The organism is Streptomyces griseus subsp. griseus (genome assembly GCF_003610995.1).
GTDB lineage: Bacteria > Actinomycetota > Actinomycetes > Streptomycetales > Streptomycetaceae > Streptomyces.
In genome coordinates this window covers 1-57671 of sequence record NZ_CP032543.1, presented here as the reverse complement: position 1 = coordinate 57671, position 57671 = coordinate 1, and the positions used below count along the sequence as shown (strand labels likewise).

At 69.0% G+C, this 57671-nt stretch carries 45 protein-coding genes and 9 pseudogenes (1 of these 54 running past the window's edge); 21 read left to right on the top strand and 33 right to left on the bottom strand.

The features are described from left to right. From D6270_RS00280 to D6270_RS00265, 4 genes are all read left to right on the top strand, one after another. Nucleotides 1-923 carry the 3' portion of an ArsR/SmtB family transcription factor gene (locus D6270_RS00280; RefSeq protein ID WP_158650461.1) on the top strand. Its footprint begins 13 nt before the window's first position, so only the last 923 of its 936 coding nucleotides appear in the window; its start codon lies beyond the left edge, outside the window; it ends in the stop codon at nt 921-923. Nucleotides 924-1041: 118 nt separating this feature from the next. Then, complete coding sequence (locus D6270_RS00275) at nt 1042-1530, top strand: hypothetical protein (protein ID WP_109167793.1); 489 nt, start codon at nt 1042-1044, stop codon at nt 1528-1530. A 42-nt stretch (nt 1531-1572) separates the two neighbouring features. Next, nucleotides 1573-1950 (top strand): hypothetical protein, encoded by a 378-nt coding sequence (locus tag D6270_RS00270; RefSeq protein WP_109167794.1) that lies wholly within the window; start codon nt 1573-1575, stop codon nt 1948-1950. Continuing rightward, a complete protein-coding gene (locus D6270_RS00265) occupies nt 1947-3092 on the top strand; it encodes a hypothetical protein (protein WP_385107863.1) in 1146 nt (381 codons plus the stop codon). The genes D6270_RS00270 and D6270_RS00265 overlap by 4 nt, the downstream gene beginning before the upstream one ends. Before the next feature lie 27 nt (nt 3093-3119). Here the strand turns inward: D6270_RS00265 and D6270_RS00260 are convergent, their stop codons facing one another. The 3 genes and pseudogenes from D6270_RS00260 to D6270_RS00250 form a co-directional block, all read right to left on the bottom strand. Further along, nucleotides 3120-4655, bottom strand: a complete 1536-nt coding sequence (locus tag D6270_RS00260; protein WP_109167796.1) for a protein kinase domain-containing protein — start codon at nt 4653-4655, stop codon at nt 3120-3122. Further along, nucleotides 4652-5434: a serine/threonine protein kinase gene (locus D6270_RS00255; protein ID WP_109167797.1), complete on the bottom strand. Its 783-nt coding sequence runs from the start codon at nt 5432-5434 to the stop codon at nt 4652-4654. Before D6270_RS00255 ends, D6270_RS00260 begins: the two co-directional genes overlap by 4 nt. A gap of 483 nt (nt 5435-5917) precedes the next feature. Continuing rightward, a pseudogene (locus D6270_RS00250) lies at nt 5918-6350 on the bottom strand (helicase-related protein); the annotation flags it as partial. Here D6270_RS00250 and D6270_RS00245 point away from each other — a divergent pair. From D6270_RS00245 to D6270_RS00235, 3 genes and pseudogenes are all read left to right on the top strand, one after another. After that, nucleotides 6322-6681: pseudogene (locus tag D6270_RS00245) on the top strand (barnase inhibitor). The pseudogenes D6270_RS00250 and D6270_RS00245 overlap by 29 nt on opposite strands. Nucleotides 6682-7026: 345 nt before the next feature. Further along, entirely contained in the window at nt 7027-7677 is a 651-nt protein-coding gene (locus D6270_RS00240) for a class I SAM-dependent methyltransferase (protein ID WP_225976732.1), read from the top strand. Nucleotides 7678-7754: 77 nt separating this feature from the next. After that, complete coding sequence (locus D6270_RS00235; protein ID WP_109167798.1) at nt 7755-8171, top strand: DUF5958 family protein; 417 nt, start codon at nt 7755-7757, stop codon at nt 8169-8171. Nucleotides 8172-8701: 530 nt separating this feature from the next. Here the strand turns inward: D6270_RS00235 and D6270_RS00225 are convergent. After that, on the bottom strand, nt 8702-8956 hold the full coding sequence (locus D6270_RS00225; protein ID WP_109167799.1) for a hypothetical protein: 255 nt from the start codon (nt 8954-8956) through the stop codon (nt 8702-8704). Nucleotides 8957-9182: 226 nt separating this feature from the next. On the opposite strand from D6270_RS00225, the pseudogene D6270_RS00220 reads away from it, so the two are divergent. Beyond that, nucleotides 9183-9509, top strand: a pseudogene (locus tag D6270_RS00220) (transposase); the annotation flags it as partial. Here the strand turns inward: D6270_RS00220 and D6270_RS00215 are convergent. The 4 genes from D6270_RS00215 to D6270_RS00200 all read right to left on the bottom strand — a co-directional run bounded on the left by D6270_RS00215 (nt 9497) and on the right by D6270_RS00200 (nt 15782). Next, nucleotides 9497-10126 (bottom strand): phosphotransferase, encoded by a 630-nt coding sequence (locus tag D6270_RS00215; RefSeq protein WP_225976731.1) that lies wholly within the window; start codon nt 10124-10126, stop codon nt 9497-9499. The pseudogene D6270_RS00220 and the gene D6270_RS00215 overlap by 13 nt on opposite strands. Before the next feature lie 385 nt (nt 10127-10511). After that, nucleotides 10512-12875 (bottom strand): methyltransferase, FxLD system, encoded by a 2364-nt coding sequence (gene fxlM, locus D6270_RS00210; protein ID WP_109167801.1) that lies wholly within the window; start codon nt 12873-12875, stop codon nt 10512-10514. Nucleotides 12876-12974: 99 nt separating this feature from the next. Next, a complete protein-coding gene (locus tag D6270_RS00205) occupies nt 12975-14453 on the bottom strand; it encodes an NUDIX domain-containing protein (RefSeq protein WP_109167802.1) in 1479 nt (492 codons plus the stop codon). 12 nt (nt 14454-14465) lie between these two features. After that, nucleotides 14466-15782 carry an MFS transporter gene (locus tag D6270_RS00200; protein WP_109167803.1) on the bottom strand — a complete coding sequence of 439 codons (1317 nt, stop codon included), beginning with the start codon at nt 15780-15782 and terminating at the stop codon, nt 14466-14468. Nucleotides 15783-16336: 554 nt separating this feature from the next. Between D6270_RS00200 and D6270_RS00195 the strand changes: the two genes are divergently transcribed. The 3 genes from D6270_RS00195 (at nt 16337) to D6270_RS00180 (ending at nt 20784) form a co-directional block, all read left to right on the top strand. Continuing rightward, a complete protein-coding gene (locus D6270_RS00195) occupies nt 16337-16846 on the top strand; it encodes a GNAT family N-acetyltransferase (protein WP_109167804.1) in 510 nt (169 codons plus the stop codon). An 878-nt stretch (nt 16847-17724) separates the two neighbouring features. Then, nucleotides 17725-19311, top strand: a complete 1587-nt coding sequence (locus D6270_RS00190; protein ID WP_109167805.1) for a molybdopterin-dependent oxidoreductase — start codon at nt 17725-17727, stop codon at nt 19309-19311. A gap of 1056 nt (nt 19312-20367) precedes the next feature. Continuing rightward, complete coding sequence (locus D6270_RS00180; protein WP_109167846.1) at nt 20368-20784, top strand: VOC family protein; 417 nt, start codon at nt 20368-20370, stop codon at nt 20782-20784. 25 nt (nt 20785-20809) lie between these two features. Here the strand turns inward: D6270_RS00180 and D6270_RS00175 are convergent, their stop codons facing one another. Next, nucleotides 20810-21160: a sortase domain-containing protein gene (locus D6270_RS00175; protein WP_109167806.1), complete on the bottom strand. Its 351-nt coding sequence runs from the start codon at nt 21158-21160 to the stop codon at nt 20810-20812. A 656-nt stretch (nt 21161-21816) separates the two neighbouring features. Here D6270_RS00175 and D6270_RS00170 point away from each other — a divergent pair. Next, complete coding sequence (locus D6270_RS00170) at nt 21817-22125, top strand: DUF7677 family protein (protein ID WP_109167847.1); 309 nt, start codon at nt 21817-21819, stop codon at nt 22123-22125. 24 nt (nt 22126-22149) lie between these two features. Here D6270_RS00170 and D6270_RS00165 read toward each other — a convergent pair. From D6270_RS00165 to D6270_RS00150, 4 genes and pseudogenes are all read right to left on the bottom strand, one after another. After that, a pseudogene (locus D6270_RS00165) lies at nt 22150-22979 on the bottom strand (IS5 family transposase). A gap of 57 nt (nt 22980-23036) precedes the next feature. Beyond that, nucleotides 23037-23854 (bottom strand): annotated as a pseudogene (locus D6270_RS00160) (IS5 family transposase). 115 nt (nt 23855-23969) lie between these two features. After that, entirely contained in the window at nt 23970-25463 is a 1494-nt protein-coding gene (locus D6270_RS00155) for a sensor histidine kinase (RefSeq protein WP_109167807.1), read from the bottom strand. Then, entirely contained in the window at nt 25450-26130 is a 681-nt protein-coding gene (locus tag D6270_RS00150) for a response regulator transcription factor (RefSeq protein WP_109167808.1), read from the bottom strand. The genes D6270_RS00155 and D6270_RS00150 overlap by 14 nt, the downstream gene beginning before the upstream one ends. A 122-nt stretch (nt 26131-26252) precedes the next feature. Here D6270_RS00150 and D6270_RS00145 point away from each other — a divergent pair, with 122 nt between their 5' ends. The 3 genes and pseudogenes from D6270_RS00145 (at nt 26253) to D6270_RS32405 (ending at nt 29344) form a co-directional block, all read left to right on the top strand. Further along, nucleotides 26253-27767, top strand: coding sequence for a glycosyltransferase family 39 protein (locus D6270_RS00145; RefSeq protein WP_109167809.1), 1515 nt, complete (start codon nt 26253-26255; stop codon nt 27765-27767). Between the two features lie 268 nt (nt 27768-28035). Beyond that, nucleotides 28036-28853 (top strand): annotated as a pseudogene (locus tag D6270_RS00140) (IS5 family transposase). 158 nt (nt 28854-29011) lie between these two features. Further along, nucleotides 29012-29344 carry a hypothetical protein gene (locus tag D6270_RS32405; protein WP_158650460.1) on the top strand — a complete coding sequence of 111 codons (333 nt, stop codon included), beginning with the start codon at nt 29012-29014 and terminating at the stop codon, nt 29342-29344. Nucleotides 29345-29458: 114 nt separating this feature from the next. Here D6270_RS32405 and D6270_RS32400 read toward each other — a convergent pair whose 3' ends face one another. The 3 genes from D6270_RS32400 to D6270_RS00130 all read right to left on the bottom strand — a co-directional run bounded on the left by D6270_RS32400 (nt 29459) and on the right by D6270_RS00130 (nt 30922). Next, complete coding sequence (locus D6270_RS32400; RefSeq protein WP_158650459.1) at nt 29459-29644, bottom strand: hypothetical protein; 186 nt, start codon at nt 29642-29644, stop codon at nt 29459-29461. 76 nt (nt 29645-29720) lie between these two features. Beyond that, nucleotides 29721-29993, bottom strand: coding sequence for a hypothetical protein (locus D6270_RS00135; RefSeq protein ID WP_109167810.1), 273 nt, complete (start codon nt 29991-29993; stop codon nt 29721-29723). A 506-nt stretch (nt 29994-30499) separates the two neighbouring features. Continuing rightward, nucleotides 30500-30922 carry an SgcJ/EcaC family oxidoreductase gene (locus D6270_RS00130; protein ID WP_202419544.1) on the bottom strand — a complete coding sequence of 141 codons (423 nt, stop codon included), beginning with the start codon at nt 30920-30922 and terminating at the stop codon, nt 30500-30502. Between the two features lie 426 nt (nt 30923-31348). Between D6270_RS00130 and D6270_RS00125 the strand changes: the two genes are divergently transcribed. Further along, nucleotides 31349-31531: a hypothetical protein gene (locus D6270_RS00125; RefSeq protein ID WP_109167811.1), complete on the top strand. Its 183-nt coding sequence runs from the start codon at nt 31349-31351 to the stop codon at nt 31529-31531. Nucleotides 31532-31689: 158 nt separating this feature from the next. Here the strand turns inward: D6270_RS00125 and D6270_RS00120 are convergent, their stop codons facing one another. The 6 genes from D6270_RS00120 to tpg (D6270_RS00095) all read right to left on the bottom strand — a co-directional run bounded on the left by D6270_RS00120 (nt 31690) and on the right by tpg (D6270_RS00095) (nt 35756). Continuing rightward, nucleotides 31690-31965, bottom strand: coding sequence for a hypothetical protein (locus D6270_RS00120; RefSeq protein WP_109167812.1), 276 nt, complete (start codon nt 31963-31965; stop codon nt 31690-31692). Beyond that, nucleotides 31965-32201 (bottom strand): hypothetical protein, encoded by a 237-nt coding sequence (locus D6270_RS00115; protein WP_109167813.1) that lies wholly within the window; start codon nt 32199-32201, stop codon nt 31965-31967. Before D6270_RS00115 ends, D6270_RS00120 begins: the two co-directional genes overlap by 1 nt. 285 nt (nt 32202-32486) lie before the next feature. Further along, complete coding sequence (locus D6270_RS00110; protein WP_225976728.1) at nt 32487-33056, bottom strand: hypothetical protein; 570 nt, start codon at nt 33054-33056, stop codon at nt 32487-32489. A gap of 195 nt (nt 33057-33251) precedes the next feature. Beyond that, entirely contained in the window at nt 33252-34016 is a 765-nt protein-coding gene (locus D6270_RS00105) for a hypothetical protein (protein ID WP_109167815.1), read from the bottom strand. Nucleotides 34017-34276: 260 nt separating this feature from the next. Beyond that, nucleotides 34277-35017 (bottom strand): DUF6193 family natural product biosynthesis protein, encoded by a 741-nt coding sequence (locus D6270_RS00100; protein WP_109167816.1) that lies wholly within the window; start codon nt 35015-35017, stop codon nt 34277-34279. Nucleotides 35018-35165: 148 nt separating this feature from the next. Next, on the bottom strand, nt 35166-35756 hold the full coding sequence (gene tpg / locus D6270_RS00095) for a telomere-protecting terminal protein Tpg (RefSeq protein WP_109167817.1): 591 nt from the start codon (nt 35754-35756) through the stop codon (nt 35166-35168). 162 nt (nt 35757-35918) lie between these two features. On the opposite strand from tpg (D6270_RS00095), the gene D6270_RS00090 reads away from it, so the two are divergent. Beyond that, nucleotides 35919-36218 (top strand): DUF6300 family protein, encoded by a 300-nt coding sequence (locus tag D6270_RS00090; RefSeq protein WP_109167818.1) that lies wholly within the window; start codon nt 35919-35921, stop codon nt 36216-36218. A gap of 20 nt (nt 36219-36238) precedes the next feature. On the opposite strand, the gene D6270_RS00085 is transcribed toward D6270_RS00090, so the two are convergent. From D6270_RS00085 to tap, 3 genes are all read right to left on the bottom strand, one after another. Further along, entirely contained in the window at nt 36239-37372 is a 1134-nt protein-coding gene (locus D6270_RS00085) for a UTP14 family protein (RefSeq protein ID WP_225976727.1), read from the bottom strand. Nucleotides 37373-37492: 120 nt separating this feature from the next. Continuing rightward, nucleotides 37493-38050: a telomere-protecting terminal protein Tpg gene (gene tpg / locus D6270_RS00080; RefSeq protein ID WP_109167820.1), complete on the bottom strand. Its 558-nt coding sequence runs from the start codon at nt 38048-38050 to the stop codon at nt 37493-37495. A 12-nt stretch (nt 38051-38062) separates the two neighbouring features. Then, complete coding sequence (tap, locus tag D6270_RS00075) at nt 38063-40318, bottom strand: telomere-associated protein Tap (protein WP_109167821.1); 2256 nt, start codon at nt 40316-40318, stop codon at nt 38063-38065. Nucleotides 40319-40524: 206 nt separating this feature from the next. Between tap and D6270_RS00070 the strand changes: the two genes are divergently transcribed. Further along, the gene (locus D6270_RS00070; protein WP_225976726.1) at nt 40525-41490 is read left to right on the top strand and encodes a hypothetical protein; all 966 of its coding nucleotides are present in this window, start codon (nt 40525-40527) and stop codon (nt 41488-41490) included. Nucleotides 41491-41596: 106 nt separating this feature from the next. Here D6270_RS00070 and D6270_RS33885 read toward each other — a convergent pair. Both D6270_RS33885 and D6270_RS00060 read right to left on the bottom strand, forming a co-directional pair. Continuing rightward, nucleotides 41597-41725, bottom strand: a pseudogene (locus D6270_RS33885) (RHS repeat-associated core domain-containing protein); the annotation flags it as partial. A 560-nt stretch (nt 41726-42285) separates the two neighbouring features. Next, on the bottom strand, nt 42286-45528 hold the full coding sequence (locus D6270_RS00060) for an RHS repeat-associated core domain-containing protein (RefSeq protein WP_391041093.1): 3243 nt from the start codon (nt 45526-45528) through the stop codon (nt 42286-42288). Between the two features lie 481 nt (nt 45529-46009). Here D6270_RS00060 and D6270_RS00055 point away from each other — a divergent pair, with 481 nt between their 5' ends. From D6270_RS00055 to D6270_RS00040, 3 genes and pseudogenes are all read left to right on the top strand, one after another. Further along, a complete protein-coding gene (locus D6270_RS00055; RefSeq protein ID WP_109167823.1) occupies nt 46010-46204 on the top strand; it encodes a hypothetical protein in 195 nt (64 codons plus the stop codon). Between the two features lie 421 nt (nt 46205-46625). Next, on the top strand, nt 46626-47282 hold the full coding sequence (locus D6270_RS00050) for a hypothetical protein (RefSeq protein WP_151414639.1): 657 nt from the start codon (nt 46626-46628) through the stop codon (nt 47280-47282). 338 nt (nt 47283-47620) lie between these two features. Then, nucleotides 47621-48402 (top strand): annotated as a pseudogene (locus D6270_RS00040) (IS5 family transposase); the annotation flags it as partial. A 307-nt stretch (nt 48403-48709) separates the two neighbouring features. Here the strand turns inward: D6270_RS00040 and D6270_RS00035 are convergent. The 6 genes and pseudogenes from D6270_RS00035 to D6270_RS00005 form a co-directional block, all read right to left on the bottom strand. Further along, nucleotides 48710-49741, bottom strand: coding sequence for a TniB family NTP-binding protein (locus D6270_RS00035; protein ID WP_225976724.1), 1032 nt, complete (start codon nt 49739-49741; stop codon nt 48710-48712). A gap of 71 nt (nt 49742-49812) precedes the next feature. Further along, nucleotides 49813-51948: a TnsB C-terminal domain-containing protein gene (locus D6270_RS00030; RefSeq protein ID WP_109167827.1), complete on the bottom strand. Its 2136-nt coding sequence runs from the start codon at nt 51946-51948 to the stop codon at nt 49813-49815. Then, a complete protein-coding gene (locus D6270_RS00025; protein WP_109167851.1) occupies nt 51945-52754 on the bottom strand; it encodes a TnsA-like heteromeric transposase endonuclease subunit in 810 nt (269 codons plus the stop codon). Before D6270_RS00025 ends, D6270_RS00030 begins: the two co-directional genes overlap by 4 nt. A gap of 206 nt (nt 52755-52960) precedes the next feature. Beyond that, the gene (locus tag D6270_RS00020; RefSeq protein WP_109167828.1) at nt 52961-54355 is read right to left on the bottom strand and encodes a TniQ family protein; all 1395 of its coding nucleotides are present in this window, start codon (nt 54353-54355) and stop codon (nt 52961-52963) included. Between the two features lie 281 nt (nt 54356-54636). After that, the gene (locus tag D6270_RS00010; protein ID WP_109167829.1) at nt 54637-57306 is read right to left on the bottom strand and encodes a DEAD/DEAH box helicase; all 2670 of its coding nucleotides are present in this window, start codon (nt 57304-57306) and stop codon (nt 54637-54639) included. A 57-nt stretch (nt 57307-57363) separates the two neighbouring features. Then, nucleotides 57364-57671: pseudogene (locus D6270_RS00005) on the bottom strand (hypothetical protein); the annotation flags it as partial.

Below are 57671 nucleotides of genomic sequence, written 5' to 3'. Positions count from 1 at the left end.
CGCAGCCCGGCGTCACCCTGATGTCGCTCGTCGCGGATGCGCTGGGCGGTCGCTCCCAAGGGGTGCTCCCCGCCTGGCGGCGTCTGCTGCGCTCTGCGGTGCCCGAGGGCGCGGAGGCGGTGCTGCGGCCGTTGTTCGCCCGGGAGTACTCGATGGTTCCCGACTGCCTCACGCCGACGGCACCGCTGTGGGAGACCGATCTCCGCGTCCAGCTGGAACGGCTGGCTGACGTCCCGCCCTCACAGCTGTCGCAGGAGCTGGAAACGGACTTCGGGGGGACGGTCCCTGGGCAGTGGCAGTCGGTCGTCGACCGGCCGAAGGCTTTCATCCACGCGTACGCGGCCCTCCTCACAACCATGTGGGAAGCCTTCGGACCCATCTGGGCGCGTGCCGGTTCCCTGCTCGACCAGGAGACCGAGCGTGTGGGGGTGGCCGTCGTCAGCAACGCCCTGCCGAGCGTCCTCGCCGGGCTCGGCCCGAAGATCCGTTTCGCCGGGGAGACGCTGTACGTGCCGGATCCGCACCCTGAGAGGTTCGAGCGAGGCGCCCGCCGCGTGGTTCTGGTGCCGATCGTGTCGGGCTACGGCGCCTCCGTCTTCAGTTTCGACCGGTCCGACGTCGTGTGGTTCGGCTATCCCGTCCCCGGCCTGAACACGCTGTGGACCACCCGGGAGACCACTGTCGAAAAGGACCGGCTCAAGCTCGTGGTCGGCGCGCTCAGGGCCAAGATCCTACGAGAGCTGGTGAGCCCGCGCACCATGGGCTCCCTGGCCGCCGCATCCGACTGCACTCCGGCGACCGTGACCTACCACTGCGGCCATCTCCAGGCGGCCGGGCTCATCACCCGGGAGCGACTAGGGCAGCACGTGGTGGCGAGGCGCACGGCCTCGGGCGAGGCGCTGGTCACGTTGCTGTCGGGGTGAGCCCCGGCCGCCACCCTGACATCCGTCAGGACCGTCGGCCGGATCTCCTTCCTATCGTCGTCCTCCAGGCCCGGCGGTGCTGCGGGCCACCCTCCACCGACAGGAAGGGACGGCTCTCATGCGCCCGTTCCGCACGACTCTCGCCACGGCCGCCGCCTTGACCGCAGTCACCGCAGGCGTCCTCGTCGCGCACCCGGTACAGCCCGCCCACGCCTCGGCCTCCGACTGCGAAAGCGGTGCACGCGGTTTCCGTGACCACCCTGACAACGCCGAGGGCGACACCGACAAGCCCGCCGACTTCAGCCTCGGCAGTGTCCGCATCACGCTGGAGAAAGGCTCCTACGTCGGCCAGCAGATCGCCTTCGGGAAGATCAGCGGCCAGACCCGGCCCGGCGACAACGTCTGGATGGACTGGCGTGCCGACGGCTGGGACCGCGATCAGAACGCCATGTCCCCCTGGCTGCAGTGCGGGCCCTTCACCGTCCGCTCGGCCGGGCAGAGCCTGACCACACCGTTCCGCCGCACCAGCACCGACCCGCAGTACCAGTTCCGTGTCTGCGGCTCACTGAAGTCCGACGGCGTGATCCGCTGCTCCGGCTGGTGGTAGAGCCAGCCCGCAGTCCCCGCCCCCGGCATTCACTCGAGAGGTATGACCGTGCGCAGAATCCTGCGCGGCGCCGCCGCGCTCGCCTTCACCGCCACCGCCGTTCTGACCGGAGCCGCCCAGGCCCAGGCAGAGGGCGGCACCTGGGACGGCTGTCCCTACGGCGCCGTCTGCATCTACCCGGAGAACGTGACTCCGGTCAACAACCCGCACCCCAGCCACATCTTCTACTCCTACGGCTTCCACCGCGTCTACAACCAGTTCGGCAACCACTGGGTCTTCAACAACCAGTACGACGGCGCCGTCGCAGAGCTGTGCAGGTCCGTCAACACGGACTGCACTGAATCCATCCCCTCGCAGCAGGGCTGGTACGTCGACATGACACCGATCAACTCGCTCCACCTCAGGGAGCACTACCAGTGAGGCACCATCGTCTTGCCGCCGTGTCCGCCGCGCTGCTGCTGACAGGCGGCGCGGCGGGCTCCGCGACTGCCGCCGCCCCGGCGGGACCGGCCCGTCCCGCCGCTGCGTCCGCCGAGGTGCCCGCCGGTGTCAGCGCCGGCGTCGCCGTCTTCGACCGGCAGACCGGCGCCTTCACCGAGCAGCTCAACACGAGCACCCGCTTCCGCTCCGCGTCGGTCGTCAAGGTGCTGCTCGCGCTGGACCACCTCTGGGGCCTTGACCACGCCGTGCCGGACTCCGACCGGGTCTGGCTGGAGCCGATGCTGCGCGCCAGCGACGACGGCGCGGCCAGCGCCTACTGGTCAGACCGCGGTGGTGCGGCGATCATCACGCGCATGGTCGACCGCCTCGGCCTTAGAGACACGGCGCCGCCGCCCGGCGGGTACGAGGGCTACTGGGGCTACACGGCGCTCTCCGCGCGCGACACGGTGACGATCTACCGATACCTCCTGGACTCGGCGCCCTCTCCCGTGCGCGACTTCGTGCTGGGCAACCTGCGCCAGTCCACGCGCTGTGCCACGGACGGTTTCGACCAGCACTTCGGCATCGCCGGGGCCTTCGAGAAACCCTGGGCGGTGAAACAGGGCTGGTCGGGATCCTCGTACGAGAAGGGAACCTGCGGCACGCCGCGCACCGCTGCAAAGGCACGTACCAGGAGCGCGGGACCGGCCGCCGCCACGGACGTGGATCTGGCCCGGCCGGCGTTGCACAGCACCGGCACCGTCGGCGTCGGTGACCGGTCCATCGTGGCCGTGTTCACGCTCCATCCCGTCGGCACGCCGTACGGGAAGGCGTACACGGACATCGGCCGGCTGGCCCGTTCCCTGAACGTTCCCGGAGCCTCGCGGCCTGCGGGGTGGCGGTACGGCACGTGGAGCGATCATGTGAACGTCCGCCCCGGTCCTGGTACGGGGAACGCCCTGATCACCCAACTTCCCTCGGGAGTGGAGGTGTTGGTGGGATGCCAGGCCAGGGGCGAGGTGGTGAACGTACCGCCCTACACCAACGAGTGGTGGGCGTACCTGCCCCAGTACGACGGCTGGATCTCCAACATCTACGTCAACTCACCGGGCAACAAGATGCCGGATGTCAAGGACTGCTGAACAGCCCCGCGCGACGGCTCCGCCGCCTCACCGCTGATAGTCGGCGAGGTGGCGGAGCACTGTGTCGACGTGGGGCCGCACCTGTTCGGGGACGCCGCCCTCCGTGATGACGGTGCGGTCGCTCGTGCGGTAACCGGCCGCCATCAGAGCGGGCAGGTCCTCCACGGGCATGCCTGCCCTCTTGAACTGCTGGTCGAGCCAGCACACGTACAGCGACATCGTGGCGATCGCGTCCGGCGGCGACCGGTAGTCCTTGTCGCCGTCACCGTCTCCGTCGACCGCCCACGCTCGGAACACCGAGGGCGTCCACATGGCGATGCCGTACTCCTCGCTCGCCGGGCGCTCCGCGTCCACGTCGAACCCGCTCTCCGCCTTGAGCATGGCGGCGAGAAACACGGGCGTGACCTCCGCGTCGGTACAGCGCTGAGCGGCCTTCACGATGATCGGCCGCAGAGCCTCGGGCACGTCGGAGTCCGCCGGGATGCCCCCGGCGACCGGGCTGCCCGCCTCGGTGACGGCCGCTGGCGCGCCCCGCCCCCGGTCCTCGTCCTCCTCTTCGCCGCCCCCGAGCAGCGCGGCCCCCGCGATGACGGCAGCCGGCACCGTCGCCAGCAGCACGGCGACCGGCAGCAGGCGACGCCGACGACGCGGGCTCGCCAGCCGCTCGATGCGGGCGGACACGCTCGCGGCGGTATGCCGCAGGCGGCCGGAGTGATCGGGCACCAGACAGTCCCCGATGAGCCGGCGCCAGCGCTCATCGATCCCGGCGTCCAGACGCAGGGGCGCGGTACTGCGGGCGTAGGCCTGCGAGGCGAGCGCGCGTGCACGGGCGGTGGCGCCGGGAAACGGGTGGAGCCCACCGGTGAGCACCTGATGGGCCAGGACGCCGAAGGCCCAGATGTCGGCGGTCGGCCGCACCATCGTCCCGTTCGTCCCGGCGCGCTGGGACCACCACTCGGGCGGCACGTGGTCGAGCGTGCCGAGCGGCGGAACGTAGGCGTGGGTGCCGTCCAGTTCGGTGGCGAGGCCGAAGTCGGCGAGCCAGACCGCTCCGTCCCCGCCCAGCAGCACGTTGGCGGGTTTGAGGTCGCCATGCACCCAGCCGGCGCCGTGCATATGGGCGAGTCCGGCGGCGACGCCGCGCAGGATCCGCACGGCGTCCGGGACCGGACGGCCCGTCGCGGCGGCGTCCAGCACCTGCCGCAGACTTGCCTCGGCCCGTTCCATGACGAGCGCCATGGCGCCGTCCAGCTCCGGCAGGTCCGGCGCGTCCACGGTGCACACCGCGTGCGTCCGTACGAGATGGGGGTGGTCCGCCTCGGTGCTGAACCGCACCTCGCGCGCGATCAGTTCACCGAGCGCGGCACGCTGACCGGGTGCCAGCGCGCCGGTCGGCAGCACCTTCACCGCCACGACGGCACCGTCGGCGACCGCGTGGGCCGCATACACGGTCCCCCAGCCGCCCGACCCGATGACGGCGTCCACCTGCCAGTCTCCGACACGGAAACCGGAGGGCAGACGCGGCGTCCGGACGGCGCCGCCCTCGGCGCCCGAGGACGTCATGCGCCGCTCTCCTGCGGTACGGGCCGCCTACGGGACGGCAACAGGGCGAGGTGCTCCTCGCGCACCAGGCCGAAGCGCAGGGCGAGGGCGACCAGTCGAGCGCGCTTGACACCGGTGCGGCTGTTGCCGTCGTCGCCGAGGTCCAGGCGCAGCTTGGCGAAGGCGAGATAGTCGATGTGGTAGTTCACCGTGGAACGGTTCAGTCCACGACAGCTCTCCAGCGGACGAAGCCGCTCCGCGATGTCCCCCGCGCCCGGCAGCACACTGTCCGAGGGGTCGCGCAGCCGCGGCTCGCACAAGGCCACCAGCACCAGGAAGTACTTGGCCGTGGCATCGAGGGCATAGGGGTGCACGGTGAGTTCACCGGCGCCGGGCGAGGACTGCTCGTCCAGATAGGCGTGCTGCGGGGCGAAGACCTTGAAGTCGACGCTCCCGCCCAGCGCGGGCAGGACGACTCTGGAGAACTCGAAGGGCACCGGCGCTCCGATCCGTCCTGGCGCAACGGTGAGGTACTCCCCGGCCCCCTCCAGATTCTCGACCACGTACGCGACGTCACGGCTGAAGTTCGACAGCCGCCAGTAGTCCTCGGCCGCCTCCAGCCGTCCCGCCCGCCGGGAGATTCCGGGGTCGGGCAGGACGATGGGCACCGTCCGGCTGCCGGGCGTCCCTCGCCCGAAATCGGCCACGTCCCCCGGCCCCATGTGCAACAACTCGGGCTCGCCGACGCCGTCTTCGCCCGGCCGGGACGGAGCGGGCAGCTGCACGATGATCGTTTCCATACCGTCTTCCCTCCGACGCTGTCGCCAGAACTCGAGAGGCTCCTTGAGGGTTCCCGGCCCGGTGCCTCCGCACAAGGCGGGGCACGTCCCCTCGATGGCCGTCGCCGTTTCCTGGTTCCTCCCGTCCTGCCCTGCGCAGTCGGCGCCGGGACGGCGGCAACGCAACCTCCGCCATGGCGCGCCGACTTCCGCCGGAGAGCCGCGCACCTGGCATTGCCATCGACGCCAGGGGCTGTGCACAGGCCGGCTCCAGGCGTGAGCGCACGAAGCGCGACCATAAGGACGATCGGCCGGTCCTCTCGGTTCCCTGCGATGCGATGAGCCACGGCCACGCGTCCTGACCCCGTCGCCGTACCGAGTTCGGCGGTGGTCCGGGCGGCGAGATACGGCTGGACTGCCGCGCGTACGGGCGGCGAAGACTTCGCCGCCTCGCTGCGGTGAAACGGCCCCGTGCGGACGCCTACGGCTGGCGCGCGCAGTTGGTCACGGCCGGTTCCCGTCCTCCGCCAGCACCTCGTCCGCGTCCGCGATCCGGTACGCGTACCCCTGCTCGGCCAGGAAGCACTGGAGGTGGGCGGCGAGTCCTGGTTGATGGTGTCGCGGGTGACGACGGAGTAGAAGCGGGCCTCGTGGCCGTCGGCCTTGGGGCGCAGGACGCGGCCGAGGCGCTGGGCCTCCTCTTGGCGGGAGCCGAAGGTGCCGGAGACCTGGATGGAGACGGTGGCTTCGGGCAGGTCGATGGAGAAGTTGGCGACCTCGGAGACGACGAGGACGTTCAGTTCGCCGGCACGGAAGGTGTCGAAGAGCTTCTCGCGCTGGGCGTTGCTGGTCCCACCCTTGATGACGGGGGGCGTCGAGGGTGGGCACCGAGTTCGTCGAGCTGGTCGATGTACTGGCCGATGACGAGGGTCTGCTGGCGGGTCATCGGTGAAGCGATCAACGGTTCCGGGGGCTACTTCGGTCGAAGCCTCGGCGTCTTCGCTGACTGCCTCAGCGGTGGCTTCGGAGCGCCCGACGACGATGACTAGGTGGTTGAGTGGCGCGACGACCAGGAGTCTCGCCAGCATCTCGGTTATCCGGAGACAGCTCGCCAGCTTGAGATCCGGTTGTCGCGCTGTCACCCCGCGAACCGCCCCGCTGTAGGCGCCGAGCTTGTTGGCGCAAGAGATGGACGCGGATCCACGGTCTTTGATTGGCTGGTCGAGATCTTCGACGATCGCGCCCCTGGCGTCCTGCGACTCCAGTGACCGGTCACGAGGACGCCTTGTTCAGCACGCGGGGGAGGTGGGCGTGCATGTGTTCCATCACGACTTCGCGTCCGAGTTCCATGAGCCTGTGACCAGCAATTTCTGTGAGAGCGCAGGCCCTTTTCCGGACTGAAGGACGGCCGCGCGAAAGGCCTGCGGCGTAGGTTGGGCGAGTGACGACTACCGCACCGCAAGAGGCATTTCTGCAGGCGTTCCACGCCGAGTACCCGGCAGTGACCGCAGAGGCGTTAGGTCGTGGCCGTGCTCCAGACGGCCGGTCCAGCTACGAGATCTTGTGCGATCAGATAGCTGGAAGCACGCGCGTGCTGGACCTTGGCTGCGGCGATGGGCTTACTGCTTGAGTTGCTGGCCCGAAGGGCCGGGAGACAACTCGCGGGAGTGGACCTGTCCTCGCACTCTCTGGCGCTGGCACGACGTCGACCGGCGCTTTCCGAGGCTAAGCTGGAAGAGGGCCGAGCTCAGGAACTTCCTTTCGCTGACGACAGCTTCGACGCCTGCGTCTCCCACATGGCGCTGATGCTGATGAGTGAGATCGAACAAGTCGCAGCTGAGGTTGCCCGGGTGCTGTCTCCCGGAGGGGTTCTGGCATGCGTGGTGGGAGGCGGGGCCGTAGGCGGCGAGGTTTATGAAGGGTTCCTCACGCTGTTGCGGCGCACGATTGAGGAGACGCCGGCCTCGCAGCGCATCCCGGCGTTGGGGGACAAAAGGACACGCAGTCGCGAGGGGCTCGATGAAGTCCTCGGACCAGCAGGCTTCGCGGCGGTGGGCTGGGAGACCGTTTCTATCGATCTGAGCGGACCAGTGGAGGAGGTATGGGCTGCGGTTTCCAGCCTTTATGATCTTGACCCGCTCGATCGCGCGACTGTGGAGCGGTTGCGTAAGGCCTTCTTTACCGAGGTGAGGGATATGACGACGTCAGATGGGCACGTCCCCTGCGCCTTCAAGATCTGCCTCGCCACGGCGCGACTGCGTTAGTACTGCAGTCATACTTCGCAATCTGGTTCGATGGCCTTCAGGGGCTATGCGCCTCAGCCGGATCGCGGAGTTGGCGGATGGACGAGCGCCCGGTCATGTTGAACGAGCTCGTGCAGGGCCTGCGCCCAATCGGGCAGGGTGTCGAGTGGTTCGAAGCCCTGCCCGGTCAGGACCAGTTCGAGGTCCTTCGGGATCTGGGTGGACATTGCATCCAGGCGCGGGCGACGGTGGAGGACGGGCCCGAGAGCGTGCGGATAGCCGGTATCCGGCCGACCCACATGCTGGCGGTGTTGATCACGCGCGGGCAGTTGGCCGGGCAGCTGACAAAGATCATCAATCTGCCGCAGGACGAGCGCGTGAAGGCGTTTCGGCTGCTGGTCGCGCTGCTGGGGGTGGCGGACAAGCGCCGCCGCGAGCGATTCTGCGCAGACGGATGCACCCATGCCGGACACCAGTGGGCGGCAGGGGCCGATACGAAAGCGGCCACCGCGTGATCATCAGAGGTTGTGTGGACTTCTGAAGATGGTGCTATGGCCGCGGGCCATAGCGAAGGCCCTGCCCGCTGGCGGGGGATGTTCGACCAGGCGATGGCCCGCATCGCGGGCCGGTTCCGCCGAATGTAACCGAGGTCGACGGCAAGGGCGTTCGTCCTCGGGCTGCTGTCCGGTGTAGAACGGAAGAACTGCTGGCAGCTGGCCGAGCAGGCAGGCCATGACCGCCCCGGTGCGATGCAGGTTGCTTCGAAGCGCACGCTTGGATGCCGACGAGGTGCGCGACGAGGTCCGGTCCTACGTGCTGGACCACCTCGGCGCTGATGGCGTGCTGATCCTGGACGAGACGGGTTCCTGAAGAAGGGCCTGCGTTCGGCGGGCGTGCAGCGGCAGTTGTCCGCGTACACGTGGACGTACCCAACTGTGTACGGGTGAACGTGCTCAGCTGGTGATGTGCTGAGGCCAGTGCCTCGCCCGGCGACACCTGACCCACGAGACGGCACCGATCGGCGATCGGTGCCGTCTCGTGCCGACTACACCTCGTTGAAGCCACGCGACGGGTCGTAGATGTCGAGTTCGATGAAGACCACGTAGAAGCTCGTTACGACGTACTGGACCATGACGTGGTCCTCCCAGACCGAGCGGGTCACTGTATCGGTCGTAAAGGTGAGATGGCTGCCAGCGCCCTCTGGCTCGGCTGCGATCCTGCCGACCAGACGCAGGAACGTTTCTCGATCTTCTGCCGGCATGTAGTCACGGAACCGCGCAACATGCTCGGTGAACTGCACTCGTCTCTTCATCAAGGCAGGACTCTATGGGCACGGTCAACGCCCGCGCCGGGCCTGCAGGCCTGCGGGCCAGCTCAGGCGGCAGCTTCCTTGAAGTCCGAGACAAGGTCAGCCCCCCCCAGGGGGTGGTCGGCAGCCGACGCACGTGCACTGAGCGCCGTCATGGGCGAGCTCCAACTGAGCACGTTCATCTGTACTTCGGTGAGCACATTCGCAAGTACGCCGACAGCAGTACACCGGCACTGCCGGTCGGATCGAGAATGCCCAGGTCGGCGTCTTCCTCGCCTACGCATCGCCGAGAGGAGGGGCACTGATCGACCGTCGGCTCTACCTCCCGGAGCGCACCTGGTGCCGTGATCCCGATCGCCGGTCGGGCTCCGGGGTCCCTGAGCAGGTGGAGTTCGCCACCAAGCCCCGCCTGGCACTGCAGATGATCGAAGCGGCCCTGGATGCCGGGTACTCCTCCTCGTGGGTGACCGGCGACGAGGTCTACGGCCAGGACCTACAGCTTCGCTCCGTCCTGGAGGCATGCGGGATCGGCTACGTCCTGGCGGCCGCCTGCAGGGGCCTTGGTACGGGTGGCACCGGCGTGCCGGTGAGCTGTTCCACGCGCCGGACGAGGTACGGAGTGAGCCCGGGATGCCCGCCGCGTTCGGACACCTGCAGCAGCTGGGCCAAGGCCACCAGTTCACCGTCCCGCCCCTCCTCGGTGTGGAGGACGTCGAGGAACACGGCTCTGATCCGTGCCGCGGTCGCGGGCACCGGGAGGCTGTACGCGTGAAACAAGCCGATGTCGAAGCCGGTCGGCATCCGGCCCCAACCCTCCCAATCAACGATCACCAAGGGCGGCGGAAGAAGGTTCCCCACGTGGAGATCCCCGTGCCCGGTGGTCCAGGAGGTCACCTGGATCGGGGGGATGCCCAGCAGCCGGTCGAAGTGCCGGTCGATCCACTGCTGGCGCACCGCTCGCCGACTGGTGGGCACGGTGGCGGTCGCGGTGAGCGCCGCGCGCAGATCGGCCCACCAGGAAGCGGGCAGATCGAGGTCCTGATTCAGGACGGGGCCGCCGGACTGAAGGGCGGGCCGGGCCAGGTACTCGGACAGTTCGGCGCGGTAGCGGTGCGCGGGGCCCGTCCACTCCAGAAGGTCGTGGACTCGAGGGCGCGGCACGGAACGGGGGAGGAGGGTGTCGGCGCGTACGGTTCCGTCCCAGGTGATGCCCAGGGGCCTGTCGAGCGGGGCGCTGACCACCCGCAGCCACCGGTCCTGATCAGCTCGGCGGCTGAGAGTACGCCCTTTGAATCCCCAGATGGAGGCCCCGTGGGCCCGCACGTGGAGGGTGCGGGCCGCCGCTGCGTGGGCCCTGATCATCCGTTCGTGGTCGGCCGGGTCGGTAGGCGGCGTGAAGACTGGCGCCGGGACAGGCTGGCCTGTCGCAGTTGCTGGAGGCGGAGTAGCGATCGATGTCACGTCGCGCTCCCGGCGAGTTCAGCGGGGTGGAAGCGGGCGAGGACGGCCTGGCGGTCAGGATGCCGATGACCGTTCAGCCAGCAGCTCATGAGGCCGACCGCTCGCTCGCTGAGACGGCGGACCCAGCAGGTGAGGGCGCCGGGGCCCCCAGGCGCGCGCGGGATCCCCGGCCGGGCCAGTCGAAGACCGCGCGGCAGGCCGGAGTGTCGACCAGGTCGCCGGGCGGCAGTTGATCGTCGGGGGTACCGGCCGGGTGGATGCTCAGCGGCGGGTACCAGCTCTCGCGTACCTCCCGGTCCCAGGTACGGACACACGCGGCGAACCGCTCGGCCAGCTCCGGGCCGGCGGCCCCGTAGGCGTGGATGAAGAATTCGCTGCGCCGGTCGGCGGTGTCGGGCCCGTCGGAGATCTTGACGTGGGTCAGATAGGCCAGGGAGCCGTCGGCGACGATCGCGGCCGCGTCCTGCTGCGTCACGAGGTCAGAGCCCACGGGCACGCTCAGGCGGCAGAATCCGGGCAGGGTTGTCGCGGCGAAGAGCTGCAGCGTCTCGAAGTTGAACTGCCCCGCGACGACCAGGCCCGTACTGAGCTCGTAGCGCTCATCGGAGAAGGCATCTTCCAAGCTGGTGGTGTCCCCTTCTGTTCCCAGCTCCCACCGGACGGTCACCTCCCCACCGGCCAGGACGGCGCTGGGGACGGTGCGGGCGGCGGCACCGCGGTCCCGGACGAACCCGCAGTACGTCCAGTGCTCCGCGTGCAGGACATCACCCCGGCGGACCAGGGTGATCGAACGCGTGTAGCCGCCGACGTCCAGCGGCACGACCAGCCTCCCGCCCTCGGCCAGCTCCTCCCGCCACGCGGGGGCGATATCGGTCGCGGTGTGGGTGATGATCACCGCGTCGAACCCGCCCGGGGGAACATGCCCGGGCGCACCCCGGTTGCCGTCGCCGAGGACCGCGGTGACCCGCCCGCTCCCGGCCTCCGCACAGAGCCTCAGCGCACGTCGGACGACGAAGGGGTCCAGGTCCACGCTCACCACGCGCCCGCGGGCACCGACGATATGTGCGAGGAGCTCGGCGTTGTACCCGCCGGACCCCACCTCCAGCACCTGCATCCCCGGCTCCAGGCGCAGCTGCTCGGCCATGTCGGCCTGCAGCCAAGGCGCCGAGACGGAGCTGACAACCGCCCCGCCTTCGTCCCGCACCGTCGCCACCGCGGTCTCGTCGTCGTACGCCGACGCCAAGGGGGCCTCCGGCAGGAAACGGTGCCGGGGCACAGCACGGAGCGCGGCCTGAACCCGCGGGGAGGGGGCCCAGCCGCCTCGGATCACGCTCTCGGTCATCTGCTCCCGCAGCCGGACAGCCTCAGCGGGTTCCCCGGAAACCGGCCCGTACGGGTCCGCGCATGGGTAGGAGCGTGTTTCGGGCGCCCCGGGCACGACGCCGGGCCAGACCTCGTTCAACGCCAGTGCGGACGGTGCGAAGAGCTTTCCCAGGCCGGACAGCGTGTGCAGCGGGAACCACTCCCAGCGCACGAACTTGTCGGCCTCGCGGAGGGCGAGTTCACCTTCCCAGGCGGTGATGCGGACGACGGCGGCGATCCGGCGTACGTCCTCCCGGTCGTCGTGCAGGACCGTGACGAGATGGGCGTCCGCCGTCTTCGCCGTCAGCCCGGTCTCCTCGGCGAGTTCGCGTACTGCGGCGGCCTGCGCGGACTCGCCGCTCTCGACACCACCGGCCGGCAGCTCCCACATGCCCCGGGTGGAGCGGCCGAGAAGAACCCTGCCTTCCGTGTCGGTGACGACGGCCGAAGCGCCGAAGACCGCCTGCGGGGCAGGCTGCCCCCGCTCCACCACCAGGACCTCCCCATCCGGGGCTCGCAGCACGAGAACGGCCAGGCCCTGGGCGTCGAACCGGGACACATCCCCGAACCCCTCCGCCAGCAGGTCGAGTTCGTCCTCGTCGAGGGCGATGTTCCGCCGCTCGGCGGGTGTGTTCTTCGCGAGCGGGGTGATGATGACCATCGCGCCACCTGGACGCAACTGGGTGCCGAGCGAGCGCAGTACGGCCGTCCTGCTGGAGATGAACGCGATGCTCAACCGCAACGTGATCAGGTCGAACCCGGGCTCCTCGTCCCCGGAGACCTCGGGCAGCGGATCTCGTTCGATGTCCAGACACCACCACCGCACCGCGCTCACCTCGGCGTGGTCGGAGCGTGCCCGGATGAGGGCTTCCTCGGCGTAGTCGACGGCGTCCACCGTGTAGCCCATCTCCGCCAGCGTGACCGCCAGCTCGCCGGTCCCGCAGCCGACATCAAGGGCCTGCCCACCACCGTCAGGCATGGGCGTGTACTCGGCCAACAGGGCGCGCTCGACCTCACCCACCTGCCGAAAACCTTTCCCCTCGGCGTAGTGGTCCTGCCAGGCCTGCTTCTTCGGTACCGCGGTCATCGCTCTGCTCCTGCTCATCCTGGGGGGTCGTGCGTCGTTGGGGCGGGCTGCTGCCGGGTCAGCTGGGCCAGGCTGTAGGCGGCCGCGGGGGAGTGCGCGTCATGAGGCCCACCCCAGATCGGAGTACGGCTGGCCTGCGAGGATCGCTTCGATGGCCTGCCGGGTGTACGGCACGGTGTTGTCCGGCAGGTCCTTGGGGTTGAACCACCGCCATTCCACGCACCGGTCCGGCTCCCGCACCTGCAGCACGCCGGACCAGGACCGGGCTCGGAAGAACAGCTGGATCCTCGGGCTCGCCGTGGGCGAGTTCTGGCTGTGGAGCAGGTGGACGAGGTCGATCGCCTCGCGGTCGAGAAGCAGCCCCGCCTCTTCCTCCGTCTCCCGGATCAGGGAGCTGACCGCGTCCTCCCTCTCGCAGTGCCCGGCCAAGGTGTGCCAGAGCCGTCCGGCGTACGCGGAGTCCGGGTGCCGCAGCCCCAGAAGGACCCTGCCTTCGGAGTCCTGGAGGAAGAGGTGCACCCCCACGACGTGGAGCTCCGTTCCTGCGGGGGTTCCGCCGGCCGCGCGGCGGTGATGCCGCCTCAGCGAGGCCGCTGCCGGGGGGTGCTGGGCGGCGTGCCGGCGGATGAGGTCGCCGAGGCCGGGGGACTGGGGCAGCCGGTCGAGCATGTCCGGAGTGCTCCAGTGCAGCAGGATCCCTTCGCGTAGCCCGGCGCTGTCCGGATGCCCCTGCCAGACGGCGGTGAACACCTGGACGGGCACGGTCAGCCCGTCGACGCTGGTGGTCTCCTCCACGGCGTATGGTTCCAGGCCGGAGAGCTGCACTCCGGGCACCTCTTCGGAGAGTTCGCGCAGCAGGGTCGCCTCCAGGGACGCGTCACCGGGAGCACTCCCGCCGCCGAGAAGAGCGAACACGCCCGGCTCCCAAATACCCGGCAGCTGGTCGCGCAAGTGGATCAGATAGCGGCCCGCGTCGTCGTGGATGATCACCGAGGCGTTGACCGGCTCCGGGCCCGCGCTCATGTCGGCGGCCAAGAGCTTGCTGCGCATCGTGAGGGAGGTGACCTGGTCGAGCGGCAGCCAGTCGGTCCCGGAAATCTCTTCGGCCTGCACGGCCGTCTCGGCGGAGGGCGGCACGAGGTGGAGAACGAACCGGAAGTCGTAGTGCCGGTGTGCCGGTTCGTCCTTGGCAGGGTTGGCGTCGATGGGGTGGACGTCGATGTCGGCGGGCTCGTGGCAGAACGCCGGACTCTGGCAGAGCGCTGCCGGAGGAATGCCTGTCTCCTCATGGATCTCGCGTACCGCGGCGGCCATGAGCGTGGCGTCCTGGGGCTCGACATGGCCTCCCGGAAGGAGCCACTTCCCGCCGGAGACGATGTGCTGAACGTGCAGCACCCTCCCGTCGTGATCGATCACAGCGGCACTGCACGTGATGTGCCCGGGAAGCGTCGCCCGGGCGGTGACCTCGCCGGGAGCATCGAGGGCCTCCAGCAGCGGTCCTAGATTGGGGCGCTCACCGGGGTGACGGTCGAGGTAGGCAGTGACGAGGTCACGGATGTGCGCTCGGGACGGCGGCATGGGCGGTGCCTTTCAGGAGGTGGTGGTCGAGGATCCGGCCGGGCCGGGTGTGACGTGCGGTAGCACCCCCGGTCCGGGGCCGAGGGCCGGTGTGGGTGAGGAGCGCAGTTTGCGGGCGGGGGAGCGCCAGAGGATCACGAACGGTGCGGCAAGCAGGACGGTGATCACGCCGAGGGCGGGCCGTAGCCCGACGAGGGTGCCTAGTGCTCCGGCGAGGAGGGCGGCGAGCGGACGCAGGCCGAAGGCGAGCCACGCACCGGTGGCCTGGGCGCGGCCCTGCAGACGGGCGGGGCAGAGCTCTTGGCGGACGCTGCGCTGCAGCCCGCCGTGAGCAACCGCGGCCCCGGTCTGGACCAGCAGACAGGCACCGATGACTACCTGTCCGGCGGTCCCGGGGCCGACGAGCACCAGGGGAAGCTGGGCCAGGGGGTTGAGGGCGAGAGCACCGAGCATGACGGGCCCAGCTCCCCAGCGTCGCTCCAGCCCTCGCCACAGCAGGGCGCCGAGGAACCCGCCGACGCCGCCGGCCCCCATGACGACGCCGAGCGCTGTGGGGCTCCAGGACAGGTTGCGCAGCAGGTAGAGGGACCAGAGCGCGGAGCTGGCGGCCAGGGCGAAGGACGTGGTGGCGTTGGACAGGACGATGGAGCGCACCACGGGGGTGTGCAGGGTGTAGTCGAGGCCTTCGCGGATCTCTGTCCACTGGCTGCTGCCCGCGGGCCGGGGCTGCGGCTTCGGTTCGCGGTGGCGGACGGTCAGCACGCATACAGCGCAGACCAGGTACGTGAGCGCGTCCAGGGCGATCGCCCGGGCGGCGCCCAGCGCCGCGACCAGTAGCCCGCCGAGGTTGTTCCCGGCGAGGTCCGCCAGCGAGTTCGTCGCGCCGAGTTTGGCGTTGCCTTCCTTGAGCTGTTCTCCGCGCAGCAGGGAGGGGAGGTAGCTGATCGAGGCGTTGCTCCCGACCACCTGGAAGGCGGCGACGAGGAAGGTGACCGCGTACAGCTGGACCAGGGTGACCTGCCCGGCGAACTGGGCCAGCGGGATGCTGCTCAGGATCAGTGCGCAACCGATGTCGCACGTGATGATGATCGGCCGCTTGCGGCAGCGGTCGGCGAGGACGCCGGCGTGCAGGGACAGCAGCAGCGCCGGGAGCTTCCCCGCCACGGCGATCAACGCCACGTTCATGGTCGAGGCGTGCAGGTCCACCACAGCGATCACCGAGATGCCGATCGTGGTGATGCCGTAACCCGCGACGGTCACAGCCTGCCCGCCCCAGTACCGGCGGAAGTCCCCATGCCGCCACAGGCTCCGCTCCGGGGCGGCCGTCATAGCGGGCTATCCTCCAGCTCTGTGCGCTCTTCGGCGCCCTCTGACGAGCTGCTCACGCGCTCACCACCCGGGCAGCGAGTCGCCGGGCAGGGCGAAACGGCAGCGTTCGCCGATCGAACCGCAGAGCTGAGAACTGTGGCCGTGCACCGTGTTCCGGGCCTGAGCTGTGGGCTGCCCGCCTGTAGCAGGTGGTGCTGCGGTGTGAGCCGATGGGCGTCAACGTCGCCTCCTTCCACGGATGTTGGGGATGCCAGGTCCAACGAGGGCGAGCACGGATCGAGCACACGCCTTTCAGCCGAACGTCGAACGGCGGTGGCCTCGCCGACGGCGGGGCCACCGCGCACCAGCACAGGCCGACGCAGGCCACCTGCTAAAATGTCCATCAGTAGTGGAGGCCTTCCTGGCCCGGATACACATCCGGCGGGGAGGCTTTTTTCATGTCTTGGAGCCGCTCGTCCGCGGAACAACTCTCCTCACCGATCGCTGATATCGCGTCTGATGACTGATCCGTACATGCGGCTCCCACGATTGTTCCGTTCCTGCGAAGGAGTTTCATGCCAGACGTCTCCGTGCGACTCGCGCACGTTACCGACCGTCCGATAGCCGAGCGTCTGTGGCTGATGTTCCGCCACGACATGTCACAGTTCGATGCTCTGCTGCCAAACCAAGACGGAACCTTCCGCAGTGATCGGCTCCGGGCGGCCTTCACCGACGCCGATTGGGCGCTGTACCTATTGACGAGCGACAAGCACCCCGCCGGTCTCGCGCTCGTGCGCAGCTTGACTGGTCCAACGCGCGTGCTGAACAGCTTCTTCGTCGTGCGCGGGGCACGAAGGAGAGGGATCGGACTGCAAGCTGTTCGAGCGGTCGTAGCCAAGCACCCGGGTCCGTGGGAAGTCGCCTTTCAGGACGCCAACGTGGCGGCGGTTCGTTTCTGGCGTCGCATCGCCGCGGAGATCGCCGACGACGCATGGGCTGAGGAGCGTAGGCCGGTGCCAGACCGGCCTGACCTGCCGCCGGATGTCTGGATCTCGTTCCGCGTGCCCGACAAGACCCATGGCTAAGCATCGACTCCGGGTGTGCGCGTCCAGGTCTCCAGCCACTCCCGGGCCACCATCCGGATCCCGTGTTGAGGGGCACAGTGTCCACGGCGCAGTGAGGGCCTGGCCGGCGAACAGGCCCTCTGGACGGTCGCGGCGCTGCTCGTATGGTTCGGCCATCACCCGCTGCCCGTGGATCTGGAGGACATCGAACGCCGAAGCATACGGGTTCGTGGATTCTTGGAGGCGTACGAGCAGGAACCGACCGCGAAAGCGCTGATTTGCACTTTCTCCCGTCTGGTTCCCGTCCCGACGGGAAGAGCCGCCCCTCCAGCGACGATGCCGCGCGAGGTCGTACGAAGCGGGCGCGGTTGCCGGGGCCGGACGGTGCTGACAGCGCGAGACCCCGGCAATCACGCTCAAGATCTCGCCGGCCGCCAAGTCGAAGCTGCGCCCGTACTCGGCGAACGCCGCCCCAGCGGGGAGGGGTGGCTTCTCGCGGCTGACACATCCGCAAGAAGTGCGACGGGCGCTCGTCGCGGTACGGCTCGGCCAGGCTCTGCGTCGTCCTCACACTTTCTGGGGAGCTTGGGCAGCACGGTACTGCGGAGGAAGGCCGACACCGGCAGGGCTCGCCTGCCGGTGTCCTCAGCGGGGACTGGGGGCGCGGTGACATGACCGGCCCTCCCGCGAAGGGGATGCACGAGGGCCGCTCCCATTCCGCGGGGAGCCGCTGGCCGCTCGGAGGCTACTCGTACCGCTCCGGCTGGCCGCCAGCCCTGCGGCTATGGCCGTCTGTCTCCGACCGCAACCGTGCGTCCCTGTCGTGCATTCGGGTGGCATCCCGTCGGGCCGGCCTGGCAGGAGGGCGAAACAACCACAGTTGGTCTGGACTCTGAGATGTGACGACATCTGCAAAACTCTGGGTCCGTCTGCCTCTGGGGGCACTGAGCGGCCTGCTCGCCGGGTTCGCGGCCCTCGCGGTCGCCGAGCTGGTCTCCGCCGCGGTCCGCCCGCAGGCCGGGCCCCTCACAGCTGTAGGCGGGGCGACCATCGACCGTACGCCGACACCGGTCAAGGACTGGGCGATCCGCCACTTCGGCGAGGACGACAAGCTGGTTCTGCAGCTCGGCATCCTCGCCGCGCTGGCCGCGCTGGCCATCGTGCTGGGCGTGGTGGCACTCCGGTTCCGGCGGGCCGGCGCCGCAGGGGTTCTGATCTTCGGGGTGATCGGCGCGGCCGCCGCGCTGACCCGGCCGGACTCGTCGGGGTTCACCGACGCGCTCCCCTCGGTGGTCGGCGCCGTGGTGGCAGCGGCGCTGCTCTACTACCTCATCGGGCGGCTCACCCAGCCCCCTCGCGCCGGCAGGACCACGGCGGACCCGGATCGCGGCGCGGGCTGGGACCGCCGAGGGTTCGTCATCGGCGCCTCGGCGGCGGCGCTCACCTCCCTCGGCGTGGGAGCGCTCGGCCGCTATCTCACCGGCAACGCCTCGCAAGCGGCGGTCGAGTCGCGGAACGCGGTGCGGCTGCCCGCCCCGGCTTCGCCCGCACCTCCGCTGCCGCCCGGCACTCAGCTCAAGGTTCCGGGTATCAGCCGCTTCACCACGTCGAACAAGGCGTTCTACCGCGTCGACACCGCGCTGGTCGTGCCAAAGGTGGACGCCGACACCTGGCGGCTGCGCATCCACGGCAAAGGTGTCACCCGCCCGGTCACCCTCACCTTCGAGGACCTGATGCGGCGTGAACTCATCGAGCGGGACATCACCTTGACCTGCGTATCCAACGAGGTCGGCGGGCCGTACGTCGGCAACGCGCGGTGGCTGGGCGTACGGCTGGCCGACGTCCTGGCCGAAGCAGGTGTCAGATCTCCCTCGAAGGGTGGTCCCGCCGATCAGCTCGTTGCGCGCTCTGTCGACGGCATGACGCTGGGCTCCCCGGTGGAGGCCGCCATGGACGGGCGTGACGCGATGCTGGCGGTCGGGATGAACGGGCAGCCGCTGCCCTTCATCCACGGCTTCCCCGTCCGCATGCTCATTCCGGGTCTGTACGGATACGTCTCCGCCTGCAAGTGGATCGAGGACATCGAGCTCACGACGTTCGCCGACTACGACCCGTACTGGGTCAAGCGCTCGTGGGCCCGTCGGGCACCGATCAAGACCCAGTCCCGGATCGATGTTCCCAAGCCGCTGTCCCGGTCCAGGGCCGGAACGGTGATGGTCGCCGGCGTCGCCTGGGCGCAGCACCGCGGTATCGACCGCGTTCAGGTCCGGGTCGACGACGGCCCCTGGCGGGACGCCGGCCTCGCGGCGGAGGCGAACATCGACACCTGGCGCCAGTGGTCCTTCCCATGGAAGGCCACGCCCGGCAGCCACACCCTGACCGTCCGCGCCACCGAACGCGGCGGCGAAGTACAGACGGAGAAACGCACAGGCACCGTACCCGACGGGGCCAGCGGCTGGCCGTCCGTCGTCGTCACCATCGATTGACCTGCAGCGCCGCCGGGGCTCCCTCGGGCGGGGGAAGCGCGCAACACTCGCTCTCATGCTGACGAGCAGGTAGGGGCTGTGGAGCCTGGCACTGGCCCTGAAGCCCGGACGTTGCCGAACGGCACCCGGTTCCGTCACCGGCGAGGGCGCCGGAGGCGGAACCGGCCGGCCATGCACAGGCGAACGATCGACCTGCTCTTCCCGGTCGGACGTCGCACAGCCATCACCGGGGCAAGTAATGGGAAGAATTCCTCGAGAGCGTGGTGGAGACCGGTCATCGGGCCACTCGCGCGGGATAAGGACTCTACGAACGCGGTCGCGGCTTACCGCCTGCCTAAAGCCTCTGTGACACCGCGACGGACCGGCGCACGACCACAGCTCTCATGGTCACCCAGCTCAACGGTCAGCTGTCAACCAAGGCTCTAGAAGGGTGCATTACTGCTCCGGTGAGGCGGGGTACTTTGGCGTACGGCCGGGAATCGGTAAGAGTTCGTGCCGCCCGACAGTAGTTACGTCTTTCGAGGGGGACACTCATGCTTCGCCGCATCGTGTTCACCCTGGCCACTGTCGCCGCCGCCAACGACTGGGAGGGGAGGCCGGCGGCTACCAGCACGTTGAAGGGCACAAGGCGAGCGCGGAGTACCCGAACTTCGGCGGCACGTACGGCATCACCTACGCCAGGGAGAAGAAGGCCCACTTCGAGGCCGAGCGCGGCTACTTCTACACCGAGCACCTGCACGGCCGCTGGAGAAGCACCGCGTGCAGGGCCTGCTCCTCGGGGGCGGGCCCTGCACGCGCAAGCAGCGGGGAACTCGCCGGGCTCCGGGAGGAACGGGTACGGCGGCCATAGTCGATGACACCGCAGTGGGCGGTGCTTCTTCCCACGCGACCGCGCACAGGCCATTCGCCACCGGACGGGCGGCGATTGGCCCGCGAGAGGATTCCTTACCGATTGGCCCAGGCCCTCCGGCCCCGAGGCCCAGCACCGAGGACTCGCCGGACCGGTCGGCGAGTGGAGACCCTGGGAACACGTTGGAAGGGTGGATCATGAGGTTTATGACGATTCAGCCCCGCGCTTTCGCCCACGTCCGTCTCACCGTTACCGATATCGAGCGCTCCCGCGCCTTCTACGATGCGGTCCTCGGGCTGCCGGTGGCCTTCGACCTACCTCCCGACGCCGACGAGGAAACCCGGGAGGAGCTCTCGTTCCTCTTCGGTGGGGTGATCTACCAGCTCGGGGACTCCCTCTTCGGTCTGCGGCCTGTGGCCTCGGACCGCTTCGACGAGGACCGGGTAGGCCTGGACCACGTCAGCTTCGCCGTGGACGGCCGGGCGGACCTGGAGCGGGCAGCGCGCCACCTCGACCAGCTCGAGGTGGCTCACGAAGGGATCAAAGACATCGGAGCGGGATACATCCTGGAGTTCCGCGACCCGGACGGCATCGCTCTGGAGCTGTTCGCACCGGCAAGTTGACCTCCGGCGCTCAGGGATGCGCGCTTCATTCCGTTCGGCTGCTGACCTTGTCGAGGCTGGCGTAGACAACGAGGTTGTCCCGGTACTCACCTCGGCTGCGGTCGTAGGCGCCCGAGCAGGTGATCAGGTGCAGGGAGGGCGGACTGCTGGTCGCATAGACCTGACTGTCAGGAAAGACGTCCTTCTCGTACTGGCGCAGGGCCCGAATCGTGAAGGTGATGGTCGACCGGTCCTCCCGCACCAGGCTCACCTTGTCGCCCGGGTCGAGCATGGAGAGTCCCTGAAAGGCTCCGGGACCGTTGGCGGAGTCGACGTGGCCGACGACGACCGCTGCGCCGGGGGCGCCCGGGCGGGGACCGTCGCTCCACCACCCTATGGTTTCGGCTTCGTCGGGAACGCCGCGGCCGTCCTGCTAACGCGAAGGCCGATCAGATGCTGGTCGAGCCCGAAGTCGGGTATACGGATGCGGACCGGTGGTGCGGGCATCCAGCCGTCGGAGGCCACAGCTCGGCCGGATCTGGGGTGAACCGGCAGGCTGCCTTTGTCTATTCGGTCCGGTGCCTGCCCGGGGCCGACTCCGGTTCCCAGCTCGACGAAGCCGATGCAGGCAAGGGCTGCCCCGACGGCTACGGCTATCGCTCCCGCGGCTCGCCGCCGGCCGGCTGTTCGCTCCTGGCGTGGTGGTCGTGCGGTTGTGCGGGGTGACTGGCAGAAGGAGGCCCAATCAGCCCTCGCCGTCGGGGAGTTCGCGGTGTCTGTCTGTGCGCGTACGGTGTGGATGTGGCCGCCGCGGGGCGGTGTTGAGGGAGGGGTGATGTGGGGCTGCAGTTGGCTCGGGTGCCGTTGGAGGGCGGGGTTCGATTCTCGTTGAGGCGGAGGGGGGTGTGGCGGGGCCGGTGAAGGCGGGCCGGGTCGGTGACGCGGTGCGGGGAGCTGCCGGAGTCTGGGGTCGGCGCTGGAGCCGGTGACCGGCCTAGGCACTGTCGTCAAACGATCTTCCCGGGCGATGTGGACAGCAGGCATGATGTGCTGGTGGGACATCTTCCAGTCGACGTGCGTGCTTCGCTTCGGTTCTTCGCCTTCTACTTGGCCAACGGCACCATCGACGTTGACCTGCTCGACGGTTTTGACCATCGACCGGTTCTCTTCCAGTTCGGTTCGTCGTTGGAGGAGGTCTTCGCGATCTATGCCAATGTGCTGGAAGTCGACGCGGACGGCGCGGTGCTGAATGACGGAGACGCGCAGTACCGTGCCGCACAGTGGATTCGCCGCGCTTGCGACCCGACGTACGAGGTCGAGCCGCCGTTCCAGGCGTGGGAGACCGAACTCCACGGTCCGTGAATGAGCCGGCAGTCCTCGCGGGACTCACACCCACATGAAGAGCGATGCGAGGGTCACAGCCACCTGGTAGGACTCGGCGGTCTTCTCGTAGCGGGTGGCGATGCCCCGCCGCTGCTTCAACCGGTTGAAGCAGCGTTCCACCACGTTGCGCCGCTTGCAGATCTCACGGTCGAAGACCGGTGGCCGGCCGCAGCGGCTGCCGCGCCGGGCTCGGTTCCGGACCTGGTCAGCACGTTCGGGGATGGTATGGGCGATGCCACGATGCCGCAGCCAGGTGCGGATCGTCCGGGAGCTATAGCCTTTGTCGCCGAGGACGTGAACCGGTCTGGTGCGGGGTCACCCGGGGCCGACGCGGGGCACCCGTATCGTCTCCAGCACCTCAGCGAAACGGGTGCATTCGTTGACGTTCCCGCCGGTCAGGACGAGTCCCAGCGGTCGGCCCAGAGCGTCGCACGCAAGGTGGATCTTGGTGGTCAGCCCACCCCTTGACCGTCCGAGCGCGGGGCCGAGGGCCCCCCTTTTCGGGCCCCGGCCGCGTGCTGGTGGGCCCTCACGACCGTGGAGTCGACCGACACCAGCCAGTCGATGCCTACAGCCGCGTCCACCCTGGCCTGCGCGGCCTGGAGCATCCTCGCGAACGTGCCGTCCTTCGCCCACCGGCGGAAACGGGTATGGAGCGTGGCCCACGGTCCGTACCGATCGGGCACGTCCCGCCAGGCCGAACCCGTCCGAAACTTCCACACAATTCCGTTGAGGACCCTCCGGGCATCCACCCGCTTCCGACCCCGCAACGACAGGGGTAGCAGCGGACGGACGAACTCCCACTCCGCATCGGACAGTTCATGACGACGAATCACCCCGACATGATCCACCACCCAAGATCATTTGATGACAGGCCCTAAGACCGTGTCCTATGTGGTGAGGCGGACGAGTCGTTTGTAGCAGCAGAGGGCGGCTGCGAGGCCGAGGAAGGCCAGGTAGTTGCGCGGATGGCGTTCGTAGCGGTGGTTGAGCCGGCGGTAGCCGGTCAGTCAGGACATGGTGCGTTCGATGACCCATCGGCGTCGGCCCAAGCGTTCGCCGGACTCGATTCCCTTCCGGGCGATGCGTACGCCGATGCGCTTGCCCCGTAGCCATTTCCGCAGGTGCGGGACGTCGTATGCCTTGTCCGCGTGCAGCCGTCGGCTTGAAGTACCGCCCGCAATGAGGGTCGTGTCTCGTTTGGTGGCCGGTGATCATGGGCTTCAGAGCGAGGCTGTCGTGGGTGTTGGCCGCGGAGAGCCCGACGCGTAGGGGCAGTCCGTCCGCGTCGGACAGGACGTGCATCTTGGAACCCGGCGTGCCCCGGTCCACGGGGCTCGGACCTGCAAGTTCGCCCCCTTTTTTTAGCGCGCACGTGCGCGGAGTCCAGGACCGCCCGGGACAGATCGATCAAGTCCCGTTCATCCAGGAGCTGCAGAATCTTCTGATGCAGCCGGCCCCACACCCCGGCTCTCGACCAGATGACGAATCGTCGGTGCACGGTCGACTTCGACGCACCGAAGCACGGCGGCAGGGCCCGCCAGGCGCATCCGCTGACCAGTACGTAGATGATCGCCGCGAAGACCGCCTCATCATCGATGTTCGTGACCCCGCCGCCCTGCGGCCGCACTCTGGCCGACGGCAGTAACGGCCTCGCTATCTCCCACAGTCCGTCCGGAACAATCCATCCCCACCCTCCACTTCCCATGAACAGCACAACCGCCAACTGGCCATGTAGGACACGCTCTAAGAGCACGCAACACGATCATGATCGGCCTTCTTGAGGCGTTTCCAGAGGGGCAGGGTGCAGGCGAGGTGCATCATTACTTGGCCGGCGGCGGCGCCTGGGGAAGGCGCAGTTGGAAGCATGCGCCGGTGTCCGAGGGGACGAGGGCGAGGGTGCCCGCGTGGTGGTGGGCGAGTTCGCGTGCGATGGGGAGGCCCAGGCCGGTGCCCCCGCGATCACGGGAGCGGGCGTCATCGAGCCGGACGAAGCGTTCGAAGATGGCTTCGGCGTTCTCGGCGGGTACGCCTGGCCCGTCGTCGTGGACGGACAGGATCACCTGCCGGTCCTGCTTCCTCAGGGTGACCTGGACGCGGCTCGCGGCGTGACGGGTGGCGTTGTCGACGAGGTTGCGCAGCAGTCGCTCGTACTCCTCGGGCCTGCCCCGCGCGTGGGCGGGTCCGGTGGTGTCCGTGGTCAACACCACCGGGCCGTCGGGAGGCCGCTCGTACCGTTCGGCCAGCTGGGAGACGAGAACCTCCAGGTCGACGGAGCCGCGGTCGGACTCCGGTTGCCGGGCGTCGAGGCGGGCGAGGAGCAGCAGGTCCTCGGCGAGGGCCTGAAGACGTCCGGCCTGCCGTGCGGCCGTGGTGACCGTGCCGGGCCAGTCGGTGCGGTCCGGGTAGGCGAGCGCCACTTCGAGGGTGGCCAGCAGGGTGGTGAGCGGGCTGCGCAGTTCGTGGGCCGCGTCCGCGACGAAGCGCCGTTGCCGGGCGGCGGCGTCGTCGAGACGCTGCAAAGTGGTGTTGATGGTGGTGGCCAGCGCGGTGATCTCGTGCCCTGTGGCGGGCACGGTGACGCGCTCCCTGGGGTCGCTCGGCGTGACCGAGGCGGTGGCTGCGCGGATCGCTTCGACCGGCCGCAACGCGATGCGCACGGTGAAGTAGGTGACGGCTGAGAGCAGCACCAGGCCGACGAGTCCGGCCCGCAGCAGCAGGAGGCCCATGGTGGCGGTGATCGCCTCGGCCGTGTCGGGGAGTACCACCACGTGGACCCGGAGTGTGGCGTCCGGAGCGACCCCCAGATGTGCGGCTTGGGCGCTGCTGAGTTCACCGGCCCAGACATTGGTGGACAGGACGGGGTAGGTACCACCACCCAGGGCGAACCTGCGCCCGTGCTCGTCGCGGAGTTCCGGCATGCGCATGGGACCGCTCTCGTAGTACCAGCCTGAATCATCACTGACGGTGGACTCCGAGAGCCGGGGCGGGGCGGGCAGAACATGGGGGGAGCCCGGGGCGAAGACGTCCATTCCGCCGCCGGATGCGACGGCCGTGCTACGGCCGGTCGCGACGATCTCGTACGGCACGGTGCTTCGGCGGCTGGGGATCACGCCCGCACGCAGGTGGTCCACGAGAGCGAGGAGAGGGGCCCGGGCCTGGTCCTGGGCGATCTGGGTGCTCTGGCGGTAGACGTCGCCGTGCAGCCACCACCCGATGGCGGCCAGGACGACGGCGGCGGTCGAGGCGACGGCCAGGGCGGTGCGGGCCCGCACGGACCGGGGCCGCAGGCCGCGTCGCGGCTCAGCCGTGTTCACGGTCGTCCACCAAGCGATAGCCGATACCCCGCACGGTCTGCAAGGACCGCCGGTCGAACGCGGCGTCCACCTTCTTGCGCAGCACGCTGACGCGGGCCTCCACCAGATTCGGGTCCAGGGCGTCATCGGGCCACGCGTGGTAAAGCAGATCCGCCTTGGAGACCGCCTGGCCCGCCCGGCGGGCCAGAAGTTCCAGCACGGAGAACTCCCTGGGGGTGAGCTCCACCCGCGCTCCTGCCCGGCGGCAGACCCGGGCGGCGACATCCAGCGAGAGGTCCCCGACAGCGAGCACAGGCGGGGAGACGGCGCAGGCTCGCCTGACCAGGGCCCGCAGCCGTGCGACCAGCACGAGGTACGAGAAGGGCTTGGCCAGGTAGTCATCGGCACCCGTGTCCAGAGCCTCCGCCTGATCCCACTCCCCGTCCTTCGCGGTGAGCACCAGGATCGGAGTCGCGTTGCCCTCGCGGCGCAACTGGGCGCAGACCTTGTAGCCGTTGAGGCCGGGCAACATCAAGTCCAGGACGACCACGGCGTACTCACCGGTCCGGGCCATCCACAGCCCCTGCCGGCCGTCATAGGCCAGGTCGACGCTGTAGCCCTCGGCGGTCAGACCGGTGTGCAGGGTCCGGGCGAGGTCCACCTCGTCTTCGACCACCAGGATGCGCATGCCGTGCAGCCTCGCACAGCATCCGCAAAGTTCCTGATCGGCCGGTCAGGTTGGGTCAGCAACCGGCCACCTCGGGCCGGGCACAGTGGCGGCCTCTCCCCCGCCGAAAGGTCCCGCCGCCGATGTCCCTCGACGTACGCGCTCCCGCCGCCACCGGGTCGGATCCGGCTCGGCCGGCCTGCGCACAACGGCCCTCTGCCCGGGGCAAAGCTCTGACCGTCGTCCTACCCGCCACGCTCGCCTTGGTCATGGGGCTGTGGGGCATCCGCAGACAGAACACCATGTGGGGGGACGAGGCCGTCACCTACCAGCTCGCCGAGCGCGAGCCGTCCCAGATCTGGCACACGGTCCAGCACGTCGACCTGGTCCACGCCCTGCACTACTCCGTGATGCACGTGATCTTCGATCTCTTCGGCGCCGGGCTGCTGTCCTTGCGACTACCGTCCGTGCTGGCCATGGCCGCCGCGGCGAGCGGAGTGGGACTTCTCGGACTGCGCCTGGCGGGACCCCGCGCCGGACTACTGGCCGGGCTGGTGTTCGCGCTGCTACCCCAGGTACAGAAATACGCGCAGGAGGGCCGGTCCTACGCCATGGTCTGCGCGCTGATCGCCTGGGCCTCGTGCGCGTTGGTGGCCAACGTCTCGCGGCGCGGCCGATGGCGCTGGGCAGCGTACGGCCTCACCATGCTGCTGGCATGCCTGCTCCACGAGTTCGCGGTGCTCGCCCTGGCCGCACACGGTGTGACGCTGATTGTCTCCCGCACTCCGAAACGGGTGCTGAGGGCATGGGGCGTCACCGCCGCGGGTGTGGTGATCGGGTTGTTGCCGCTCGTCGTCGTCAGCGCGGGGCAGTCGGAGCAGGTGTCCTGGATCGGCGGACCGGTAAATCCCTACCCCCTATTGGTCTCGGTGGTGGTGGGGATGCTGTGCGCGCGTGCTCCTCTGCGGAGCAGGGGGCCCGTCAGCGTCGCCGCGCTGACCGTGCCGATTCTCGTTCTCCCGGGTGCGCTGCTGCTGACCGTCTCTGTGATCAAGCCGCTCTTCGTCGACCGCTACGTGCTGTTCAGCGACATCGGGATCGCCCTGTTGCTGGGTGCCTGGCTGGACCACATGCGCCGACCCCGACTACCGCGGTACACCCCGGCCGTGTACATCGCGGCCATCGCGGCCCTGGCCGCGCTCGTTCCGTCGAGCATGTCGCTCAGAACTCCCCAGAGCCGGAGCAACGACGCCACCGCCATCGGCGCCGCCGTGCGGGAGGAAGGCCGCCCTGGGGACGGGCTGCTCTACCTCGCGAGCCGACACAGAATCCTTGCCGCGACCTACCCCGGGGACACCCGCCACCTGACAGATCTCGCACTGGCACAGGACCCCGTCGAGTCGAATACGCTCGCCGGTGTCGAGCTTCCCGCCCGCGACATCGCGTTCCGCATGATGCAGTTCCACCGGATCGTCACGGTCCGCGTGGCGCGCGCGGACACTCTCACCGACCCACAGGAGAAGGCGAAAACAGATACCTTGCGACGCCATTTTCGCGAGCACGCAACAACGCGGGTCAACGGAGCGCGTATCACTGTCTACGTCCGAGACCATGGCCCGTCCGCGAACGTCGGCACTCCGGTGCAACACCCATGGTGAAAGCCCGGGACACGGTCTTGTCGAGATGCCCTGAGCGGGCGTGAGCCATGTGATGAGTGGGCCGTTCGTGATGTTGTGGATACTCGACCGCGGGTCGCGGACGACGAGTTGTGCGCGTTGATCGAGCCGACGTTGCCGCCGTGGCCGGAGCGGTCACCGGTTACGCCCCACCCGCCAACGTCGACAAGATCGTGTTGCGTGCTCTTAGAGGTCCTAACAGAAGTTGTTGATCATGTGACTGTCGGCCTGGCTGCTCGTTGGTCCGTTCGTGGCGAAGAGGAACTCCCGGCCGTGGATCGTGTCGGACGAACTGTGGTCGCTGGTCGAGCCGTTGCTGCCGGTCCCGGCGCCGAAGCTGGTGGCGGGGCGGCCGCGGGTACCCGACCGGCAGGCTCTGTGCGGGATCCTGTTCGTGCTCCACACCGGGATCCAGTGGGAGTACCTGCCCCAGGAGCTCGGCTTCGGCTCGGGCATGACGTGCTGGCGACGGCTCGCCGCCTGGAACGATGCCGGCGTGTGGGACCGGCTGCACGTGGTCCTGCTCAAGAAGCTGCGCTCGGCGAAGCAGTTGGACTGGTCGCGGGCGGTGATCGACTCCAGCCATGTCCGGGCCGCCCGACGCGGCCCAAAAGCGGACCGAGCCCGGTCGACCGCGCACGGCCGGGCAGCAAGCACCACGTTCTCGTCGATGGACAGGGCATCCCGCTCGCGGTGTCTTTGACCGGCGGAAACCGCAACGACGTCACTCAGCTGATGCCCCTGCTCGCCAAGGTCCCGTCCGTGGCCGGCCTGGTCGGCCGGCCACGGCGGCGACCGGACATGCTGCTGGCCGACCGGGGCTACGACCACGACAAATACCGCCGCCTCGTCTGGGCTCAGGGCATCAGACCGGTCATCGCCCGACGCGGTGTCCCGCACGGCTCCGGCCTCGGCGTCCACCGATGGGTCGTCGAGCGGACCATCGCCTGGCTGCACGGATTCCGGCGTCTCCGTGTCCGATGGGAACGACGCGACGACATCCACGAAGCCTTCCTCGGCCTCGCCACCTGCCTCATCACTCACCGACACGTCCAACGCCTTTGTTAGGACCTCTTAGAGCGTTTCCTACATGGTCAGTTTGAGGAATCGTTTGTAGCAGCCGCAAGCCTCCGGCTCCGGTCTCCTTCCTGCCTCCGGTACTCAGCCCCAACCAGACGCCAGGACGCGTGCCGACTCAGCCCAGCACTACTTCCTCCACCCGGTCGGTGGACGCGAAGACCCGGGAAGGCGTTCCACAGCTTCTTGCCCGCGCCTACGCCGTGGTCCGCGCACTTCCTGAAAAGGAAATCGCCTCGCGCGATTTGGCCGTCACGTTGAACCACAACCCCAACACCATCGGACCTGACCTGTGCGCTCTCTTGAGAGAAGTCGGAGTCGTCCGCCCCAGCCGAGGCAAGATCAAGGCTCGGTACGAAGGAATGAGCGCGCGCCTGCCCGGCTTCACGGAACCCTGTCTCAAGCGCGCCGTCGATGCCTACGTAGAGCGACACATCGCAGAATCCGGTACGGCATCGTCCCCGACCCGAGCCGACCGTTAAGTACCGGTCGAGGCGTGCAGATACCACGATGGCCTGGCTGGGGTTGCCGCCAATAGCAGCCCCGACGGCGGCCGGAGCGGTTCCGTTCCGCTCGATGGAACCCGTCACGGCCTTCTAGCTGATGTAGCCGAGGTTCAGGTGCCCGAGGCCGGACAGGCGCCGTACCTGGGCGACGAATGCCCGCGTGAACAGGCGCTGCGCCGACAGCTCGCCGTATCGGTCGATGTGGTCAAAGAGGACCTGGTGGTCGGCAGCGGCGCGGCGTTTGTCCTCGGAGGCCCCGGGCATTGCGGCGTCCACGGTGGTTGCGACCGTGTGGCGCTGGGCGCCGCGGTCGGGAAAGCGCCGTCCACGGCGTGAGGATCGAAACTGTCCCTCACGCCGTACGGTCCAACCGCTGCGGCGCGGCCGCCGCCGGGGCGATGGCGGCCAGCCCGGCCCGTTCGGCGGCGAGGCGCTGCAAGGCCCGCGCACGCGAGACGTCGCTGGGCCGGACCCGCTGCTGGGCAGCCGCTTTCGCGCGGAGCTCTTCGAGGGCCTGGCGGCCGTCGGCGAAGTGCTCCTCCGGCTCCCGGAGTCTTTCGCGGAGCTGCCGTACGGCGTGGCCTGGATCTTGGGCGGGTGTGCTGCTGTCTGGTCCAGGTGGCACGGTGGGCGGCGATGGCTTCGCGGTAGCCCTCCGGGGCTTCTTGCTGCGCTTCCTGCTTGGGCGCGGTGGCGGGATGCGGTGCGGCAGCGGGCGCGGATGTCCGGGGGTGACGGCGAGGCGAGTACGGCCGGGCCCAGGATCTCCGGGCGCCGGACGGCGCCGGGGCCGACGGTGTCGTTGACCTTGGTGGTGATCTGCTTCTGGTGGAGGGTCAACGGAATTTGAAACCCCACAGGCCTGTAGGGTCTCGTCGCTCGTGGCACAGGCCGTGCTCGCCGACCTGCGGTTCTTCCGCTGTCTCAAGCCAGTGACACAGCTGTCCAGTCTCACGAACGTGGCATTTCCTCGCGCTTCCCGCCAACCGGCGAGAAGCTGTAAGTGTCCTGTCGCAGAGCATCCGTCAAACGACGTGCTTTCGGCCAGAGGAGTCGCCATGTCGCCCGAGCTCGCGGATGGTTCGGATTCTCGAACGACATGGCATTCGCGGAAACCGCCCTCTGCTCGACTCAGCGGACCGGTGTCGTCTGAGACAGGGCGATGAGCCAATCGTCGCCCTGTCGGGTCAAAACGTAGGTCGTGACACCGACGGAAGGCAGCTCGGACGAGCCCTCCGCCTCATGACGTTCGTCATGGACGGTCTTGGTGAGACTGACGATGGCGACGTCGGGGGTGGTGAACCGAATATCGTCGACCTCCAGCGAGGTCCGGATGTCTTTGAGCGGGGAAGAGAGCGCTTCGGCCATGGCCGAAGCGAAGGCAGCACGCCCGAAGAGGCGCCGCCCAGCCAGGTTGACGATCGCCACGTTCGTAGCGTGCATCGCAGGTAGTACGTCCGGATCGATCTGCGCCTCCTGGGACCGCGCGACCAACTCGCGGATCCGCTGCTCGTCAGCATCGCTGGCGGGGAGAGTGGAGTTCATGGTGTCCATGGGGGCAAAACTAGAACCTCGACCTCGATTGAGGTCAACTCCTTTCGCTGACCGCGCTGTTGCCAGGTGACCTCACGGGCGTCCTACACCATGCCGTAGGACACCGCCGCTCAGCCGTTGACGCAATGAGAATCCGCCAACCCGGATGAGAACGAGCGAGAACTCCGCCAGCCTCGATGCAACAGGACAATCCTGGTAGACCCAACGGCGAAATGAGTGCCACCGATGTGCCATCGGGGCTGAGTGTGAGCTGGCGCTCCCACGGCAGCCGGTCAACCGCGTGCCAGTCGGAAGACAGCAGCCGCTTGGTCACCTCGTGACAGCCAACCTGCCCGCAACCAACCCCGTGACCAGGCACCAAGCGCTCTGACCCGCTGGCACCCACCCAATGCCACCAACGCGCACACTCACAACGTCACCCTGCCCGTGCTCGCGGCCTTCGAGGCGCTGAAGGCCGCGTACACGGTCGCCCGGCACGAGGACGGCCCGGACGTCGACGTGTACTTCGAGGGCGCGGCGCAGGCGTGCTCACGTCTGGCTGCTGCACGCCGCGAGCGCGTGCAGCAGCTGGAGCAGGGCCGGGCGAGGCGCGCGGCCGCTACACGGTGAGGCCGGCCTTGCTGCACGAGCAGCACCCGTACGCGGCCTGAGGCCGCCCTCTGTATGTCATCGCTCTCCAGCACCTCAAGGACACCGTGCAGCAACACGTGCTGCACGGTGTCAGAGCACGAGCAGCACCAGGAGCAGCGCGCGGCTCTGGGCGGGTGCTACACCTCGAGGAAGGCGACGACCACGACGGTCTTGAGCGCGGTGACCCAGTACACGAGCCGAACGCGTTCGACGTCGTCGACGTATTGGCGCAGCCGTGGTCCGGTGCTGTCGCCGGGGAGGAGTTCGCCAGCGTCGGGGTCGACGGAGACGACGACCAGGGCGCGGTCCAGGGCGTGGAGCTCGGCTTCGCTGGTGATGGAGTCCAGCTGCTTGGCGGCGGAGTCGGAGAACGTGATCCGGGCGCGGCGGCGGGGGCTGTGCGGTGCGGGCATCAGGCGACGGCCGGGCGCTGAGCAGTGAGCCGGGCGAGGTGTGTCTCGCGCAGCTCTTCCCACGGGGTGCACTGCTCGGGGTCGGGCAGGCCGTTGGTGGCGATGTCCTCCAGGACGGCGGCGAGCTGGTCGGCGCTCTCGCGGGTACGGGCCGCGTACGCGCGCAGTCCGTCAGCCGTGTCGGGCTCCAGCTGCTGACGGACGGTGTTGTCGGCGGGGGCCGGCTGGTTGCTCATCGAGGGCCTCCAGGGCGCGAACGGGCGTGTGCCACCACGGTATCGCCGGGCAGCCGGGCCCGGGAGCACTCCGCAGGAACCCGGCCCGCAACCACGCTTCGTGCTTCTCGCATGCGCGGGTGAGGCCAAATCTTGAGCGTCACGCTCCACCCCGAAGGCGGCCTCTGAGCGCCCTACGACCCCAAGAAACGGACAAACGGGAGCAGAAATGGGGCGGCGTGACACCCGGCGTGACACGTTTTCTGGTGAGCTAGACACGAGTGTCACGCTCACTCCTTGTCACCGTCACACCGGTTCTGGGCTTGCGGATGGTCGGCCGGTGGTGGGGCCGGCCTGCGCTTCCCAGGCCGTACGCCAGGTCCTCAGCTCGTCCTCGGTGTAGCGAACGGTCTGCCCGTCCAGTACGCCCTCGGGCACCGGGATGAAACGCTCTCGGGAGCGTTTCAGGTAGGTGCGCATCGTCGCCGCCTTCCACGGCAAGATTCCCTTCTGCCACGCCTCCTCCAGGGAGTACCGGACCGGCGCGGGGTGGCCGAAGGCGTCGTCCGCCGACAGCGGCTGGCGGATCACAGGCGCCGCGTCGGCGGCCTGCTGCGGCAGGGCCGGGCGGCCGGGCGGAACGACGGGTCCTGGTCCGCACACGTGAGGGCGCTCCTGTTCGAGCAGCGGTTCCATTCCGGCCAGGATGCGGCGCAGGGGCGGGCCCGGGGCGCCGGCTGCGAGAGCCTGCGCCGCGAGTTCGGCCACGGCGGAACCGGCGGTACGCAGGCTCGCCACCCTGCGGTTGCGCACCTCCACCGCGGCGGTGAGTTCCTTGAGCAGCTGTGTCCAGTCCATGTCCGGCACAACGCTCATGCCGTGGCGAGGTGACGGCCGGTGATGATCCGTGGGCTTTACCCCCCAGACCCCCAGGTCTTCCCCGAAACTGCCTCCACCTGCGAAATCGCCCTGCCACCCCCCAGAGGTTCCGGGCTATTCGGGCATTTCTGGCCCCAATCCCCCAGGTCTTCCCCCAGAGACTTCGGGAACTGGGGGATTGCAGAGAGTGAGTCAGTGAGCCCGGGGGCGGGCGCGGGTGAGAAGCGCGGCGAGGGCTGCGGTGGCTTCGGGTTCGACGGTGGCGAGCCGGGCGGCGAACGCCAGCTGGTCGACACCGGCGTCGGGGTCCAGGGGGGCGAGTTCGGCGAGCAGCGCGGCGTGGGCGAGGACCAGTGGGGTGAGAAGGCCGGCGGCGGCTTCGCGGGCGGCCGGGTCGCGGTAGTGCCCGCGGTGTACGGCCAGGGCGCGGGCGAGCCAGGCGTCGACGTCGGCCTGGATGTAGCCGCCGGCGCGGCGGGTGAGCTCGTCGCGTACGGCTTCGTCGCCCTCTCGGGGCTCGGCCTGGTCCAGGGTGCCGAGCTCGCGCAGCGCCTGGAGCTCGTCGGCGCGGGCCGCGATCCGCATCGCTTCGCGCAGCTCGGCTTCGCGGGCGGCCGCGGCGTCGGCGGCGAGCTCGGCCCGTACGACGTCGTCGGTGTCCGGGTCGTAGACCGTGCCCGGGAGTGCGTCGGCGAGCAGTTGGGCGATGCGTTCCCACTCGCCGAGTTCCGCCGGGCCGCGCTCGTCACCGGCGAGGTCCTCGAACCTCGAGTTCTGCCGGGCGTCGAACCGGGCGACGTCCAGGGCGGCCGCAACGGCATCGGCGGTCATGCCCCGGGCGCGGCGCCGTACCCAGCGCCGTCCCGTACGAGCCGGGTCGGCCGGCTCGCGCGGCACCGCGACATACGGGGCGGTCGCACGGCGGCCGGTGCGCCGGGGCGGCAGGGGCGTGGTCATCGTTGGCCTCGCATTTCACAGGGAATAGGGACGGGCCGCCGTCAGAGCGCTGAACGGCGGCCCGCTGAAATGAGCCGAAGCTCGGGAGCTGTCACCAGCAGGACCGGCTGAAGTGGTGAATGGGGACGGTCGAATCAGCCTGGTTGTCACCAACGACGCATTCGGCTTGTCACAAGTGCTTGTTCGGCAGCCTTTCTGTCACCAGTGCCGGGGCGATGCGGGCGGTGGTTGCACCCACACGGCTCCTCTGTCGGGCAGGGTCATCCGCCAAGCGTGACCGGGCCGAGGCCGGACGGCATGTGGTGCACGGCCACCGCCACGGCCTCGTGCGCTGTGGCGAACAGGCCAAGGTCGGAGGTGATGAACCCTGTCCCCACCCCGTACATGCCGTCGCTGCCCGCGGTCAGGCACGGTCCGACGACGGTCAGGCGCGGGCGGGTGGTGGTCGAGAAGCGCAACGCCCAGTGGCTCGTGAACGGGTAGAGGGCACGAAGCGCCGGCTCGGCGTGCGCCGCCTCGATCAGGGCTTGGTACGTTTTCTGCCAGACGTAGTCCAGCCCGCTCGCCTCCACGCGCATGCTCTGCCACTCGGATTCCACCAGCCGCGCGGAATCGAGGTCGGGGACCTCGAACCGGCCAGTCAGGTGCACGAAGGGCGCCGCCTGGCGAATGCCGTTCAGCGCCTCACCGTCGCGCCAGGCCCGGGCGGCCCTGGCGACCTCCGCCAGGTCGTCCGTCCTGCCATCGATGAGGGACAGGCTCTGGAACGGTTCCGTGCCGCGGATCGACCACCGCCGCTCGTGCGACCAAGCGCTGATCTGCAGCGGATCGCGGTGCGGCAGCATGCTTGTGACGGCCGCATGAAGCAGCGGATCAGAGTCCGAGGATGTGACGGGAACCCTGGCGAGGCGGCCTTCCGCCTCGGCCTGGAGCGCTGCGGCGAGGCTGCCGCAGGCTGCGATATCGGGGTACAGGGCAGCGGGATCAGGAGGGGTGGGCACGGCTCCTGATTGTGCCCGAGCCGCTGATTCCCGTGATGGGCAGCCCCAACGACCTGCAGCCTCACCGGTGACAACAAGCCTGCCTGTGTGACGACTACCGCGCTTCGGCTCATGAAAACGGTTATAGCAGTCCTGGAATTGTGTGGTGTCAGAACTCGAAATCTATCGACTGGACGTGGGTGAAATCCGCGCGCAGCCCTTGGGCGCGGGTGCCCCATTCCGTGAAATAGGACTCGGTGACCGCCTGGGCGACGACCGGATGCAGCTCCTCCTCCGTCGCACCGGACTCCTGGAGCTGGAGGATCTGCTGTACGTAGGTGGGCGAGATCGCGGTGGTGATGTGCCGTTCGCGGCCGTTGTCGGAGGACCCGGTGGCGGCGAACCCGAAGTACGCGACCACATGCACCATCATCCCGCCGGAGGTGGCAGCCTGCTCCCTCGCTTGTGCTCTGACCTGCGGTTGCCATTCGGACTCGGTCTCTTCGACCAGGGCGGCCTGGAGCCGCTTCTGCGGGGTCGTCAGAGTCCCGGACCGGTAGCGCTCCACCGTGCGGCGCGAGACGCCCAGACGCTCCGCTAAGGTCTTCGTGGACCCCTTCGCCCGCGTGAGGAGGAATTTCACCTGAGCCTTCGCGGATTTCGGCGCGGGCCGGGTGAAGACCTTCCGCTCCGCCCGCACGAGGGCTTCCAGGACCTTGCCGCGGCCCGGGGCCGGCTGCTGCTGCTCGTGATCGCTCATACCTCCAGGGACCACGGATCGCCTGTGGACAGAGGAACCGACAGTGGACGCACCTGGCAGTCGATCACGGGACGGGCCGGAATCGGTCCTGGTCGTGGGGGTTGACGCGACGGGTGACCAGGTCTTGGGTAGGGGGTCACGTTATGAGCAAGGGAGCACCCTATGGCCCGAGTTGTGACCTCTGACCGGCTGCCGCAGTGTTCGCGGTGTCGCGGCGACCTGCTCACCAGCATCGTGATGCCGCAGAACGACGAGCACGGACGGCCGATCCACCTGGAGCTGTGCCCTGCGTGCGACGCGGACCGGCCGGCCGCCGGGGCCCTGATCCGCTACTTCGCGGACGGGCGTGGCCGCGACGCCACCCGGGCCAAGGAGGGAGCCCTGCTGGTGATGGAGTGGACGAAGGAGGGCATGGCCGCCCACGGCTGGTTCTTCGAGGAGAAGCCGACCAGCGGCGACTGACCTGCACGAAGCGGGCGTTGTCAGCCGCCGAGCCGTGACGCGATGAGCCGGTTGGTGAGCTCGACCGTTCCGAGGTACCACCAGAAGATCCAGTCCAGGAACGCTTCGTCGTAGTCGCCGCGCTGGTCTGCTCTCCGGTGACGCAGGTCGTAGCGGTTGGCGATCTCGAAGAGGGCCCCCTCGTCCTTACCGAGCTCGTCCTTGAGGAGGGCCCGGCGTTCCTCAAGGATGCCCGCGAGGGTCACGATCGCCGATCGCTTGCCCTCCGCGGCCGCGCCACGGGCGCGGAAGAGGGCGACGGCGTGACGGACCCGGGCCGTGATGTCCGGGGCGCTGCCGGTCAGGGCATGGTGCACCAGCGCGCTGCGGGCGTCGTCGGTGATGGCGACCAGGCGTCCGAGGTCCTCTCCTTCGGCAGCCAGCTCGTACTCGATGCCCCCCTCGCGGAGCAGCTCGTTGACCTTGCTGCGGTAGAGGAGGCGGGCGGGCCCGTTGTGGAACTCCGAGTGGTGCCAGCCGCACCCGGCGTAGGAGTGGAAACGGCGGGTGCGGGGGCGGCTGACGAGGTCGTGGAAGACCTCGATCAACCCGAAGAAGGTGTCCTCGTCCCATGTGGCCGGGGTCAGGGGCCACAGGTCGGGAATGCCCAGGCGGCGCTCGATCACCCGCGAGGCGTCCGCGTCCGACAGCGCGGTGGGGTCGTCCACGCAGTCCTCGCCGAAAGCCTCCACCAGGTAGCCGCTGTCGGCAAAGTCGCTGACGATCCGCTCGAAGTCACGGCGGGAGTCCCGTGGGGTACTGCCGTCATGCGAGAGGCCGCGCCCTTGCCGCTGCGGCCAGTACGGCCGCGGCTCGACGGCACGGCGCAGCTCCGAGGCTCGACCGACCAGCTCGGTGAGCCAGTCCCGCTTGTCCCTCCCCTGCCGCTCCCCCCAGCCAGGGGTAGTGCTGCCCCACGGGTCGTCCGACGGTGCGGGGCGGTTGGGCAGCTCCTCGAAATCGGCCACCACCGTCGTACCGGCGAAGGCCTCCGTGAGGAGCCAGACCGCCTGGTCCTCCCACCATCTGCTCGTGACCCGCAGGACCCGCTCACCCTCGGACGCGAACAGCGGCGCCGGCCAGCGGAGCTCATAGTTGCTCAGATCCAGACTCACCGGCCCATCATCGCCCACCCCGGCAAGCATCAACTGGCCAACGGGGCAGCCCGATGCCCGACCGAGCCCTCGGACCAGTAGCGGTCCGAGGGCTCACGGGCTGTCCGGATGGCGTCCCGCCTACAGGTCGAACTCGAGGTGTTCGATGTCGGTGAAGCGGACTTCGTCCAGGGAGCCGGCGCGGCGGCCGCCGTCCTGGAAGTAGACCTCCTTGAGGGCTTCGGCGGCGATCTCCTGGAGGCGTGCGTCGGACGCGCCCTGCTCCTGGGCCTCGAAGAGGCGGGCGGCGTGGACCGGGGGGAGGGCGACGGTGAGGTGGCGGATGCGGTCCTGGTCGGTGGAGCCGATCGGGGCGGTGTAGCCGAGGCGGGCGCGGGTGTCGATGATGATGCCGTCCGTGGACGCGGCCTTGGCCTTGGCCTTGGCCCGGATCTGCGGCTGCCATCGCTGCTTCACCTCGCGGTCCAGGCGTCCGGCGAGGTCGGGGCGGGGCTTCTTGATCTGGTCCTTCACGTACCGCTCCACGGTGCGCTGGGAGACTCGGAGCATCTGCGCGACCGCCTTCGTGCCGCCGAGCTGCTTCACCAGGTACCGCATCTGCGCGCCCGCGCTCTTCGGCGCGGGGCGGGTGAACGCCTTCTGCACCGCCTTGTTCAGGCCGTCCCCGATCAGGCTCATGCCGGTCTTCTCCTACTCTCCGTTGTCGGCGTCGGTGACGGTGCCGTCCTTGATGGACCGGGAGAGGTTGAGGTCCGGGGCGTTGAACTTCTCGCGGACTTCCTCGCCCCACAGGACGGTCTGGGTGCCTTCGTGCTTGACCAGGCCGGGGTTGACGCCGAGCTTGAACCCGCCGGGGAGCGGCTTGCCGTCCCGGTAGGGCAGGACGTCCAGCGGTGAGGGGCCGTTGGCGGCGTAGACGACGCAGTCGGACAGGACCGCGATCGGGTACTGCCTGGTGAACGCGGCGTGCTTGACGATCTTGCGGTGCAGGTTGATGCGGGTGCGGGAGATGACCGCGGCGCGGATGTCGGGCCGCCACGTCGGGCGTTCCAGGGCCCGCCAGCGCTCGCCCGGCCGCCAGCCCTCCCCGCGGGGTCGCTCGCGGAGCTTGCCGATACCGCCCTTGACGGTCGCCTTGATCGCCGTGATGACGATGCCCAGCTCCGGGTCGCGGTCCTTGTAGCCGTCCATCGCCGTGAGGAAGTCCTCGGGCGAGAGGTCGGTGGTGACGCCGAGGTCAGCCATGGTGGCGAGGTAGGCGTCACGCAGCCGGGTGTACCAGCCGTCCAGGTAGCGGCCGTTGTCGTACCGGACATACGCCTCGGTCGGCCGGACGTCGTACCCGAGCTCCTGGGCGTACGCCACGGTCGGTGTCGCGTACCAGGCCGGGCCGGTGGGCCGGTCGCCCTTGGGCGTGAACGGGGAGGGCAGCAGGCTGCCCTCCAGGTCCACCCACTCCTTGCTGACCTTCACCTGGGACAGGTCGACGTGGGAGAGGTCGACCAGCCACGAGCCGGGCAGCTTCGGGTCGAACACCGGGTTCATGACGTGAGTCGGTTCGCCGAGGCCGACGGTCAGCCCGTTCGCCCCGGCGCCGAAGGCCATGTTCACGTCCAGGCCGACGAGGAAGCGCAGGGTGCACTCCGCGTCGGTCATCGGCCGCGCCCAGTCGTACGCCTCCTCGAACAGCTTCTCGGAGGGGCCGCGGACGTGGAAGCGGGGCAGGTCCAGGGCGTTGAGGACCGGGTGTCCGTCGGGGGCCTCGGGCGGTGCGCAGTCCACCGGGTCGCTGCCGAGCGAGCCGGGAGTCTTGGTGTCGGCCTGCCGCAGGGCGCCGGTCTCCTCGTCCCGTACGGCGTGGGTCGGCGGGTGCAGCACGGTCATCAGCTCCAGGCCGGTCACGGCGGTGGAGCCGCGCGGCGTCATCACCCGCGTCGCGAAGGTGCCCAGGACGCGGGCGAGCTCCGCCGGGGAAAGCTGCGCGGCGTCACCCCAGAAGCGGGGGTCCAACGCGTTCCACGACGGGATGCACAGCTGGACGCACTGGCGCTCCGAGCCCTTGGCCGGGCGGTAGATCCTCGCCCACGGCCCGAAGCCCCTCTTCGTCAACTTCCAGTCGGCCCGGGTCAGCTGCTTGATGACCTTGTGGCCCTCCGGGATCCGCCCGGCGTCCCTCTCCTCCGCCGTGAGCGTGACGGGGAGGCCGTAGCGCTCCAGCGCGGCCTCGGTGAGCACGAGCAGCGGGTCTGCGGGCCGTCCCGGGCCGGACAGCTTCGGCTGCCCGAGCTTCGCCTCCGCCAGGGTCCACTCCACCAGGGAGGGCAGCGACTTGGCGGGGACGTCCAGGACCAGGCCGCCGACACAGTACGCCAGCACCTTCCCGTCCTCGACGTCGACGACCGCCAGCGGACCGTTCTCGAAGCGCGGATCCGTACCGCGCGCGGGGGTGTTGGCCGCGGCCGCATTCCGTACGCCGGGGCGGCGCGACGTCGACGGCCCGGTGGTGCGCGCCGGGCGCGGCACAGCAGCCGGAGCAGCGGCGACGGGAGCAGGGGGCTGTGTGTTCTCGGTTTCAGCCATGTCCGCAGCCTCGGGCGCCGGACCTGTGGACAGCAGCGGCGCTTCCGACGGACCGGGTGCTTGGGTGAATGTGGCCGGCACCGGGGCATCCGGAACGGGCCCGCCCTCAGCGGCCGGGGCCGGGGTGACGGGGTAGAGCTCCGCAAGCTTGTCCAGCAGCCGGGCGTACGCGTCACGCTCCGGGGGGCGGGGCTCGGTCTTCCCGGACTCCCAGCCGGACACCGTGGCCCGGCGGACCTTCAGCGCGCCGGCGACCTCGTCGATCGTCAGGCCGTGCGCGGAGCGCAGCCGTTTGCGTTCGGCTGGGGGTGGCAGGGTGGCGCGGGACGCGACCAGCGCGTCGACCGCGTCGAACAACTCGGACATGGAACACCTCCTGACCGGCACCCTACCCCACGGAACGCACGAAGTGCGACTATTTACCGTACGAATACCGTACGAATCGCGTACGGATGCCTTGCGGGGCGGGGTGGCATGGTCCCGGCCAGGGGAAGGGCTGGAAATCGGCGCGTCACACGGAGTGCTTATGGGGAGATACGGCCGGTTGCAGCTCTGAGTGACCAGGGGGTTACGTGAAGTGGAAAGACGCGTTCGACCGCGCGATGGAGGAACTGAAGGCGATACGGGCCCTGCTGGCACCGGTCGGCCGTCTCGATGACCCCACGGTCGGGCTGACCGCCCTGCACGGAGAGCTCACCCAGACCCGCCTGAAGATCCTGGAGACGATCCAGGGAGGCATCACCGGGCTGCGCGAGGAGAACCGTGAGGTACGGCGCCGCCAGGACCGGATGATCAGCGACCTCAACGAGACCCGCGGCGAGCTCCGTCAGCTCCTCGAACTGGCCGACACACTCCGCCCCCTCGCGGCGCTCCAGGCGGCGGCCGAGGAGCGCGGCGACGTCACCGGCCCCTACCCGCCCACCGAGCCGGCGCCCGACCCGGATCCGGCCACCGGCCCGACCGCGCCCACGGCGGCGCAGCCGCCCGCCTCACCCGACACCGACTCCCAGGGGGGAACCATGGAGTACCACGAGCACCAGGCGCAGCCCGAGCACGGAGACCGGGACGACGTGCTCAAGCAGCGGATCGAGGCCGCCTACCAGGGCGACAACGCGCCCACCACCCCGCCGCCTGCCACCTCGCCTTCGCCCTCCGGCCAGCAGGTGGACCCACGGGTCCACCACGGTGTCCTCCTGCTCAAGGCCGCTGGGGTGGCCTCCGTGGACCTCGTCGCGCACCGCGACACCTGGGAGTGGCTCACCGCCCTGGCCGTCGACCACGACCACTTCCGCACCCCGCCCTCGGTCGAGGACGTCAAGGAAGGCCGCGTCCAGACCGTCCTGTCCGGCCGCTCCCTCATCGCCCTGCTCATCAAGCTGTGGGACACCCGCCACACCACCACCCCGCTCGAAGCGGACTGGGCCCTGGCCACCACCGCCTACAACCGGATCGCCACCGACCTCACCGGCGTCGACGGACAAGGCCAGACGATCCGCATCGTCCTGGACGACGGACTCCCCACCGAGAGCGGCGACTGACACCTCGCGCCACGGTCGGCGCCGTTCGTACCGGCTGGGACGGACAGCGGTGCGCCGTGGAACAGCAGGAGGCCCGCACCGCGATCGGGTGAGAGCCTCCTGCTGTTCAGAGTGCGTTGATGAAGCCACAGCCGTGGCCGGAGGGGTCGGGAGAAGTGAAGCGGCCGATGTTGGGGTCGTAGTAGCGGGCGGCGAAGTGGTAGGGCTGGGGGATCTTTTTGGGGGTGGTGGCGCGCTACACGTCGCGAGGGTTCACCCGGCAGAAACCACTGGACCCTCTCGGTCCGACCTGTCGATTAGGTCGGACAGAGAGGGGTGGATAAAATAATGCGCTCTTACCCGAAAACTACTTCCGGTAACGGAGCCACGCGATGAGGGGAACCACGAGGACGACGAAGAGAATCACGAAGATGATGCCGGACTCGGGAGACTCCAGGGGCATCTGGGCGGTGATCTTCAGCGCCGGGCTTTCCTCCTGCTCATGTACGCAAGGGCCGATGAAAGGCATCCTGACACCAGGAGCAGCAGACCGCAGCCACGTGCGACCGATCTCACCTGCGAGCGATCACTTGAAAACGCTGTCGGAGCTCACCTGGCTCGAAGGCCAAATCCATTCGTCAGGATGAAGACGCCGGCGATGACGCTAGCCGCGCCGTCCGGCAAGGACTCCTGCCAGTCCGCAACAAGCGGCGACGACGAGAACTATCGCAAGCCAAGTCGGCCCGGCGATCATCGCGATGACCGCTCCGATCGCCATCAGGAGAGTTCCCCCGGCGGCCATGATCTGTCCAGCTTTCACGCACATGTCTCCATTCCCGAGGCGGCACTGCCAGCGCCTGCCAGCAGCGTTCCGGTGGCGATCAGGGTCGTCCCTCCGCTTGCAGGAGCCGCGAGAACCGTTCCGGCGGCAGCAAGACCGCCACCCACAGCGCCCAGGCCCGAAGCCAGGCAACCCCAGTTGATATCAAGATCGATACCGAAGAGGAGGCCGGTGGGGTCGATCTCATTGACGGGGTCGCCCGCGGCGTAGAGGTAGGGGTTCTTCTCTTGGCCGGAGGGGTCGGGGGTGGTGAAGCGGCCGATGTTGGGGTCGTAGTAACGGGCGGCGAAGTGGTAGAGCCCGGTGGGGTCCTGGTGGCCGCCGGCGAAGCGGTAGGGCTGGGGGGCCTGTTCGCTCGTGGCGGCTCGCTGGACGCCGCGCGGGCTGTAGGAGTACGTGTTGACCTTCGTGCCCGACTCGTCGGCCAGGGCCACGACACTGCCGAGCGCGTCGGTCAGGTAGTAGTGGTTCTTGCCCCCGCGGGTCATGGAATTCAGCGTGCCCCCGGGTTCACGGTTGAATCCGGTGTCGACTCCGGCCGTCGAGGTGGCGGAGAGGCCCAGCGGGCCGTTGTGGAAGAACGTGTCGCCGAGCTTGATGCGCTCGGACTGGTCGGTGGAGCCGTACTGGCCCGTGTACGTCTTGCCGCCGGTAGTGATCGACGTCATCTGCGAGTGGTCCGACCACTTGATACCGGTGCGCGTGGTCTCCGGGGTGGAGGCGGCGGCGGTCTCGTTGCCGATCTGGTCGTAGGACCAGTTGGTGGTGGAGCCGTTCTTCGCGGTGATCTGCTGGGCGTCGTTGACGGTGTAGGTGGTGCCACGCGGGCAGCCCTTGTCGGTGCCCTGCGAGGTGAGGTTGCCGCCCAGGTCGTAGCAGTACTGCCACGAGGAGTTGAGCGTGGAGCCCTTGTTCTCCGCCGCGTAGGCGAAGCGGCCGGCACTGTCGTACTCGTAGCTCGTCTTCGTCCCGGCGACCGCGTCGGTGGTGGTGCGGATCTTGGTGCCGTCGGTCGCGCCACCTGTTCCGTAGCCGTAGGTGTAGGCGAGGTCGACCAGGGTGCCCTTCGGACTGGTGGCCTTGATCTTCTCCGGGCGGCCGGACTTGTCCGGGGTGACCGTGTGCACGGTGTTGCCGGGGTAGGTAGTGACCGTACGGACGTCGTTCTTGTTGTACTCGTACTTGGTGATCTTGCCCTTGGGGTCCTTAAGCTCGGTGAGCTTGTTGACCTTGTTCCAGGTGTAGTCGGTCAGGCCGGAGGGATCCTGGTAGGTGTCGACGTTGCCCGCCGAGGTGTAGGTCAGGACCGTCTGCGAGCCGTTCTGGAGGGTGCGGACCGTCTCGCGGGAGAGCGGGTCGAAGGCGTACTTGATGACGCCGGTGCCGTCGGAGCGCTGGGTGAGGTTGCCGTCGCTGTCGTACTCGTAGGTGACGGCCTGGTAGTTGGAGGAGTCGACCTTCTTGACCCGGTCGCGGTGGTCGTAGGTGTAGGTGATGGTGATGCCGCGGCCGTCCTTGGCGGAGGCGACTCGGCCGAGGTCGTCGTAGGTGTAGGTGGTGGTGCCCAGCGGGGCCGGGGCCTTGGCCGTCTTCAGATTGCCCTTGGCGTCGTAGGTGAAGGTGGCGGCGACCGACTTCGACGCGGTCAGTTTCGTGGTGACCTTGCAGACCTGGCCCTCGAAGCCGCCGCAGGTCGGTGTGGCGGGGTTGTAGTCGAAGGACTGGTTGCCCCCGCCCGTGCCCTCGACGGCGACGGACTTGGTGTTGCCCGCCGTGTCGTAGGTGTAGTCGGTCTTCTCGCCGTCCGCTGTCGTCGACCGACCCGGCAGGTCCGCGCCCGCGATGGTCTGGTAGCCCGTCACGGTGGCGGTCGCTCCGGTGGGGAGGGTGGAGCCGGTGGGGTTGTTGCGGGAGTCCCACCCATAGGTCGTGACGTTGCCGGGGGTGCTGCCCACGCCCAGGGCGTCGGTCGCGGTGTCGATGTTGTGGTTCGCGTCGAAGGTCTGCGACCGGCTCTGCTGCAGCGCGTCGGTGACCTTGGTGACCTGGCCGTCCGCGTCGTGCTCGTACTTCGTCGCGTGGGTCTCGGGGTTGGTAACCGTCGTCGTACCGGCGTCGCTGTGCGAGCTGGCGGAGTAGGCGTAGGTCCAGGTCGGGCCGGTGTGGCCGGAGCCGTTCAGCTCGGTGGCCCGGAGCATCGAGGTGACCCGGTTCTCACCGTCGTAGGTGAAGACCGTCACCCGCCCCTTCGGCGTGGTGATCTTCGTGACACGGTTCGAGGAGTCGTAACCGAAGAGCGTGGACTTGCCCTCGGTGTCCGTCGTCTTCACCAGGCGGCCGTCCCCCTCCAGGTCGAAGACAGCCGTGCGGCCGGTGTGGTCCTTGGCCTGCCACTGGTTCGGATACGTTCTGACCAGGTCCACCCACCTGCCCGAACGTGTCTCGGTCAGCTTGAAGCCCTGTTCGTAACCGTGCTGGGTGACCGTGATGGCCCCCTTGTTGCGGTCGGTGACCTTCGTCAGCGTGCCGTTGGCGTCGTAGGTGTCCTTGGAGCCGGACTTGCGGTCGGTCAGCGTGTACGTGCCGTCCGCGTTCTTCTTCAGGTCCTTGGAGTAGCCCTTCGGCGTGGTGAAGGTGCCGTTCGCGTTCTTCGTGAAGGACGCCGCGTCCCCAGTGGCACCGAAGAGCACCACTTCGTTCGCGTACAGGTCGAGGTAGCGTTCGTACTCCTGCCACCACCGCTCCGCCGTTGCGCCCAAGGGGGCGTCCAGCGAGTTGTAGGTGCGGGCCAGCCGCAGCTTTTGGCCCACGCCCGCGACATCGAAGTCGGTTGCGGCGAGCATCAGGTTGCCGTTCGACAGGTCGATCCTCGCCACCAGCGAGTCCGTGACGCGGACGTCGGAGATCTGGTGCCAGGGCACCGCCCCCTGACCTCGTGGCACCCAGCTGCGCACACCGGCCGACGAACGCGCCTGGGACGACGAGGTGTTGTCACCTGCCGTGGCCCGCTCCTTCTGCGCGGCCTGCCAGGCGGCCTCCGCCGCCGACGGAGCGGACGCCGCCTTGTTGGCCGGCGGCCTGTTGGTGCCGACCTTGACCGGCGGTATGGACTCCGGATCCGCCTTCTTGCCCCACACCGACACCGCAGCCGGAGCCGGGGCCGGATCCTCGCCCGGCGCGGCCAGCGCCGGCAGCGCGGAAGCGCCCAGCGCGGCCACCACCAAGGCCGCCGTCAGAGCACCTCTGCGAGATGTGCGAGATGTACGGGCACGCCGAAACGGCGTGCCGGAAGCACGCGAAACCATGCGATCCCCCCACGGGATATGTAGACGCGGTGACCTCCCCGGGCCACCGGAAGCCCACACGCTGCCACGAGCCCTTCACGTGACACGAACGGTTTCTCCGCCGGAAAGACGTAAACGTGCCAGAACAGGCCGTCTTTACTGTCCGTTTACTCCCGGAACGACGTCCAGGGAACCATGTATTTCCTTATGGCAACTGTTTCGATGCCAACGAATCGGGGCTGGATATCGACCACATCTGCTTCGGTCCCGGTCCACTGCTCCAGGACGGAGGAGATGCTGCTGGATCAGCCAGAAGGGCAACACCCACGATCCCGGTCCCAGTGGCATAGATGGCGCCGCGCAGGGCGCTGGGTGGAGGTCACCCTGTGCGGCCGGAGGGCCTCCCTGCGCGGGCGTGAACCTGGAAGTCTTCGATTCCGCCGCCCACGGCGTCGCGGACACCGTGAAAATGGAAGTCCGTGGCTGGTCCCTGGAAGCGGTGCCCAACAGAGCGGAGCACTGGCGGTTGAACGATGACGACAAGGATGTGTCCGTCGTCGTCTGGCCGACCCAGCGCCGATACCTTGCCGAAGAACCGCTTCCCGAATAGTGGCCTCTTCCAAGCCTTGCAGCGCGGTCTTGTAGCCGCTGGGGAGGGTCCTGGTAGCGGGCGCCCCCTAACGGCAGCAGTCGGGTGGTCTCGCTCTCCTGCCACATCACCTCGGCGATGAACCCTGCGGTTTGAGGGTGGCTCCGAGGTCGCCGCGCCGGGCGACCCATACGTAAGGAGCCATCGTCCCGAGAACACCTTCGCCGCACGGCCCGCTCCGATGAAGCTGGCAGACGTCGCCAACGTATTCGCCTACGTCCAGGCGGTGCAGGCCGACGGTATCGGCACGATCTACGCGGTCATCGAGAGGACGGGCGAGCTCTTGCCCGCCCCGCCCACAGCCTTCCAAACTCGGTAGCCGTCGCACCGGGCATGGCTCACGATGCAGGACCACATCCCAGCCATTTGGAGCGTCATGACAATGATCATTTACCTGGACCAGTGCCACTGGATCACCATGGATCAGGCGCGTGTCTCCCGGAACAAGGTTCAGGTCGCCGAAGAACTCCAGGCAGCTGACGCTTTGTGGGCCCGGGTAGAGGCCGGGTTGGTCCGCCTCCCGCTGTCCAGTGCGCACTTGGTGGAGACCGTGCACGCGGGAACCAAGGAGCGTAGGCGTCATCTGGCGGAAGCCATGCTCGACGCCTACGGAGGCTGGCACATGGTCCAGCCGCTTGTCGTCCGCCGCCATGAACTTATATCCGCTCTTGGTGGTGGGAAGGCACTTGGGGCGGACGATGTCTTTAGCAGCGCTGCGGGGGCTCCCCTTTTCAACTACGACCTGATGCTCGCGCAGGCCGGAAGGCAGAGAGGCGAGCGGCAGGACCTGGCCGACGCAGTCTGGCGCGGTGTATGGAGCGAACTGCTTCGTGACGAGACGCTTCCGGCCGACGAGTTGGAGGCGACGGACGCCGTCATCGCCCGGTGGGCAGCGCTGCATGACGGGCTGGCTCAGTATCTGCGGGAGAATCCCGGTGACCGTGATCTGCGCCTGGTCACCGCCGCCGCTATGGTCGGTGACATCAAGCTGGACCTCGCCGAGGCAGCACTGACGGCGCAGATCAGCGACGGCGGCTAGGCGCCCTTCTGAAGCCCGAGGCTGTGGTCGGCTTCTTCTCTGGCCTTCCGTTCCTGGGGAGAGTCCTGGAAGTCACTTACGCGCGTCTTCGCGACCCTGGGGACCGGTGGGTCAACCACGACCTCAACGACCTTCACTTCCTCGCGTGTGCGGCTGGATACGCCGACCACGTGGTCGCCGAGAAGAAGACCGGACATCTGCTACAGCAGGCAGCCCGATCCCTGCCTACTCCACACGCCCGCATCCACCGCAACCTGCATTCCCTGCTACAGGACCTCAGCTCCGGGCAAAGCAGCTAAGACCGTTTCCTACATGGCCAGTTGGCGGTTGTGCTGTTCATGGGAAGTGGAGGGTGGGGATGGATTGTTCCGGACGGACTGTGGGAGATAGCGAGGCCGTTACTGCCGTCGGCCAGAGTGCGGCCGCAGGGCGGCGGGGTCGGGAACATCGATGATGAGGCGGTCTTCGCGGCGATCATCTACGTACTGGTCAGCGGATGCGCCTGGCGGGCCCTGCCGCCGTGCTTCGGTGCGTCGAAGTCGACCGTGCACCGACGGTTCGTCATCTGGTCGAGAGCCGGGGTGTGGGGCCGGCTGCATGAGAAGATTCTGCAACTCCTGGATGAACGGGACTTGATCGATCTGTCCCGGGCGGTCCTGGACTCCGCGCACGTGCGCGCTAAAAAGGGGGCGAACTTGCAGGTCCGAGCCCCGTGGACCGGGGCAAGCCGGGTTCCAGGATGCACGTCCTGTCCGACGCGGACGGACTGCCCCTACGCGTCGGGCTCTCCGCGGCCAACACCCACGACAGCCTCGCGCTGAAGTCCATGCTGTCCCATTTCCACATGGGACACGAATCCCACGCGACGGAATCGAAGCCCGGCCGCCTTCACGCCGATAAGGCGTACGACGTCCCCCACCTGCGGCGATGGCTCTGGGGTAAGCACATCGGAGTCCGCACCGCCCGCAAAGGCATCGAGTCCAGCGAGCGGCTCGGCCGCCGCAGATGGGTCATCGAGCGCACCATGTCCTGGCTGACCGGCTACCACAGACTCAACCACCGCTACGAGCGGAAACCAGGCAACTACCTGGCCTTTCTCGGACTGGCAGCCGCTCTCTGCGGAGCAGTCCTTCAGGAGGGGGTTGATCTTAACTTCAGCGAGCAGGCGCCCGAGCTCAGCCAAGGATGTTGTCGTTTCGTGGGGGTGTAGTTGCGGGACAGGCGGTGTCTTGTGCTGGGGGTATCCCGGTTGGTTGAGACTGTGTGAGCGTGGTCTTGCGGGGCTGGGGGCTTGCTGATGTGGGGTTCTCTCGTTTTCGTTGAGAGTTTTCTCGTGTCTCTCGTGTGGTCCTGTCTTCTAAAGACCTGGTGTGTGTTTTTCCTGGTCACAGCGTTGCGTGCTGTGTGGTCGTCGGACGTCCCGGGGGTTAGCGGCGGGATGTGGTGGGCCGGTTGGGGGTGGGGCGGTGGTGGGTTTCGGCGAGGTGGTCCAGGCGGATCGTTTCGAGGCTGGTTTTGGTGATGCGTTCGGTGCCGTTATGGATGGCGGTGATGGCTGCTTGGCGGATCAGGCGGGTGAGGGATCCGATGCGTCCTGCGGTGCGCTGGTGGAGGTAGGCGGCGTGGCGGGGGAGTGTGCCGGGCTGGTGTGCCCGTAGATCGAGTGCTGCTTCCACGCCGGTGATGAGTTCGCGGAAGGGTTCGTGTTTCCCGAGGCGTGCGGGGAAGGCGCCGCATTCCACGAGGGAGGCCCGCCCGGCGAGTTGGGCTCCGCGTACGCCGGAGAACAGGGCAGTGGTGGTGACGTCGATGCCCGCGTATACGAAGGTCGCGCGGATGCGTTCGGTGAGGTCTTTGAGGAGGTCGGCGGTTTCGGCGCCGGTGGTGGTGCGGGGGTTGAGCCGGTGGATCTCGTCGATGAGGATGAGGCGGACGCCGGTGTGGTTGTAGGTGTGGCAGACGGCGTCGGTGATCTGGGCCTGGGTCATCCGTCCGGTCACGGGGATGCCGAGGTAGCGGGCGAACTCGGTCGCGAGGGCTTTCGCGCTCGCCGCGGGCGGGACCAGCACGTATGCGACGGGCACCGGTGCGTGCATGCCAGGGCCCGGTGGCGGGTGCTGTCGGGTGTGGGCGAGGTGGCAGGTACGTCCGGTATGCAGGAGGGCGGTGGTCTTTCCGGCTGCTGCCGGCCCGGTGACGATCAGCGATGGCCGTGCGGTGGTCTGCTGGTGCTGTCCCAGGATCATCAGTGTGCGCACGGTGGTGGTGAGGGTGTCGATGGCCGGGGTTCGTACCGTGACGAAGGCGGAGTGGTAGGCGAGGCGTTCTTCCGCGCTTCGTCGGGGGTCTCCGGGGGCTGGTGGTTGTGGGGGAGGGGTGGTGGCGAAGTGCTGCCAGCCCTGCCAGGTCGTCACCGGCCATGCCGTGCCGGTTGGCCCGTCGTCGTCTGGGGCGCTCATGCCGTGCTCTGTTCGGGCGGGCCTTTCGTGCGCTGTGGATGGAGTGCCTTCTGCGCGCGGGCGGGGGCTGGTCACCACTTGAGAGCTTCTTCCTCGGCGTCGTAGAGCCCGTACCCGTTCACCGGCCCGGCCGGGTCCTGCACGGGTTCGTCTGGCGTGAGGCCGTCTGTTTCCTGGTCTTGGTCGAGGCCGTCGAGGTTGTCCTCGCCCGCGCCCGCTGCCCCCGGCTGTGGTCGGGGTGCGTGGTGCCGGCTCTGGGAACGGCGTGGTGGGGGAGTGCGGGCGGTGGTGGTGCGGTTGAGGAGGTGCTGCTCCTGGGCGGTGGCCTGTCCTGCCCGGGCGCGGCGCATCAGAGCGTCGAGGGCTTCGGCGAGAGCGGCTTCGGCCCGTTCGGCGTCCTGTCCGGTCTGCTGAGCGGTGATGGTGCGCAGGTATTGCCAGATGCGGTCGTTGAATGGCTGGTGGGTGTGGTCCCGGTGGATCCACGGGATCTCGGTGAGCCGGCCGTCGGGTAGGCGGATCCAGACTTGGCGGGCATCGTGGGGGTTGTAGTGGATCTCCCATTTCCCGTCGTGGCCTGCCACGCTGGAGGGCTGCCCGCGGTGCGGGCCGAGCAGGTCGTGGTCGTAGGTGCGGTGGCGCAGGCGGATGCCGTGCTCGGTGATGGCCTGCCACCGCACAGGCAGCAGCTCCAGGTAGTCATTGCCGGTCAGCGGTACGGGCACGTATCCGGCGGCCGCGACCAGGGCCGCCCACATCTGGTTCGGGGACAGCGCGATCTTCGGCAGCAGGGGATGCCGCAGGCCCTGGTGCGGGCGGTGGTGATAGTGCACGACCCACTCATCCAGCAGCTCTTGCAGCTGGGCGACGCTGTAACAGGCTTCGCGTGCCGCGTCTTTGCCGCGGCGAGTGACGTCGGAGCCGGTGTAGCCGGGCAGGTGCTGGCAGAACAGGGTGTTGATCGACCCGAAGGTCCGCTCCACGATGCCTTTGGCTGTGGGGGCGAACGGCGGTGCGGCCTGCACGCTGATCCCGAGTGCTTCGCAGGCGCCCGTGAACGCCTTCGACAGGAACACCTTCCCCCGGTCCACCACCACGGTCTCGGGTACCACGACCGGCCGTGCGGCTGCCCCGCGAAGACGTTCGTCCAAAGAAAGCAGACGCTCGGCCGGCAGGACCGCGCTGTGTGCGAAGCGCAGCACGTCAGGCCACCCCGGGCGTGCCGGATGCGGCACCGCCATCTCCGCCAGCAGCAGAGCGGCGCCAACCGCCTGAGTTCCGGCGGGGCACAGCACCCCCGCCAGGATCGCCCTGGTGGCGACGTCGACAGCGATCGTGAGTTCTGGCCGGCCCACGCTGCCGTCGTCGAACCGTGCGAGGACGTCCAGGCGGGTGGTGTCGATCTGGACCTGCTCCCCGGGCCGCAGTGCCACGGTCGGAGTGAATCCGCGTCCGTCGTCGGTGACCGGCACCGTCCGTACCCGGATGGCCGGATGATCTGCGGGGTGGGCGATCTCATGGACGAGGCGGTAGAACGTGGCCCGCGACGGCATCGTCACGGCACCCTTGTACCGCTCGTCCAGGAGCTGTGCGACCAGCGGCATCAGCCCCTTCACGGTGCCCTTGGAGCGCCCCCGCTGCCCGCGCAGTACCTCCCTGACCGCGGCCACGACCCGCTCGTCCTGCCGTCCGCCGCCGCTTCGCCCCCGTGTGGAGCGGTGGTCCACCAGCCCCCACAGCCCCTGTTTGCGGTACGCCAGCCGCATCTTCTGCACCGTCCTGTCCGACACCCGCGCAAAGCCCAGCGCCGTCAGCTCAGCGGCTTTGGCGCGTTCGCGCTCGGCCAGCGTCCACCTCTGCGGGTCGTACTCGTCCCGCATCACCCCGCCGCTGTCCGGTCCGCCAGGCAAGCCGCACTCGACCTCCCTGATGTGCCGCAGCCAGGCCATCGCCTTCTCCCGCGCAACCACAGGGGCGGTCTCGAACAGCCCCCACTGCGGCACCGCCTGCACCGGCTCCGCACCCAGGACCGCGAAGCCCGGGTCGGCGAACAGGTGCCCGGCGAGCACCACCTGGTCCGCGCCGCCCTCGTCGACCAGGTGGAAGCCCTGCCGGGAGAGGGCAACGACCTGCCACCGCACTCCGCGGAAACGGACCTGCGCCCCGACCTCCACCACCGGCCGGCCACGGCGCCGCACCCCGCTCACCCGGCCTCCCAGATTCCCGCACCAGCCCTGAAGCCGTCTCTGCTGCTGTCCCTGGCGCCCGGCAATCCGGATCCGCCCCCGGACGCAGGGGCATGGACCAGGACGCGTTCGTGCAGCGTCACATCGATCGCCGCCTCCAGCAGTCCCGCCCACAGAGCGTGGAAGGCGACGGGCAGCACCTCGATCGGATCACCGACCGCTGCCACCCCTTCAACGAGCGGCCGCGGCCGCTCGAATTCGTCCACCACCGCCTCCAGCAGCCCCGTTCGTCCCCGATGCCGCGGGTGGCGGTAGCCGGCCAGCCACTTCAGATTCGCTGCCGGCACCTCGTCCAGCGGCGCCAGGCGCCGGTAGCTCCAGCCGACCTCCTCACACGCCGCGCTCACTGCTTCCGCGGCGGCCAGGGCGCGTTCACCGCCGGTATCGGGGCGGCTGGGGCAGTCGGCCAGCAGGGCAGTGCCGTCGCGGTACCGGGCTAACAGCTGCGGCACCCAGGACCGCACCCGTCCCCCTCCATCGCGCCACAGCAGCCGCACCGGCCGCCCCGCGAGTCCGGTCACGTCCGGGGCCCGGTCCAGGACCATCAGCTGGAGGCGCATCGCGTTCGACCCCGCGGCCACGTGCCGCCTAGTGGTCGCCGACCACCACAGGCCCGGCCCCCACCGCCGCCCCGGGACCACCGGGAACGCCGACACCGGATCAAGGTCCTCGAACGCCACTGCCACGGCGGCATCCGCCCACCGCTGCTGCACCGCCCGCCCGACGGGGTCGATGAAGACCGCTTCGAACCCGGCCCCGATGTTCACGTCCACCGGCCCGGGCCTGCCGCCAGGCCTGACCGCCGCATTCTCGCCGCTCACCCGCCCAGCCAAACCGGCCCGGCTGCCCGCCGGAGCCATTTACGCATTCCGATCACATGGCGCCACGTGATGCGGTAGCAGGAGGCCACACGCCATGCACGCCCAAGCGACCTGGCGCGAACCGCCCACTTCCCGGCGAGCGCCAGCACCTATCAGTCGCCCGCGCCCTGATACGCCTTGAGCGCATCGGCCAAAGGACCAGGGGGCAGCTTCGCCCACCGGGCCACATCCTGGGGCGGCACCCCCGCATTCACAGCCGCCACCACTGTGTGCTGCAGAGCCTTCTCAATCAGGTCGGCACTGTGACCGAGAATGCGCAGCAGACGCTGGGCCACGTCCGCACTCGAACCGGCCTGAGCCCCACGCAGCTGGATCAGCTGCTCCTGAGCGCCGTCGACGAGGCTGCTGATCTGGGCGCGCTGTTCAACAGGCACCGCAGCCCGCCACATCGTCCCTGAGCCGGGTGCCTTCTTCTCTTTGCCCAGGACCCGCAGCTGGCCGGCCATGGTGGCGGCCTGGTGTTCCTGCCGCAGCCACCACGGGTCGTTGTCGTATCCGGGCGGCCCTCCGACGCCGCGACGCCGGCGGATGACACCGCCCATCCACGCAATCAGCGGACCACCGTGATCCGACGCCACCAGCGGCCCCAGCCACGGCCGCCCCACCCGCTCACCGAGACGGCGGCAGAACAACCCGTCGGCCGGCAGCGGCCGCGGCCGCCCGGCACCACTGTCCACCCACACCAGCTCGGCCATGCCCGGGTCCAGCAGCGCGCCGGCCACCGCCACCACCTCCGGGAAGACGACCGCGTCCCGCCCCACGATCCGCCACCACTCCAGATCACCCCCAGCATCTCCGCCCGCGACCAGATGCAGCCGGCGCGGCCAGACCGTCTCCCGCTCCCAGCCATAGGCCCCCTCCCACCACCGGGCGACCACCGCCCGCGCCAGCGCGAACACCCGCGCCGGCTCCGCACCGGCCCGCACCGCCCGCCGCCCCACCGACGCCCACCGCCGCTGCGCCGCCACCACCTCCGGCAGACGCCGCACGTCCAGGTACTCACGGGGCTGGTCGGCGTCCGCGTCCAGGAGCCACCGCCCGTGCCGCACACACACCCGTTCCCACCGCGGGGCGTATCGCACCGCACGCACAGCTGTTCCTGTGCGCTGCGCCGTACACAGCCCGCAGCCGAACGCCACCGGCCCAACAACTACGCCGCCGGTCCGCCACACCGCAGCCGGCACTTTGTCCTTTCCGGCAGGCAGCTTGGCGTCCTGCTTTCCCCAGGACGGCAACGCCCGTGCCGCCACGTCCTCCCCGATGCCGCACAGGCTCGCCAGAAGTCGCCGTCCGGCAGCGTTCAGCACTACCTCGGCGTCAGCCCGGCAGGCGCCGCCCTCGTGCTTGGGCTGCTGGTTAAGCCACTGCCAGTACGACCGCAGCCCCTTCGCCTCCAACCCGTAGCGGCTGGCGACGCGGCAGATCAGCGACGAGGTCGTCTCCCCCTGCAGGGGCGCGATCCGCAGGAGGCCGGGGTAAGGGGTCACTCCACCACGGTCTCGTGCTCACCGTCTTGGCGGGCGTTTTCGCAAAAGACGCTCAGCAGACCGAGACCACCTCACCCCAGCCGACCGCATTCGTCGCGATCAAGCCCCAGTTATCGTCGCTGACAACAGCCCACCTGAGCTGATCGAGGACCGCGTCATCGTCCGCTTCAGCCGAGACGAGGCAGAACCGCCCTACGGCTTGATCGACGATGAGACGGGCTGAAGACAAGACCACCCGAGTCAGGTCCTGCCTGGAAACCAGCCAGGATCTGAAGTCCGGGTCAGGCCCAGTCCACCCCCAGCTGTGCGAGGGCATCGAGCTGCTCCGCCGTGAGTTTGTCGCGGCGTTGTTTCTGGTTGGCGTACCAGACCCCCAGGGCGAGGTCGTGTTCCTGGTCGTCGATGACGATCTTCTCTCGGTGGGTCCGTTTCACCGTTGCCTCGCCCTCTCGGGCAACGTACTGGGCTAGGGCCACCAGGCCGCGTTGGAAGGCTTGCTGCGCCTTGCCCGATCCCTTCGTCGACCGTGCAGCGGCCGGGGCGGGAGGCGGGGCCTGGGCAGGTTCCACGCCCAGCGCGGTCAGCCGCTGCTGCTGCTCCTCGGTGAGCTGCTTCCAGGTGCCCGACTGGGTTTGCCGCTGGAGCCACCGTCCGATGTCGTCGCCCTCGAAGAGCACTCCGGGTGCGATGTCGGGCAGGCTGCCGTCGGCGTCGACCAGGTCCGCGAGTACGCGGTGGTGGCGTTGCCAGTCGAGTGGCCAGGGGCAGTTCCAGTCCGGGTCGATCTCCGCCAGCTGCTCCGCGCGCGCAGTGGCCCGCTCCGCATCCTTCCCGAGCCCGCTCTTGCGGCGGAGGTTGGCGAGGAGCTGTCCGACAGCTAGCTGCTCCCCGTCTGCCGCGCCTTCGCCCCAGATGGCGTCTTGTCGGGGTGCGAGGTGCCCGTGTGCCTGGTGGTAGGAGCGGAGTGCGGCGAGTTTGGTTTCCCATGCTTCGTCGCCGGGTTCCCACACCATGCCAGCCTCTGGCATGTCGAGGAGGTCTTTGCGGTGGGGGTCGAGTTCCCCGGCCCGCAGCGTCTTTCGCTGTTGGTGCACCCATCGGCCAAGCGGGAACGTCTTCGTCGTGCCGACTGTGGTCTCGACGTCATAGGGCACGGCGTGCAGGCCGGTGATCCCGTTCTCAGCTCGCCAGCGGGTGAGGGCTTGGTAGCCCTCGAGCCAGACGAGGGACTGAGGGCGGATGACGCGGCAGCGGGTGAGGGCGGCGATGTCGGCGGCGTCGCGGGGGGAGGCGAAGTTGACCACGATGGAGGTGACCCGGTCGACCTCCTGCTGCTCCTCGCCGGCCTCCGCGGGCATGTCCCCGTTCTCTGGGCCTACCCCGGTGGCGGGGGAGGGGTGGACGTGGATGCGCCGTCGTTCGGTGCCGCGGGTGAGGGCGCGGGAGGCGAGCTGGTCGACCATGCGTTCCGAGTGCGAGCGCAGGGCTTGGAGGATGTCGACCAGGGGCTGGTAGCTGGCCGAGGCGATCATGTCCTTGGGGTCTTCCCCGGGCTGGAGGAAGACGGGGATGATGATCCGTGCGGTCTTGGCCCGGCCGTCGGGGTTGGGGCGCAGGGCGCGTCCGATGTTCTGGACGACGTCGACCTGGGAGCTGCGCGAGCCGACGATGCACACGGCCTCGACCCCGCGCAGTCCGGTGATGTCGACCCCGACCCCGAGGGCGCGTACGGAGGAGAGGAACGCCCGGTGCACCCGCCGGCTCTCGGAGTCGATGCCGTTGGCGAACCGCTGAATCACCTGGCGCCGGTGCGCGATGGGATGGTCCCCGCACAGCCAGTCCGCCCACACCCGGCCCGGCGGCACGTGACGGCCCTCCTCCAGCTCGTACAGCTCTGCGTCGATCGACGACGCGGGCAGCTCCTCCGCACCGGCCAGCGCCGCCGCGGACGCCTCAGCGGCATACAGCTCGGCGGCGGTGCGCGGCATCTGCCCGGCGAACGCCGCGGCTTCCTCGACCCGCTGGTGGAACACCATGGTGGTGTGCAGATTCTGCTGCGCCGCGTGCTCCAGCAGCGCCGCTTGGAGCAGGGCCATGCGCCGGCCGCGCAGGGCGTCCTCGGACAGGCCGAGGATCGGGTCCGGGTCGCGGATCTCGAGCACGTCGATCTCGAACCCCGCGAGGATCGAGCGTTCCACCGCCTCTGCCAGACCGAGATCGAAAATCCGGGTGCCGTAGGTGCTGGAGTCGTCCTCCATCGACGCGATGACCAGCTCCCGGCCGCCCCGCCCGCGCTGCGGCCGGGGCGCGGCGAGGATGCGCGGGGTGGCGGTCAGGTAGAGCCGGAAGGCGACAGGGATCCGGCTGTTGTCGTGGATCGCCGCCCACGGCCGCCCCATGTCCCCCGCGGTCATGTGCCCCTCGTCCAGAACGGCCAGGTCAAACGGAGCCATCCGCTGCCCGTACAGCCGCTCCCCGCCCGCCAGAGCCGACTCCAACGGCCCAGGAACAGTCCTACGCCCAGAGACATCGGCCGGGTCCTCACGGTCCACGAGAGAGGCGTACGTGGCGAACACGACCACCGGCCCGGACCCCGCCCACAACGCGAGCTGGATCGGATTGGTGGTGGTGCGCACTCCGAGCTGCTCCAGGACCTCGTCCTTGTCCACCGAGCAGACCGCGACCATCGGCGCCCGGTGCCCGACCCTGCGCCAGGACTGGGCACTCTGCACGATCAGATCCAGCGTGGGCACCATGACAAGGATCCGCCCGTCCGGAAAGTACTCCAGAGCGCTCGCGGCGGTCGTGATCGTCTTGCCGGACCCGGTCGCGGACACCCCCATGGCACGCGCCCCCTCGGGGGGTACAGATGATCTTGCAGGGAATCCCACCCACCTACGGAACGCCGATTTCTGGTCGACCTGGTGTTCTCTGAGAGAGATTTTCTGCATGTCGGTTTTCATTCCTACGTGGTGGAGGATCGGGCGAGGGCATGGCGTCTCGGGTGGCTATGTGCCGAGGCCCCTGAGTCCCCATTCGTCGAGTCCGGCGTAGACGGTGGCGGTGAGGCATTGAGGTGCGTCCATGACTTCGGCTTCGCCGCGGTAGACGGCGACCAGCGAGTCGGTACCGCGCCACCAGGTATCCGCAAGGCCGACGACCTCCGGTACGGCCTCGAACCCCTCGAGCTCGAGCTCGTCCACGGCAGCGCCCGTCAACCTCGTGGTCGTGCGAGCCCACCGATGAGCGTGGTCCGCCAGGGCCAGGGCTTCCACCCAGCCCTCGACACTGGCGTGCATGGGCACCCACTTCCCGG

What these genes read in the sequence shown, in the direction of transcription:
- D6270_RS00275 (WP_109167793.1), top strand. Translation starts at nt 1,042, where the DNA reads ATGCGCCCGTTCCGCACGACTCTCGCCACGGCCGCCGCCTTGACCGCA.
- D6270_RS00270 (WP_109167794.1), top strand. Translation starts at nt 1,573, where the DNA reads ATGACCGTGCGCAGAATCCTGCGCGGCGCCGCCGCGCTCGCCTTCACC.
- D6270_RS00260 (WP_109167796.1), bottom strand. Translation starts at nt 4,655, where the DNA reads ATGACGTCCTCGGGCGCCGAGGGCGGCGCCGTCCGGACGCCGCGTCTG.
- D6270_RS00255 (WP_109167797.1), bottom strand. Translation starts at nt 5,434, where the DNA reads ATGGAAACGATCATCGTGCAGCTGCCCGCTCCGTCCCGGCCGGGCGAA.
- D6270_RS00240 (WP_225976732.1), top strand. Translation starts at nt 7,027, where the DNA reads ATGGGCTTACTGCTTGAGTTGCTGGCCCGAAGGGCCGGGAGACAACTC.
- D6270_RS00235 (WP_109167798.1), top strand. Translation starts at nt 7,755, where the DNA reads ATGGACGAGCGCCCGGTCATGTTGAACGAGCTCGTGCAGGGCCTGCGC.
- fxlM (WP_109167801.1), bottom strand. Translation starts at nt 12,875, where the DNA reads ATGACCGCGGTACCGAAGAAGCAGGCCTGGCAGGACCACTACGCCGAG.
- D6270_RS00205 (WP_109167802.1), bottom strand. Translation starts at nt 14,453, where the DNA reads ATGCCGCCGTCCCGAGCGCACATCCGTGACCTCGTCACTGCCTACCTC.
- D6270_RS00200 (WP_109167803.1), bottom strand. Translation starts at nt 15,782, where the DNA reads ATGACGGCCGCCCCGGAGCGGAGCCTGTGGCGGCATGGGGACTTCCGC.
- D6270_RS00195 (WP_109167804.1), top strand. Translation starts at nt 16,337, where the DNA reads ATGCCAGACGTCTCCGTGCGACTCGCGCACGTTACCGACCGTCCGATA.
- D6270_RS00180 (WP_109167846.1), top strand. Translation starts at nt 20,368, where the DNA reads ATGACGATTCAGCCCCGCGCTTTCGCCCACGTCCGTCTCACCGTTACC.
- D6270_RS00150 (WP_109167808.1), bottom strand. Translation starts at nt 26,130, where the DNA reads ATGCGCATCCTGGTGGTCGAAGACGAGGTGGACCTCGCCCGGACCCTG.
- D6270_RS00145 (WP_109167809.1), top strand. Translation starts at nt 26,253, where the DNA reads ATGTCCCTCGACGTACGCGCTCCCGCCGCCACCGGGTCGGATCCGGCT.
- D6270_RS00130 (WP_202419544.1), bottom strand. Translation starts at nt 30,922, where the DNA reads ATGGACACCATGAACTCCACTCTCCCCGCCAGCGATGCTGACGAGCAG.
- D6270_RS00120 (WP_109167812.1), bottom strand. Translation starts at nt 31,965, where the DNA reads ATGCCCGCACCGCACAGCCCCCGCCGCCGCGCCCGGATCACGTTCTCC.
- D6270_RS00115 (WP_109167813.1), bottom strand. Translation starts at nt 32,201, where the DNA reads ATGAGCAACCAGCCGGCCCCCGCCGACAACACCGTCCGTCAGCAGCTG.
- D6270_RS00110 (WP_225976728.1), bottom strand. Translation starts at nt 33,056, where the DNA reads ATGAGCGTTGTGCCGGACATGGACTGGACACAGCTGCTCAAGGAACTC.
- D6270_RS00105 (WP_109167815.1), bottom strand. Translation starts at nt 34,016, where the DNA reads ATGACCACGCCCCTGCCGCCCCGGCGCACCGGCCGCCGTGCGACCGCC.
- tpg (WP_109167817.1), bottom strand. Translation starts at nt 35,756, where the DNA reads ATGAGCGATCACGAGCAGCAGCAGCCGGCCCCGGGCCGCGGCAAGGTC.
- D6270_RS00090 (WP_109167818.1), top strand. Translation starts at nt 35,919, where the DNA reads ATGGCCCGAGTTGTGACCTCTGACCGGCTGCCGCAGTGTTCGCGGTGT.
- tpg (WP_109167820.1), bottom strand. Translation starts at nt 38,050, where the DNA reads ATGAGCCTGATCGGGGACGGCCTGAACAAGGCGGTGCAGAAGGCGTTC.
- tap (WP_109167821.1), bottom strand. Translation starts at nt 40,318, where the DNA reads ATGTCCGAGTTGTTCGACGCGGTCGACGCGCTGGTCGCGTCCCGCGCC.
- D6270_RS00050 (WP_151414639.1), top strand. Translation starts at nt 46,626, where the DNA reads ATGATCATTTACCTGGACCAGTGCCACTGGATCACCATGGATCAGGCG.
- D6270_RS00035 (WP_225976724.1), bottom strand. Translation starts at nt 49,741, where the DNA reads ATGAGCGCCCCAGACGACGACGGGCCAACCGGCACGGCATGGCCGGTG.
- D6270_RS00010 (WP_109167829.1), bottom strand. Translation starts at nt 57,306, where the DNA reads ATGCAGAAAATCTCTCTCAGAGAACACCAGGTCGACCAGAAATCGGCG.